Consider the following 57,382-nt stretch of genomic DNA (forward strand, 5'->3'; position numbering starts at 1 on the left):
TGCTTATTTTAAGCCCAACCTTGACGCTTGCTACGCTCATTACGGTTCCACTTGTTTTCTTGCTGGCCAAAACAATTACCAAACGTACCAGCGTGCTATTCAAAGAGCAACAGGCACAGCTTGGCAAGTTGAACGGTCATATTGAAGAAACGATTTCCGGCCTGCTTGTCGTTAAAGCATTTAATCGTGAGCAGAAAGCGATCCATGAGTTCAACAACGTAAATGGTCGATTGTATGAGGTTGGATTAAAAGCGCAAATTTGGTCTGGTTTTCTAATGCCTATCCTAGGTGTCATCAACAATATCGGCTTCTCTTCCGTTGCCATCGTCGGTGGTATTTTGGCCGTAAAAGGTCATATTACGGTCGGTGTCATTGCTAGCTTCCTAAGCTACTCGCGCCAGTTCGTGAGACCACTAAATGAGATTGCGAACACTTATAATGTGCTGCAATCCGGTGTAGCAGGAGCAGAACGTGCATTTGAAGTGTTGGATGAAGCGGAAGAAGCGGAGGATGAACCAGGAGCCATCGATCTGGAGAAACCAATTGGTCACGTTACCTTCCAAGACGTTACTTTCGGTTATCGGCCGGATCGACCGATTATTAAAGAGGTAAGTTTCGAGACAACGGCAGGCAGCAGCTTAGCGCTCGTTGGACCCACAGGAGCAGGCAAAACGACAATCGTGAATCTTGTAACTCGCTTCTATGATGCTACAAGCGGTACGATCTTAATTGACGGTCGGGATATCAAATCCTATACCCGGAGCAGTCTTCGCCGCAGTTTTGGCATCGTGCTGCAGGATACGTATTTATTCTCCGGCACGATTAAGGAGAACATCAAGTACGGTAACCCTGAGGCAACGGATGCGGAGGTGATTGCAGCAGCTAAACTGGCAAATGCCGACACCTTCATTAGTCGACTACCTAAGCGCTATGATACGCCTCTCTCTGAGAATGGCGGGAATTTAAGCCAAGGTCAGCGACAATTACTTGCGATAGCTCGCGTTATTTTAGCCGACCCTTCTATTCTCATCCTGGATGAGGCAACTAGCAGCATAGATACACGGACAGAGCTTCATATTCAGGAAGCACTTCTCTCCATCATGAAGGGGCGCACGAGCTTCATTATTGCTCACAGACTGAACACGATCCGGAATGCGGATACGATCATGGTTATCGATCAAGGTGAGATCGCCGAACAAGGCAATCACAACGCATTAATGAGCCACAAAGGAACCTATTCTCGGATGTTTTCTAATCAATTCGCTCCATCTAGCCCTACGTCAGAATAATTAGCACGAAAAGGCTGTCTCTAAAGAGACAGCCTTTTGAATAAAGGGAAATAGGATACGCTATTTGCGGATAAATGTGCGAAATGGGCTGCTTCCAAAACTCAGCATCCCCCGTTTCATACAAGGTTTTTCCATTTTTATTCGATGCCTGAATCGTAATCGGACTCTTCAAACTGCTCTCGGCTATGAAATACCATATGGCATTCTCACCCTTTTTAATTATATGTACTGACTGACTACCTTCACTTATTAAAAGTATCTGAGTGATCTCCGGGTTTTCAACAACCCCATACAACAGATGAATGTCGGATTCTTGACTTTCTGATCCTTGCCAGCTTAATTCTCGACCAACAAACATTGAACTTCTATTGATATACGCACCCCAGGAGTATCCATGAAATTTCTTCTTAAGTAAGACTACACATAGTTCTGACTTATTCGTCGTATAAAAGGCTAAAGTTCGCTTCCTATCCGCATGTATATGTAGAAGTTCTTTAAAATCGGAATCTTTAGCCGTAATGACATGCTCAATTTGATCGTACAAAGATTTATTTTGTTCGAATAACCATTTCAAAGGAAAGAAGGTAATGAGAAGAAATATCACAATGATTGAAATCATCGCTTTATTCCTATTCATTCAATCTCCGAACCATCAAATCCTCATCATAATACTGACCATTATATTTCAGCGCGTTACGCTCCACACCATAAACCTTAAACCCAAGGGAATCGTACAGTTTCTTCGCTGCTTCATTATGTGACATAACAGCTAAGTTGATTTGCTCAACGCCTTCGCATTCACTAGCTCTCCGAATTAGCTCAATCAGCAGCTTTTTCCCCAAACCTTGACCTCGCTGATTCAAAGCAACAAACATCGCATAAACATTGCCTTTATGTGCTGTCTTCAGACTGCTCTCTCTTACAAAAGAGACGGATCCAACAAGCGATCCCTGTTCATCCAATGCCCCAAGTACAAACTTACCGCTTGTTGGCTTAATACGATCAGCAACCATTTCCATTGTAAAATGAACTTCTCGCTCATACGTGGAGCCAAATGCTTCTGGACTGATTTGCAGCGCACTTAATCTTAATTCTTGATAAATCTTGGCATCATGTTCATCCAAAACTCGAATATACAACGACTTCTCCTCCACATCTTATTTGGTAATGTTACTCAGTAAAGTGCCAGAGAACACCCGCGGGGTCGATCAGATGAATTGCTCGTTTTCCATAAGGTTGCATCTTAGGCGCGGTAGCTCGAATTTGATATTTACTGACGACCTCCGTATTTTGGATATGAGTCCACCACGCGTCTATGTCCTGTACACACAATTCCAGCATATAATTTTGTTGTAATTCTACGTTATGATAATTCTGTAAATGAAATTCCATTTCGTCAACTTTGAAAATGACACCCTGATGATTTGCAAATATTTTTTCAAATCCGAGATCCGTATAAAACTGCACTGCAAGAGGGAAATCCTCCCCTGACGGAACAAATGGACGTAATTTTTGAGCGCGCATGTAGGTAACTCCTTTCACTGAATTCATCGTTATTCAGATCTCAATTACACATCACATTCGATGTCCAAGCCATTACTTCCTGCATGGCAAATCCAACCGCCAAAAAGTCCTGTTACGAAGAACTTCGTTACGTTCGTAAAGCCAGATTCTTGCAATAACCCTTCGATTTGCTTTTCAGGCAAGAAGGATATTTTCATAATACCTGTATTCACCATTTCGTTGACTTTGTCAGGCGATCTCCCCGCATCCAACCAAAAGCTCCTCCAAACATGCAATCTGTCCTTTAGTTCGTTACCATCACGATCCCCATAAGCACTAACGAGTACAAATGGAGCTCCTGGCTTCAAATGGGCATGAATGCTTCTGAGCAGTTCCAGCTTCTCTTGCACATCGTCGATGAAATGCAGAACTAACAGGCAGCTTGCCGCATCAAATGCCTTGTCAGCTTTTGGCAAATCGTTAATCGTTCCAATGATGAGATTTACGCGATTGGACAAGCCAAGCTGGTTTGTTTTATGTTGGGCAATCTTAAGCTTTCTTCCGAAATGTCCACTCCCGTGAAAGTCCATTCTGGGTTAGTAGGTCCCCACGCGGATAGTTCATTTCCTCCTCCTGCGCCGATGACTAGCACCGAAGCTCCTTCTCCGCTTAATTCAGCTCGAAAATAGGATTGAACCATCCCGAATAATGCGTCATACGTCGGTATTGAAATTCGTGCGTTCGTTTCATAAATTTGAGCCATTTCCGAATTATAATTATCCTTCATATGCGACCATATCCATTATTTGTCATATTTACTATAAACTTGCTTTATGCCAATTCTCCATGAGGAGCTCACTGTTTATGCTCATACTAGCTATAGCGCCTAAGGATGCCGCCATAATGACTTGATACATCTCCGATGCTGCATCTCCAGCACTATATATACCTGGAACATTGGTTTTACCGAATTGATCTACGACGACTGTACCTGTTTCCGTCATCTCACAACCTATTGTTTGCGGGAGATCCGACCCGATCGCTAATTTCGGGCCAAAGAAAATCCCCGTACACAGGAGTCGGGTTCCGTCCTCTAGTTCCACATGTTGAACGTAGCCCTCATTGGATACAATGGAGCGTATAGGCGAATCATATATCGGTACGTTATGTTGCTTAAGTTCTTCTTTTTCAGCATCTGATAACTCATCAGGCCCGTTCGTGCATATCGTGAATCGGCTCGTCCAACCAGAAATCATCTTCGCAAGATGAAGCGCCTTGGCTCCATTCACAATGAGCACCAGTGGCTGATCTCTTAATTCCCAACCATCACAATACGGACATACAAAAGCGCTCTTGCCGTATACCTCGGTTAAACCGTTAATATCCAAAGGAAGGTCTTTTTTACCTATTGCAAAAAGCACCTTCTTACCTTCATATCTCTCCCCCTGAGCTGTTGTGATTTGAAAATTACCATCGTTTCCTGTTATCGACACTGCCCTATCAGACACATGATCCACAGTTGGATAAACACTAATCTGTTCCATAGCAATCCGCCGAAACTCGCTTGGCTTTATACCGTCCCGTGTAAGAAAACCATGGGATTCGCGAGTAACCCTATTACGAGGTTGCTCCTCATCAATGAGAAGCACCTTCTTTCTTGCTCTTCCTAAAACTAAAGCTGCATGAAGACCTGCAGGCCCTCCGCCGATAATCAAACAATCATAATTCATGTTCATCTTCCTTTCGATTACTTTATATTAGGGACTTAATAGACTCTCAATATCTATAATAAGTCTTAAAAAAAGGACGGAATCTATTCCGCCATATGCATGCTCACCAAATCTGCGATTTTCTTACTCGCCAGATACTGTTCCAACTGTCGTTCAGCGTCCATTACAACCTGCTGGATCTGACATCCGCTTCCATGATTAAAGCTGCATTCGAACAAAGACGCGGTACCTTCAATTGCACGAATGATATCGAGAAAGGAGATATCCTGCTGAGTATGCTTGATGCGATATCCACCGTTAGCCCCGGTAGAAGAATGGATTAATCCTGCTTTGACAAGTTTCGTCATCAACTTAGATAGATAAGTCTGTGAAACGTTTAGCTTCTCGGCAAGCAATTGCACACCGACAGGTTTGTCAGCCCCGGCGTTTACCAAATAGAGCATCGCATGAAGGGCATAGTCAGTCGCTTGTGAATATTTCATTTTCACGCCCCCATTAAAGACTTTATGAGTCTATTATAGCGTTAATCTAAATGAAATTCAAGCAAGGCCATGAATCCGGGTGATTTATTTGTTAGTACTCCTTTTACTTTTCTGCAAACTTATTTGTTTTTAAACCAATTGCCGATGTCATTGATGACTTCCGACGGGATGTTACCCTGCTTAAAATACTCCTGAGGCGTGCTCATGGCTCCTTCGCCTTCGGTATAGAAGTGATTAAGTTTTGGGTACAGGCGATAAGTAACGTCTTTCCGATCTTTCAAATTGTTCTTCCAGATATCAAGCTGTTCCGGCATGACTTGATAATCGCGCCCTCCCTGTAGGACGAGCATTTTCCCTGTCTGAGTCTTCGCCTTTTCAGCGGGTTCATAACCGCGTAGGTCCATAAACCAATTTCCGAGTGAATATTCTTTCGGAGGATTGGCGGTGGACAAGTTAGGGTCCTTCAAGATGGCAAACTGCTTTTTATAAAAGTCCAACGATTGGGGAGGCATCTGTTTCAGATCTACGAGATAAGAAAATTGCTTTTCCAATAAGTCGAAAAAGGAGCCGCCTGGCGCTGACATTAGCACAGTTCCTGCAATTTGCTTATCTATATCCGCTTCTACAAGACGCGGCATCATGAAACCTCCTTGGCTATGTCCAAGTACATAAATCTGTCTAGGATCGATGCCTTCGGTGTTGCTCATTTGTTTGACGGCGGTAAGCGCATCGTCGAGCGCTTCTTCTTTCATCGTCATATTTGGCAAAAGACTGAGCTGCGCCGGATATTCAAGGCTACGTTTTTCGTAACGTAAAACGGCAATACCTTGTGAAGCCAGGCCTACTGCTAGATCGCTGAACGGCTTCAGCGCGCCAAGCCACTCGTCGCGGTCATTCGGCCCCGATCCGTGTACGAGCACAACTACAGGATGTGGACCTTTTCCTGTCGGCAGTGTCAGTGTGCCAGGTAAAGCCCAGCGACCCTCACCGATCATCACTTCCTTTTCGTTATATGTTTCCGAATTCGCATAGCTCGGCAGTTTGTAACCTTCTAGCTTCAATGCTGCGGAAGAATCGAGCAAAAAGTCATCGATCTCTCCTCCATGATTAAATCTGAGGACGAAAGGTATTTCGCTTTTTTCAAAAGTGAGAGTGAGCCTCACATTTTCGTGTACAATGGTTTTGTCGGAAGTGAGTTTGGCTACACCTTTATAACTTCCAAGTTGACCTGTTACGTTTCCGAAAAATTGTTTGATACTCTCCGCCGTTGCAACTGACCCCAGATTGGCGCTAAAAAACTGTGTCGAACTGTTTGGCGATGAGCCCAAAGCGGAGGCAATAAAAGCTGTCGCTTTGCCTGTGAGATCCGTTTTATCAAAGATGATAGCTTGGGCTTGGTCGTCCCAACCGATTGTGGTACCGAGTGCTTCATTGAGAGCACGAAGCGCAAAAATGGTGTGTTGTTCTACGAGCTGCGCCGCCGACGGCAAAGTAATCACCTTGCCGTCGATTAAAGCTTCATTGCTCCCAATTTTCAAGGATAATGCATGTCCGAGATATTTGACGCTTACAGACGAACTGGTTTCGTCCCACAACACTTCTCCACCAAGCGTTTCGACAACTGCACGTAAGGGTACGTTTTGCGCTGAACTTTCAGCAGCAATTTGGACATGTGAAGCCGGAGTAACCACCAGCGTCTTACTGGCCGCAGCACTTGAGACGGTCGGAAGACTGACGGTTAAGGCCAGCATAGCTGAGATCACTTTTAAGGGAATTATAGCATTCGTTTTCAAAAGTATGTGCCTCCAAATTGAGAAATTTTCACAATATTAATAGACGTAGCATTTCGAAAGTATCTTCAAATTTAATATTATTAAATCGGTTTGGATCCATTTGACGTGTAATTTTACACATCAGCAATACATCCCAATGCTCAAACTTTGTTGTTCACCTCTTTACTTTTATATATTTAGAAAATTATCTAATAATTAAAATATATCATTATTTCAAACATTATTCAAGTTGCAAAATGACTATATATAGACAACTTTCCTGCCCCTTACTTCACAGCAAAAATTCCCGTAAATAGGTCAATGTCCTCTACGGATTAAACCTCTACAACAAAAAAATAAATGGAACTACCTTTCCTCCAATTGGCGGAAATCCCATATATGTACACGCCTTTCTCTTTGGGTACCGTCAAACTTTGATTCTTCAGTTGGACAGTTTCAGCTGTCCTGTCGTTATTTTTCCATAACTGTGCACCCATTGAATTTTTCTTAGGTTTACTTCTAAATTTAATCGTAATTTGGGATTCTGGAGAAACCACAACAGGATTAAGACCCGCATATTTAATAAGCTCAGGGGGAGCAACCATATCCGAGCACTTTCCGCTAAATAAACCTGACCAACAATAAGAACCTTGCGCAAAACCAATTTTCTTATTGCCAGCCGTAATAGTCGGTTTAGGTGGTTCGGATCTAAAGAGTTCAGAAATAAAATAAACCCCAATTAATAATACAGCTGCTGCGAAAAAAATGGTTAATCGTTTCTTCATTAAAATCCCTCCAAACGATCTTCCTTACTTCCCTTTCAACTGCGCTATCGCAAACTTATAAAAGGCCAAAGCATCCTCTCCACTGGAGAACCCCGCTTGGGCTAACTTATCACTGCCGCCGCCTTTGCCGTTGTAGTTTCCTAGATGAGCTTTGAAAAAAGCTCCACATGCTTGTGCATAGTGGCCGTTGTGTGCAAAAACGACTTTGTTCTCAGAAGTACTCAGGAGCACAATTGGTAAATCTGTCTTTGACGCAACCTTCGTTGCTACACTCTGCATGTCCTTTAATGATTTATCGTCGAATTGGTATGCAATGACATCCTGACTTTCTAACAACTCCTGAGCCAAGTACTCATCTAGTTTCTCTTTAAGCCCCGCTAACTCAGTTTGAACAAGCTTGTGCTCCTGTTCCCACTTCTCAATGCGATCCATGATTTCATCTTTGCCCGTATTAAATTTGCCAGACAAAGCCCCAAGAATTTTTACATTCTCGTTAAACTCAGCCAACGCACGAAAACCACAGAGGAAATAAATGCGGGTGTTTCCCTTTTGTTTCTCTGTTTTCAAAAGCTTAATGATCCCGATTTCGCCCGTTGACGAAACATGTGTACCTCCGCAAGCGTTATACTCCACGCCTTTGATTTCAACAATCCGAATGTCCTTCGTCACTTTAGGTTGTTTGACAAGCGGCAGTTGCGCTAACTCCTCTGGCGATACGAAATAGCTGCTAATTAAGCGATTCTCGTAAATCTTACGATTCACCTCGATCTCAATCGCTGCTAACTTACTAGGTTCAAGATCCAGCGTCTCTACATCGATCGTGCAATAATCCGTACCCAAATGAAAACTCACTGTGTTAGCCTCAAACAGATCTCGGCATACGGCGGAAAGTAAATGCTGACCACTATGTTGCTGCATATGATCGAATCGAATTTGCCAGTTTATTTGGCAAGACGCGCTAGTTCCATCTGGCATCCTCGCAAGCTTATGTAGGACCTCATCCTCCTCCAGAAGAACATCCAAGACAGCAATACCGTTAATTTCACCGGCATCACAAGGCTGTCCACCTCCATGCGGATAAAACGCTGTCTCCTCCAGGAGGACATAGAGACCGTCTTCTCTTTCGATCTTCTGGCTGATCGTAGTTTGCCATTCCTGCTGATAGGCAGAAGCGTAGTATAGCTTTTTCGTCATGATGTTCGTTTTCCTCTCCGATTATTAATATCTAAGGATAAATCTTCTCCCCATTTTCAAGCATCAAAATAAACTCCTGAATCCGCTTCACACGCGTTTCTTGCTTCTTGGCAGTATGAATTCGGAACGTGATGGCATATTTATTTTGCCGATCCAGCGTATCATAGAAGGCCTTCGCCTCGCTATTCCTCTCCAATTGTAAAGCAAAATCCTCTGGGATCGTGGCATGACTCTGCGGTTCATATGCTTTCTCCCACTGCCCATTCTTCTTAGCAGCCTCAATCGCCTTCATGCCGGAAGGTTTCATTCGCCCATTAGCAATCAGAGTCTCTGCTTTATCTTTATTTACTTTGGACCAGATGCTTCTAACACCCCGAGGCGTAAAACGTTGAAGCCACATTTGCTCGTCCGCTTTTTCTTTCTGGCTATCAATCCACCCATAACACAACGCGCTCTCGAGAGCCTGATCGTAAGAAACCGTCTTGATACGAGCACCTTTCTTTGCGATTTGCAAACGGATGCCAGGAGAAGTGTTATGATTTATCGCAAGCCACTGTTCAAAAGCAAGTTGATCTTCAAAATGCAGCTGTTGTAATTCGTTTTTACTATTCAAAAGTTTCGCCCCCTAGTTGTTCAATCAAACCAACACATAACCAAATCTATACGCTTTCATTATACCTTCATCTCATCCTCTTCACCTAGGAATCCCAAGATTTCAAGTGCCATTTTCAAAATCCCACGATTATTCTCATAACCATTCAGATTGTGTTCTGCCCAGGCATCCGTCGCATCATGCCACTTGACTCCCCGAATTTCCTCCGTTTGCGCTTTGAGTTCACCACTAAGCGCTTCGACTAAATAATAATGAGTTTCCTTCTCCACTTGTCCATGCTCGGTGTGCTCGAACTGATAATAATTGATGATAAGCGGCTGTATGATCTTGCCATCAATATTGGTTTCCTCTTTTATTTCTCGAAGCGCCGCTTGCTCTATCGTCTCCCCAGCCTCCATGCGACCTTTCGCAAAAGCCAGTTTCCGATAGCGATCCTCGATTAGTAATATTTGAATTTCATCGCCAATTTGTCGGTAAACGACTCCGCCTGCTGAGAATTCTTTTTTCATATGTTCACTTACCTCCAATCGAACGAAGCTCACCCCTTCTATTTTACAAATAGTACCAACAAAAAAGCAACCAAAGCGAGTAGCTTCAGTTGCTCGTATGTCATTATTTCGTTTCTTGCAGCCATAAAATGCTTGTAACACCGCGCGGGTAGTACTTGCTACCTGTAATCTCACCGGAAATGATTTGATCACTCCAGCTCCAAATAGACAAGGTTGGGTGCGTCAACCAAGCAACATGGGCCGCATCCGCTGCTGCTCCCGTTTCCTCCCAAGCTAGATCCAAGATTTCACGTGCGACGAATTGGCACAAGTAGATTTTGCTTAACCAGGAGTTATTACTCGTCGAGGAAAGCTTCCAACCACCATCCGTGAATAGGCAGGTACCTTCAACAAGTACAACGTCCAGATGCTTTTTCAAAGCTTCGATATAAAAGCCGTAACGACCATTCACATCTAATGCAGACTTATTGCCTGTGAAGTAAGGAAAAACTAAGCCTTCGATCGCTGGAATGATTTTGGAATCATTGCCTTCACCGACTACAGCTGGTATATAACCTTCTTCAGTAACGAATGACGTTACTGTTTGTGCACATTTTAGAGCCTGCTCACTTGCGATCAGAGCTAGATCTTCTCTACCATTTTGAGCAAAAATAGTTTCCATCGCCACGTAAGCTGCCCAACATTTGCCTGCCATATAAATATTGTTACGCGATTGTCCCAGCGAGACATCTAAACTGTCATACGTCGTGATTTCTGCTCCACCCATAGTACGCGTGCTGTCCAAAGACATAATGCCATTGCGCAATTCTGGATTCGGATGATCGCGATGGAGCATACTCGTTAAACATTTTTCGAAAATTGTGAGATTTGCTTGCAGCCATGTTTGATCATCGGTATGAGCCACATAAGTAGCTCCACATAGTGTCCAATTCACCAACTGCTCATGTGTCATATGGGAAAAACAGTCATCCAAACCATATAGCTCATAAGCGGAGTACCCTGGGCGAGAAAGTGTATTCGCTACGCCCATATCATGCGTAAACGAGATGCCACCCGGGTATTCCGTCGGATCACCTGGGAAACTAACCATGTCTTCATAACTATACCGTTTCACGAACATATCCAGCTCATTGCGAACCGTCCATGGATTCACAGCCAGCTCATAAAATAACTGATCAACTGTCAAATCGAACGTGTTCATCATCCGATATTCGCCTTCATTAACGATCCAGAATGGCTCATCATCCATATCCAGAAGCTGTGTATTTCCGTTATAGCTGCGGATTGCATGGGCAAGCATAAACTTCTGATCAGCTGACAAACGTGAATTTTCGATGTTAGCGTCTGCGCTTTGGGCTAATGCTGTTAGCTTATCGAAATTACCTAATGCGTAATCAGCAACGGCTTCAATATTTTGAAATAAACGTGTGTAGGTGTAGGAGGCGTCACGACCCGCAGTAACAATGCCTCCGCGATGGAAACAAATTGCGAATTCATAGGTACGTTTCTCACCAGCAGGCGTATCAGCGAATAAAGCGCCAACAGTACCGAGACCGAAGGTCAAGTTTTCAACAATTTTCATTTTCAAAATATCTTCGATACTAAAGTAGAGACCTGAACGTACTTCAGGATCTTTGGAAACAATCGCCGTAATTCGGCCTTGACCTATTCCCGCGGCGCCTTCCATCGTATCATCCAACCTGCGCATTGCGCTGTATGGATCTGTTCCTTGATACCCGAAGAATACTCGTCTAGATGCCGTACCTTTGGTATTATCCACAGTAATCTTAGCAAGAACAGCTGGGACAAGCGCTAAACGTAACTCCTCATCACTTGCTGTTGTCGGATCTGGTACAGACTGCGTAGGAGAAATAAGACTGAATTCCAAATCGCCAGCTTTCCACGTATCTGTGCTGACTTTGAAGTCTCGTTGAATCTCTTCCTGTGCAAAAGGGAAAACGGTTTTCTTCTTTTTCGGTTTTGGATCCGGATTCTCGATATCATATCGAAGACTTTCGTCCTCACTTACATACTCGAAGAAAGGCAGTGCGTCATAAGTGCCGCCTTGGATCGTTTCGAGCCCAATATATATATTTTGCTTTGGCGGACGTGCTTGTTCGAGATCGAAGCCTCCGCTTTTGCCTGGAAATCCAAGAGTAAAGCTTGCAAATGCGCCGATTGGCGAATGGTGTGCGTTGAAAAATTGATTCTTCATATCAGGATGATGCTCCTCTCAGTCATTTGCCCTTATTATACAATGATCGAAATCCTTAACCCATGGGCAATACAATCCTTCATTTGGACAAAAGAAACATTTGATTCCATCCTATTTAAGTGAGATAGTTATCGTATCCCGTACTTAAAAACCTTTTCCAAAGGAGTCAATATAGATGAAAGTCTTTAAACAAGAATCCTTACCCGCTGGTCTCGATAATGTCGTTCATGGCGGCATGCTGCCTGATGTGCAGGCATCTTTCCGAATTTTTGCCGCGCATCTTCGCAAGGTTAACGCGCAGTGGTCATTCCCTGAGCATCAACATCCGATGTTTGAGCTGAATCTTGTCGTAGAAGGCTCTCAACGCATGCGTGTTGGCGACAAGCATTTTGTACAACAGCACGGCGATTTGGTTTGGATACTTCCGAATGAAGTGCATGCAAGCTTGGGTGCAGTCGATGGCAATATGATGGAGTACGTGTGTGTACATTTAGAGGTAACTGATCCTTGGTTTCGTCAGCAATTAAGCCAAATTGGGCAAATCGTCCACCCGACTGGGAGCAAAATGGAGAGTTTACTCCGCCCCATACTTATGGATCTCGCCCAAATAGCCAGAGAAAACACCGCTAGTGGGCTGAGTCTAAAGCTGCAAACGATGCATGCTTCATTTCGTATTTTCACCGCGTTAAGCGAGGTGTTACTCGATGAGGCTGTCGTTTCTAATCAGCAAACAGGCGATTCGGGCTTAGCTGCGAAGCTAGCCGCATTAATTGAGCATCAAGCATCTACGCTACTAAAAGGGCAGGAACCGTTCCGAATAACGCACATTGCCAAGCAGCTCGGCTATAGCCCCGCACATTGTAATCGGGTTTTTCACAAAGCTTATGGCGTCTCGCCACGTCATTATTTAAGCACAGTTAAGCTGCGTCAAGCCAAGCTCATGCTTATGGACCCCTCGCATTCTATCGAGTATATCGCCGAACAACTGGGATACAAGGATTTGTCGCAATTCAGCAAACAATTCAAACGATGGACGAATTTATCCCCTACCGCTTATAGACATCTTTCTTGGTGAAAATACGTTGGGTATTTCTGAAAATACCATAAGTCTTACTATCTTATCCTGTCCTATACTCGTAGATATGTCTTTGGACTATGGATAAGGAGCAAGGTCGATGAAATTACGAGGTTATAAATCCCTGTGGGAATGGAACGGGTTGTGGGAAGGGAAATTACAGCAAATCGCAGAGGCCGGTTATTACGGAGTCGAGTACACGCCGCCTTCCGACGCTAAGGATGATTGTCAGTTTCGACAAGATTTGGACGACATGAACTTGTCGTTCATAGCACAAGTGGTGACACGGGGTCCGAATCACATTCAATCTTTCCGTGAGCAGGTGCTTCGCGCAGCTGAGCTGCGTCCTGATCTGATCAATTCGCACAGCGCAGCCGATCGGATGACTGCCGATGAGCAGCTGCGGTTCTTCGAAGCGGCGCTGCGTGTAGAGCAAGAGATCGGGATACCGACCGCGCATGAGACGCATCGCGGGAGAGCTTTTTTCACGCCGTGGCAAACGGCGGCCGTGTTGAAGCAGCTGCCGGAGCTTACAGTCGGCGCTGATTTCAGCCATTGGTGCGCAGCCTGCGAAAGCATGCCGAGTCCGGAGGATGCGGACGTTCAGCTGAGCTTAGCGCGCGCCATCCACATTCACGGGCGCGTCGGCTACCCGGAAGGTCCGCAGGTGTCGGACCCGCGGGCACCAGAATTTGCCGCGCATGTGGAAACCTTCCTCGGCTTATGGCTGACGATCTGTCAGCACCGATTCGAAACCGGAGCGGATACGATGACCTTCACGCCGGAATTCGGACCGCCGCCGTATATGCCGGTGTTGCCTTTTACACAGCAACCTGTTTCAGACTTGTGGGAAGTAAATTTGTGGATGTTTCAGACGTTTAAGAAGCGATTTGAAGCGATGTTTCATTGAAAAAACGGAAGCTTATGATGGAAAGATGCGTCATGGGCTTCCGTTTTTTTTGATTTATTTATTTAAATTTAGCTTTACACTTATTTTCTTTGCTTCTTCTGTCACTAGTTGAACTGAGTAGCTCCCCTTCTCTCCATCAAACTCGATGAGTCCACTATTGGCTGGCGAGATAATCTTCTCCCATTGCACCAGATTCTTATTCACTACTTGGAGGGTAACAGTCCCGGATCCGACCGTTGATTCATAAGGGATACTAACTTTTTCAGCGGTTTTAATCGTAAAATTCTCAACCGCATACGTACCTTTCAAAGACCCGATAGTCAGTTTAACGTTACCATTCACATTTGATTTACTAGTAAAAGTCGATACATTATGGCTAGTTACCACCATGTCTCCGCCGAATGCTACAATTAGCTTAATCGCAATCACAGCAATAAGGAAGATAGCAAAACTAAGAATGACTCGTTTTAATCTTTTGTTGATCACTTGGTTGAACCTCTCAATCAATTTAAATCTAGCATTCTAATCGTAACGGAACCAGGAGACGCTATTTGCAGCAAAACGAGCTATAATGGCATCCAAAGGGAACGTCAGTACGCTATTTACTCGAATACCACCATAAAACCACGAAAACGAAGAAATAGCGCACTCACGTTCCGTTAGCTGCCAAAACTAGCATTTTACTTAGAAATAGTGTACCTACGTTCCCTAACTACTCAAATTAGGTATCCCCATGTTTGTTCGATCGCAACTTTTATTTATCGTTGAAACTAAATCGTCAAGTGTTCCGATGATTTTATGTACCTCTGGCAGTTGATAAAACGTACTCGTTTTGTCAATATCGTTCATCTCATCGTTAGCAGAATACATACAAATAGTCTTCCCAGCTCCTAATGCAAGTCCTAACTCGACATGGCTTCCCTTCCCAGCAGGCAGCATGATAATGAATATCTCAGCATGCAACACAGCTTCTTTCTCTCTCGCACCGATCTCCGCGAGCTCTTGAAGTGAATCGATACCTGTATGCGTCGTCCAATCGTATGTTTGGATATATCCGATAGCCATCAACTGCTGAGCGACATTTCGAACATTATCGATGTTATTGAAACTGGATGCAATGTAGAATCTCATTTGGCTTTCCTCCGTTTTTCGCACCTTTTGTTTCCCCTTTTGTTGCTTCTTCCTCCTACCTCCTTCTATTGCTCCTTTACATATTTCTCAGCTAACATCTTCAACTGCTCATTCCGATAGTTCAAAAATCGCATCATGTATCTTCTCAATACAACCCGCTCAACGATCCATCCGACCCACCCCAGCGGAGCCTCAAAACTTAACGTATCTTTCATCAAGGTTCTATCACCTAAATCAATGAATTCGTGTTCGTGCCTCATACTTTTGAAAGTACCCTGCAACATTTCATCAACAAAACGATAAGGTCGCACATAATTCGATATGAGTGACGTATGCTTTTGCCTAATTAAAAAATGTCTTGCCTCAAAAGTAACCGTATCCCCTTCACGAATCATGCCAGTTGTTGTTCCAGCTATCGCTCGTTCCTTGGTGTGTGGCCACACAGTCTGCGTATGGATATCAATATTCGTTGCCATATCAAAGCAAACATCAATGGATGCTTCAATTTCAATTTCAGTTAGTATTTTAATCATGATGGGCACCTCTTGGGAACTTAATTTCAAGTTTTTTAAATGATTCTAATTGGGTTCGGATCTGCGACGATACTATATAATTTATATAAATAATAAGCGTGTAAAATAAACAATAACCAGAAAAACACTCGTTTCTTGCGATATGCCCAAACATTTAAAAAACAGAATGCGATAGTAAGTATTGTTCCGACAATGAAATAGAAAATAACGAATGATTGGGTTGACTCTATGCCCATCTGACTAACTAATTTACCTACATATAAAGCCGTATCCGCAGTGAGGAAAATCCAATAAAGTAAAAACAAACAGATATAAAAGAAAACAGTAACTATCCAAAATGTCATTTTTTTTATTCTAGTCACTACGACACTACTCCTTTGTCTTTACCAAGTCACTGAGTTCCTCGTTTTCTCTAATCTTACTTAACACTCCAATCGTTTAATTGATTTCCAATTCGACACACACGACCTATCTCCTTCGACATCATGCAAAAAAAACAGCCTCCCAAGGGAGACTGCCACGATTCACATTTACCTTTTAATTACTTATAAATTCCTGAACCCACTCACCATTATAATAAGAAACACCTATTTGTGTGAAGTTCGGACTTAGAATGTTTTGACGGTGACCGGTACTGTTCATCCATGCTGTCATGACGGCTGCAGGGGATTGCTGACCCTTAGCGATATTTTCACCCGCGTAGGAATAATGAATGCCGTAGGAGCTCATCATATCAAAAGGTGACCCGTAAGTCGGCGATGTATGATCGAAATATCCGTTATTGTACATATCTTTCGCTTTATCCAGCGCCATCGCGGTAAGTGCGCTATTGCTGGTCAAAGGCTTCAATCCAGCCTTCGTTCTCTCCTGGTTTACTAAGGTAACCACTTGACTAGCAAAAGTGGATTGCGTTGGTGTCGGTGTAACTGTAGGTGCTGGCGTAACCTGTGGTTTCGTCACAACAGTTGTACCTGTGCTTCCAGGAATGTTGAGCTTCATGCCCGACCAAATCACGTTCGGATTGGCTACCTGTGGATTGGCATTAATCAGCGATGTAAGGCTGACGCCATATTTCTTAGAGATTAGCCACATGGTATCGTTGCCTACTACCGTGTGTGTTCCTGTTGCAGCAAATGCTGCGTTCGCCCCCATCAAGACAGTCAAACCTAATGCTCCTGTAACAATAAGCTTCTTGTAACGTTTCACTATAAACCTCTCCTTTTTGTGGCCTGCGAGGTTAGCTGTCGGATTCGGATCAAAGAGTAATCACCCGGCCGCGCATACCGCGACTTCACCCCAAAGATTGGTTCCCCCGTGCTTCAAAAAAGCTTCGGCCTTCTAAGTTTTGGATCCAGCTTGGATCTCAACGATTGTAACATGGGAAATCAATGAGATCATGACTCAAAATTTACCATCAGCAACACGATCTGGATATTCCCTCCTCCATTCATACAACTTTTCCCAGCATCCTGCGTCTAATTAGTAGCAATACTAACTTAGAAAAGGGTGATAGGTTTGAAGAAAATTGCCATAAAATGCTCGATTGTCATACTCGGATTGATGTGCGGGTTGTTACCGTTACTTCCAATGCAAGCTTCAGCAAGCGTATCTGTGAAGGCATCTCTACCCTATTTTCCAATTCAAATCAATGGTCAAGACATGGACATTGCCCATAGCCAATACCCGTTTCTGGTATATAAAGACATTACTTACCTACCCATGACGTGGAACAATTTCCAAACACTCGGCATTGAGTACAACTGGAGTGAATCCGATGGATTGCAGATTTGGTCAAATCGGAACTTTCCACCGTCAATTCGTCAAACCCCACTTGAACAGGATCTAACAACCAAAAGTCATGCAAACAGTTATTTAGTCCAAGTTTCCGATGTACCCATCACGATAAATCAAGTAGAAATCAATAATAAAACAGAGCCGTACCCTTTTCTAACGTATCAGGATGTGACTTATATGCCTTTGACTTGGCGATTTGTCCATGATCTTCTTCAGATAGACATCCAATGGAGTGATGATGAAGGGCTATCGCTTGTTGGCGGGCAAAATGCCATCTATTCCATTATAGGTGACGATGATCGTTCGCTATATTTCTACTCCCTGCTTTCCGCGGACCGTACAAAATCCATGCTTAAGATGGATAAAAGCAATTATCAAATCGAATGGAAAAACAATGAAGAACAAGATCAATTCGTCAAAAGCCTTTCTACATCTCCACATCCATTTGCTGGTAAACCGGTAGAGTTAGTGCGTAAAGATCGCGATTTGTACTATGGTAATGTAAAAGTACACACACTCACAGACTCCGATGTATGGGAATCGGCAGCCTGGGGAGCACCTGTCCATACGTACACCGCTTTTCCTGCTGGCGATCAACGAGTAATCTTATCCATTAATTTGACCTTGCCGATTGCCGCCATTGGTCCCAATTATGGTACGACGTATACATTTCTTATTCAAAATGGGAACGTGATACGACTCGAAGACTTCAATCAAAAGCTTGACCGCGTCATCCCGAACCCAGACGGTACTGTGTGGATTGCTTCTGCTAAATTACCTAGTCGAAATGGCTTTATTTCGGGTAGTGCCCGCGTTGGCTTGCTAGACCAAGAAGGAACTCTTCACATGGTAAATGAACGGCTTCATGAATTGGATGTCCATGCATTAGGTATTACAAACCTTTCATTATCCAATCCTGCCTCTACCAATGGAAGCCTCTATATCGTACTTAATGGCATTTCGAATAAGGATTATGCTGTGCAAGACACGGCTGGGCTGTACACACTGAATACGAAATTAGAAACAAAACGTTTATCCGACTATGTTTTTGGAGATTATTATTTGGATAAAAATAGAAACATTTTCATTAAACATCGTAACAACACAATTGAGAATCTAACTACTGGTGAGATGCGAACATGGTTTGATTATGACTTAGCTAAAATGAAATAAACTACACGTGTTAGTAAAAAGAAAGAGGCTAGTGGATATCCATCCATTAGCCTCTTTCAGATTTGTGCAATTCAGCAAAAATAAGCTTGAATACTCAAGCTTGTATATGTTCTATTTTAAAATTTGCCTACGGATAGCGCTTGATATTCCCACAACACATGCTGTACCTCTTTTAATCGTTCCTCATGGCATTGAATAATGACTACCAGCTCAGGTAATCGCTCTTTTTTCCGTATAACATGTTTAAGTAGCTTAGTTTGTATGATGCGTGTGAGCCAATACCCAATATTAAATCCGCAAATGGCGCAAATAACTCCCCAAATAATAGGCCCCAAATACAGAATGAAGCCGAAACTAATCCCTATGACAGAGAATGCCGTAGATGTTGCCATGCCAACCTCAAAGGCCAGCGTTTTCTTATTCGGATTTGAATTGTAATTATGATCGGGTATGTCCATATAGTTATCCATCATGACGGTCATGATTTCATTACGAGGTAGACCCATCTGTTCAAGTACAGCTAGTGCTTCCTCCACTTCAATCGAGTGCTCAAAAGTACTAATGATCAGCATGCGGGTCATCCTCCTTCTCAAACAAACGTAATGGAAAATGTGGATACTTTTCTGCTAAGTATTGCTTCTGCTCCAGAAGAAAAAGTCGATTATGATCTTGCGCTGTCATAAATGCGTCATACATAGCGCCCCCGAAGACTGACGGCATAAATAATAGCCAATGTGGATCTAGCAGTGCGGTCGATTTGGATAACTTACCCAGTATGAGATAAAGGGTGGCTTCATGTGATCGTGACATGGTCAGATAAATAAACCACCAGAATACCCCATAGAATCCTAATATAAGTCGGTTATTGTATAGCTGGCCGAGTCCAGGGAAAACAAAAGAACAGACCAAAGCTGCTCCAGGTCTCTTGAAGCTTATATTCGTAATCGTCCAAGGTTTAATTAAATTGGAAGTAATTCTTGCTCCTTCAAGCTTTGCCAGATGGTATTGCTTATTCGCATCGATCGCTTTGATATAACTATCCCATATCGCGAACAAGTAAACGATGGCATAGGCGAATGCCCATCTTGGCTCAATAACTTGTGCAGCCAATTCGAATTTCCCACTGAAGGAGTAATAGATCGCCTCATTGATTCTAGCAAGTGAATTGATAGCCACTTCCCATGCTGATAAAAGAAATCCGCGTATAAATTGATGGAGCAGGAAATGACCGAATCCTGGAAAGGATGCCGACCACCACGCTATTAACTTTGGATCCTGCCAGCGCAGGCTGCTTAAACCGTCCATACTTAATAACGCTTGCTGTCTTCGTGGGTGATGGCCTTGTAAAGAACTCAAGTTCGATTGATTCTCCTTGTCGATTGATATTTTTGATCAATCCAATGCTTTTTCAGCTGTATAAATACAAGAACACACAGTGTCTGTACGATGAGATAGACGCAAAAAGAGTAACTTAATTTCCAGTGTCGATACTGAAAAACATCAAAATAAACATTTAAAGATTCATAGGCTGTTCCTATTAATGAACAACATAAAATATAGACAGGAATCATCAACCCACGAATACGAAACCGCGTGTAATAATAAGCAAAAAAATAACCAAATACAGGATATAAACACCATGTTAGGGTATCTGCAAGATCGAAATTCGGATAAATATTCGTGTTATAGAGGTCAAACGGTGGTACGGCAATGATCGTATCCAAACTTTTGGCCGTATTCAGACTGAAAAGCATCATGATAATACTAACGGATTTAGGCATGTTACTTGGCAAAACCCACATGAAACCATAACTTAACACGAGACACACGAGTGTAAATAACGTATTGCGTTGCAATAATACATCAAGATGACTCAAATGGAATTCCTTCCTTTCGCATAACCAAACGATACAATAGTAGCGCAACTCCTGTACAAATAAGGAGCAAGATGCTTTCCAAACATGACCAAGATACTCTCCACTGTTCAGAGTACCGAACAATTCCTAAGTTTTGCATGCAAAATTTTAATACCATATGAAAGATTGAGAACATACAGATGGACAAAGTCTTGTACAATAATCCACGTATTTTTATAAACTGCTCCATGGCCCATATCACAATAATCGGCGTAATCACTTGTTGATATACGATTCTTAAGATGATATCCGGCAACCGAGGCGAAGGAATCAATAACTGATAATTCAAGGTGATAATCATAAAGTAGACACCGTGCAGTAAAAGTACAATTAACCAGCAAAAGATTGTTTCGAACAGTTGCAACTTTCGCTTTATAACGAAAAAAGTGATGATGGTCAGGATATAAAAAGTAATGAGTAGAATATTTCCCATGCTTGCAGCACCATTGTCCCCTTCATCAATACGCGTTTTTTACAAATATACCCAACTTCGCACACATTTAGTACTGAGCAGAAAAAGCACAACTTGCCACTAATCTTATTAGAAATAAAAACATGATATACTAGAACTTATTGTTTTCGTTGATCCGTATTAAGAGTTAGGAGTGATGACATATGTTTGACAATAAGGTTAGACTCGCTTTAGGTACGAACAATCAAGCAAAACGAGCTGCTGTAGTGGCGGCTACGGGGATAGAACCGATTTGTAACGCTGTCCCTTCTGGTGTTTCTGACCAGCCAATGACGGAAGATGAAACCATTATTGGTGCGATCACAAGGGCCAAAAATGTGCTTGCTGCAGTACCTGAAGCCGACTTTGGACTTGGACTCGAAGGTGGCCTTATGTATGACAGCATCCATACGATGCAGTGGTATCTCTTCTCCGTGTGTGCAGCTTGGGACGGGAATCGACTCTATGTCGGCAAAGGGCTTTATTTCCCCATCCCCCATGAAATTGGCGAGAAACTATTACAAGGTGGCACTGAGTTGCGTCACATCATAGATGAACTGAGCAGCACGATTGGGAGTAATCACAAAGAAGGTGCTTATGGTTTATTTACAAATGGTCGAATTACACGAAGTGATGTTTTTCGTGATGCGGTCATAGCAGCGCTAACACCTTTTCAATCCACGTTTTATAAGTAAAAATAGACGAAAAGTGAAAAAGGGCTGCCCGCAAGTAGATGATTCTACTAGCAGGTGCCCTCTTTGTCTCACTTATAAATCGGTGCAATGCGGTCAATCCGGTTCGTCCATATTCCACCGGAGTAGGAAGCTGGAAGCCGCTCCAAATCCACTGGTGTGTCAAACCCGGTTGAAAACTCCGTGCCGTTCCCACCAACCACGATCACTCGGGTATCCACTTTATCCATTCGGTTTAAAAACTTGTTCGGCCATCCCCACAAGAGCGGAGCCAATTTTTCCGGTATATGAATCTGAATATGCTCACAGGAGGTAGGTATGCTACCTGTCCATCCATATGCAAGGTACGGGAGTAGACAGCTTTTCATCGTCTCCACAGAAATGACTCTCATATCTGGCAGCTTTTCCTTCACAATAGATACAGGTAAATCGCCACCATATATGGTTAACTGGCTCCTCCGTTCGGGTGAAAGCTTAGCCAACATATCTGCTAATAAGTTGCCTTCCTTGCGATCGTCGGTTTTGATATGAATGAGGAGCATCTTGTCCGCAAACTGCGTGAGCACTTCATTGAAGGAGGGCATCAATCCAATGCCTTTTCCTCGAAAAGGGTACGACTTCCCATTATCAGCCGTGTACCCGTAACCTATATCCACCTTTTTCAGTTCAGCCATGGTGTAGTCTTTTGACTGCCCTTTGACATTCGTCCGACAGTCCAGCGTCCAATCATGAAATACGGCAAATTGGTCATCTTTGGTTATATGAATATCGAATTCAACCTCATCGGCCCCGGCATCAAATGCGGCTTGCATGGAAGGAATCGTGTTCTCTAGATACGGATGATCCGGCTCAAAGATTCGCTCAGCGGTACACGTATCGTTCTTCAAGTCCTCCGTGTGGAACGTTTGCGCGAGCCCACGATGAGCCATTAGAAATGGACTTCCAGTCCGTTCTTTGGCAAGTAATGATGTGTTATTCATATAGATGAATACAATGAGAATGAGCAAAACCCATACTAGCTTACTTTTGAATAGCTTTCGTAATCGCTTCATACGTCCTCCGTTGTAATAATGTCCGCTTGAAGGCAATCCTTAATTTCATCATCCAAACTGTTGATTGTGAGCAAGGCACTAGTCCGTTTAGCAACCAGCAATTCGACTGATTGATTGATATGAAATTGTTCATATTCTGTTGCTTTTACACGCACTTTCATTAACTTTCCATTTGGTTTTCGAATATGAATACGGTATTCTTCGATGAATTCTACTTTAGCCACTATTTTCTCCGCGTCTTTTTGGATGAGATCTATACTAATAATGACAGCTAGAATGAGAAAAAGACCCAGACAAAAACTGAAAATAACAATAAATCCAACAGGGCGATGGTCTCCAATATTAATGATGAGTTGTACCAAAGATAAGAAGAAAAAAATACAAACACTAGCAAGTTGAGATTTTAATGATCGTTCGTATAGTTTCACAGTTAGCCCCCCTCATAGGATGTATTCGTGAAAAGCTTCCAATTCCCTTTTTATGCGTCGTATAGAGCAATCAATCAAAAAAATAGCCCGCTAGAGCTTCTATAGCTCCAACGGGCAAGTATACATCTTAACATTAACGAGATTTCCTTTTTCGCTTATGGAATACAAACCAAGCGACTCCGATCGTTCCTGCCGCGAGCACAACGCTAAACAAAAGAATATAACTAAGATGAAATAGTTGCAACGGATCCCCTCCTCTGTCGGCCACGCTTATCTTTCCTTCTTCATTTAGTCTGAGTCACGCGATGCTAAACTATCCCCTATTCAAAGAAAAAAGACCCGCGCTTCGCACGGATCTCCTCTTAAATCTTCTTAACAAACTCCGACTTTAACTTCATTGCGCCGAAATCATCGATTTTACAATCAATATCATGATCGCCTTCGACTAAGCGAATGTTTTTCACTTTTGTACCAATTTTGATAACGGATGAAGTCCCTTTTACTTTCAAATCTTTGATGACCGTCACAGAATCACCATCTTTTAGCACATTACCATTCGCGTCTTTGACCACTTTCTGATCATCGCCGTTCTCCTCTTCACTAACTGATGACGACCACTCATGCGCACATTCGGGGCACACCAGTAAATTGCCATCTTCATACGTATAGGCAGATTGGCATTTTGGGCAATTAGGCAATTCTTCCATGCTGTCAATTCCTCCATTCAATAGTGCTAATAGTGCCACAAATGAGGAGAAATGACAAGGCTGTGACTGCCAAAACTATCTAATATCGACCAAAGGTAGAGCCCGTTTCCTCGCCTTCAAAGCCAAATAACAAGCCGTTAAAATCGCCCCTGATGTTCCACATATGATATCCGTCATCGTATCAAGTAGACTACCATTCTGTGAATTTAGACCGAAGAGATGGTCCGTCGCAAACTCATAAATCTCCCAAACTCCCGCCATGGCAATTGAAAAGAACAAGCACAGCCACACCGCGACATGTGATGAAGGTGGTTCCGTTCCCTCTGGATGAGCAGAGGCTTTAGTATAAATCAATAAACCGATGAAGCAAAGGATCACGCCGGAGAAGAGATGCTCAATTTTATCCAGATAAGGGATGACACCATAATAGCCGAATTCATTCGCAAGGAACATCGTGATAAAAATAAATAACAGCACACAGAAACGCAGCGAGGTAAACATGGTCGACCTCGTCCATTTAACTACGAGTCGGATGAGCAGAAGTACAGCCACAATAAGCACCGCTTGAAACATTTTTGCCCCGTTGCCTTTTACAAGAAAGTAGACAAAGCAACCTCCTGCCAGCACATACATCGCAAACTCAAAGAGATCATTCCACCGATCTTTGCCCTTCATCTGGTTCATCTCCCCTGTTGCTTATTGAGAAAAGGAAGCACTTTTTTCCGGTATTTTACCAATTACTTCATTATCCTATGCCTCTACGAGAACGAAATGAATGTCCGTTAATTAATAAAAAGAAAAATCCCGCCTATCCGTTTATCAGAGAAGGGCGGGTTCATTCCTGATTATTTCTTGTCTGCAAGCCATGTAGATAACGAACTGATCTCATCATCGGATAGCTTTCCTTTAAAAGCAGGCATTGCACCCTTCCCGTTCGAAATTATCGCGGTGAGTTGTTCTTTCGAGTGCTTTCCGCCAACCTTCTGAAGATTCGGCCCGACTAAACCCTCCAGATTGGCGCCATGACAGCTGACACAATTGGCTTTAAATACCGTCTGTGCATCAGCTTTGGTAGTTGTTCCTGTACTTGCCGATGCTGTTGGCGCAGTTGTTGTGCCTGCACTTGGGCTAGGTGTCGTTTCACTTTTTCCGCAAGCCGATAAAGCTCCAGCAAGCAAGAGGGTGAGGACTACGATCTTTCTGTTCATGAGTATGCTTCTCCTCACATTCATAGGTTCTTAACATGGTTAGAAATCGGAAACCTACCACTACATTACCCACGTTTCCATATTTTCATGCAAATCATGCATAGGAAATACGCTTACAGATCAACATATCCATAACTACCCAGAAGTACATAAAATTCCATGGAGGTATGACAAGTTGGCTGACAAAAACACGAATAATCATACACCTGATCACTCACGTCGCCGTTTTCTCAAGTACACCGGAACTGCCATTGGTGGCGTGGTGGTTGGTGGCGTCATTGGAAGCGCAGTATCTGGAGGGTTTAAGAAAGATACATCCCAGACCTCTCCTTCACCTACAACAAGTCCTAATCCACAAGTCACAGCTGATTATAATCAAGCACCGATGTTCTTCAATCAATCCCAACTGCAAATCGCCGAAGCCGCAGCTGAACGAATATTCCCTAAAGATGACAGCGGACCAGGAGCTGCAGAGCTTGGCGTTGCCTTTTATATTGACCATCAGCTAGCGAGCCCTTGGGGGGTGAATGCTCGCACCTATCGGATGGGACCATTCGTGAAAGGTGAAGTCACTCAGGGGGATTACCTCAGCATTCAACGCCATGAGCTCGTAACAATGGGGTTAAATAGCCTTGAAGAAACAGCCAAAACCAAATATACGAAAGGATTCGTAGATATTAAACCTGAAGAGCAAGATGCGATTCTGACCTCCATGGAAAAAGGTGAAATCAGCGTCGTAAATGGGATTACAGGTAAAACCTTTTTCAACCTTTTTCGCGTACTCGTGATGGAAGGTGTCTACTCCGATCCCTTATATGGCGGGAATAAGAATATGGCTGGCTGGAAAATGCGTAAGTACCCAGGCAACCAAATGACCTATACGAACATGATTGATAAAGATCAATTCGTTGTCATGGAACCTCGCAGCTTGCACGATCATTTCGTTCATTAAGGAACAAATCTCACGAAGAAAGGAAATACGTTGATGGCTACTAAAATGCCGAAAGTCCCCGTTGTCATTGTTGGAATGGGATGGGTCGGGGGAATTATCGCCGCAGAATTAACGAAACAAGGTGTTAAGGTTGTTGGCCTAGAGCGCGGCAAGCCGCGCAGTACAGCAGATTACTATATGGTGCATGATGAGCTTCGTTACGCTTCTCGTTATGATCTCATGCAGGATTTGTCCAAAGAAACCGTCACTTTCCGCAATACGGAGAAAATGGCCGCTGTGCCGATGCGGGAGTACGGCTCCTTCTTGCTCGGGGAAGGTCTCGGCGGTGCAAGTGTTCACTGGAATGGACAAACCTTGCGATTTCTCCCCTATGATTTCGAGATTTATAGCAAGACTGTCGAACGTTATGGGAAGCAGAAAATTCCTGAAGGCATGACGATCCAGGATTGGGGCATCACGTATGATACGTTAGAGCCTTATTTCGATAAATTCGAGAAATTGGCTGGCATTTCGGGTGAAGCTGAGCAGAATCCACTTGTAGGTAAGCGTTCCGCTCCGTTCCCAACCAAACCGATGGTGAAAACACCGATCTTGAAATTGTTCGAAGATGCGACCAAAAAACTCGGGTACCATCCCTATATGATGCCTTCGGCTAATTTGTCAGAGCAATATACGAACCCCGATGGCATTACTCGTGCAGCCTGTCAATATTGCGGTTATTGCGAACGATTTGGTTGTGAGTACGGGGCAAAAGCAGATGTAATTGTGACCGCACTCCCTGTTGCGCAGAAATCCGGCAATTTCGAGTTGCGCTCATATTCCAATGTGATTCAAGTCCTGAATGACGGTAAAAAAGCAAGCGGCGTTGTGTATGTAAACACCGTCACGGGAGAGCAGTTTGAGCAGCCGGCAGATGTCGTCATCATGGCCAGCTATGTATTTAACAACATTAAGCTTCTGCTCACTTCCAAATTGGGAAAACCTTACGATCCTGCCACAGGTAAAGGTGTTATCGGTAAAAATTATTGTTACCAAACGAACGGCGGGAATGCGACAGGCTTTTTCGATGAAAAGCAGTTCAACTTGTACGCGGGAGCAGGTTCCCTCGGCATGGAAATTCCTGATTTCAATGGGGATAATTTTGACCATACGAATCTGAATTTCATCCATGGCGCTGGGATTCGGATCTCGCAAACCGGTCAACGTCCGATTGCAAATAACTCTGTGCCCAAAGGCACACCAGCCTGGGGGAAAGATTTTAAACAGAAGTCGCTGAAATATGCGAACAGTGTTTTGTCTGTCTCCCCACAGGGCAGCAGCATGCCTTGGAAACATCATTATGTGGATTTGGATCCAACGTATAAGGATGCGTATGGCTTGCCGCTACCAAGGATCACCTTCGATTTTGAAGAGCAGGATCGGCAAATGATCAAATTCATGGCAGGAAAATCTGCAGAAATCATGAAAGAAATGAACCCTTCGACGATTGGGTCTTCGGATACGTTAGCAGCCTACAATATCGTTCCGTATCAATCGACCCACAATACAGGCGGCGTCATTATGGGAGCAGACCCCTCCACCTCTGCGGTTAACTCGTATTTGCAAATGTGGGATGCTGAAAATGTGTTCGTCGTAGGCGCATCGGCGTTCGCTCACAATAGTGGCTACAATCCAACTGGTACGGTGGGTGCTTTGGCTTATCGCGCTGTGGACGGCATTGCAAAATATTTGAAACAAGGTGGAAGTGTCGTTTAACTCGGGCAGCCCACACGTTTCATGATAAAGGAGGAATGACATGGAGCAAGAAGATTGGATCTTACATTTGACAGAGGTTCGCAAGCGATTGCTCATCGTGTTCGCCTGGTTCATCGTTACACTGTGTGTGGGCTTGTACCTCTCGTCGGATATCCTTCTGTACTTGAAATCACAGCCATTGATCGGTGAAATTAAGTGGAATGTGTTTTCGTTCACGGATGGGCTGATGATTTATATGAAATGTGCGTTTCTGTTCGCCGCTTTATTTACAGTGCCCGTCGTTCTTTACCAAGCATGGGTATTTGTAAAACCAGGGCTTACTGAAACCGAATCTAGGAACGCGCTTCCTTACATACCAGTCGCTTTTGCGTTATTCATCATCGGAGTTTCGTTCAGTTATTGGGTCGTTTTCCCGATGATGATGCGCTTTATGATCCGAATGAATCAATCGATAGGCGCCGTGGAGACGTATGGGATTGATCGATATTTTGCTTTCTTGTTTCAAATTGTCATTCCGATGGCAATCGCGTTTGAGCTGCCTGTGGTTCTCCTGTTTTTGACGAAAATAGGTCTCTTAACGCCTCAGATTCTGAAAATGTCCAGGAAATACGCCTATATCGCGCTGACCATCACCGGCTCATGCATCTCACCGCCGGATATGATTTCACACTTATCGGTCACAGTGCCGCTAATTCTTCTGTTTGAAATCAGCGTATTGGTTGCCGGCTGGCAATGGCGTGCTATGCAACGTGTTGCGAATTTGAACCTAGTTGAAGATTAAGAGAAAAAGAAAAGAGGATGATTGCAATGTTCAACAATATTGGAGTATCAGGTTTAATCTTAATTCTGGCTATCGCTTTAATTGTCTTCGGGCCTTCCAAACTGCCGCAGCTGGGCCGTGCATTTGGGGATACGCTTCGTGAATTCCGTAACTCAACTCGGAATATCATGGAGGATGGCGATCATGACCATTTGATCGAAAACGAAGGCAAAAAGCCGCCTCTGTAGAGGCGGCTTCCAATTATCTGACGTAGTAGTGATGTTTTTCATCACTACAGCGCTCGAAATCAGCCTAGGAGTTCGGTTTTCGCTTTGTAGTGATGTTTTTCATCACTACAGCGCTCGAAATCAGCCTGGGAGTTCGATTTTCGCTCTGTAGTGATGTTTCATCACTACAGCGCTCGAAATCAGCCTGGGAGTTCGGTTTTCGCTCTGTAGTGATGTTTTTCATCACTACAGCGCTCAAAATCAGCCTGGGAGTTAGCCACAAGCCGTCACTAAAGGTCAAAAACCTTTTGTGGCGGTTCCTTTTTTTTACCACTCCACATTCAAAACTATAACTTCTCCAGCCAGATTGCTGTAGATAAATGAATCACTTCTTGTGGTTCAATCCCCCTTGCCCCTGTCAGCTCAGGCGGATAAGGAAGATTAAACGCATCCGTTACATACGTGTAAGGCTCTACTGAGAAAGCATCTGTCCAATCTGGTTTAAATAAGACTACGAAAGGAAATTTCGGATCTATCTGATAGGCAATACTATATCCGGCTTCCTTCATTTCAAAACGGCACGTTCGATCCCCGTTCAAAGTCAACAACGAGCAACCGAGCTCAGGATAGGCGGCCAGAGAAATGCCTTGCGACAAGCTTTCGCAGAATGCAGTTTCTGCGGGCAGCGCCTGCACGAAAGCCAAATTGGACACTGGCCATTCTTCAGCAGCGGGAACGGTCAAGTAACAACCATCCCCCGCGGATGGTGTGGCAAAATACGGATGCAGCCCCAGCGCAAATGGGGCCATGTCTCCACCTTTATTTTCAACTGTAAGCTGGGTCGTCAAACGACCTTCAAACATATGATGCGTCACCGTAAAAAGTAAGGGATGAGGAAAATAAGCGATAATCTCTGGATGTTCAGCAAAGTCAAATTGACAACTGACATACGCCCCCTTCTCGTCAGAGGCACCTGCATCTACAACGTTCCAAGCCTTATGTGAGATTTCACCGTGCAAATGATGATGAGGTGGCTCATTGAGCGGGAGACGGTAATGCCTACCTCCAAATGTAAATGTCCCTTTCAGGATGCGATTCGGTGGAAATAAAATAGGCGTCCCATACTTGGTATGTGCGCTTGCCTGTTCAATAAAGTCCTGCAAACTGTTCGGTGGGACAATGACTGGAATCTCCTTATACGTGTAGGAAAGTAAATTAGCGCCAAAGTCAGGAGTTATCATCGCTATTCCATTCCCTTGGGTATCCACAAGTTCAAACAACGTATAACCCAACTCCTGTACCTTGTTCACAGCATATCGATTCATTGTACAGCACCCTTTCAGATCTAGTTAGAGGCTCTCCGCAATCATAATACTCGTATCGGTATACTGAAATTCATGATCAGGTTTCTTCCCATTGAATATGAGATCGTACAATATTCGCAGGGAGCGGTATCCTTGCTGAACCGGATTTTGCATAATGGTAAAATCAATCAAACCCTCTCGCAGTCCTTGCTCAACTTCAGGCATCAAATCATTGCACACGATGCGGAGGTGACCACCTTTCCCTGCCAATTTCACCGCATCGATACATGCCCCTGCATGACCTGTTGCCATATAAATGCCATCCAAATCAGGATACATCTTCAGTGACTCATTCAGCTTGCGAAATGTATCTTCGTAGCGATCATAGCCTTCAATGACATCAACAATCTCGATCTCACTCTGGATTAATTTCTCTTTAAAATACTGAACTCGCATGCGGTGCGCATGGAATTTCATATTGGCTACAATGACTAGCACCTTAGCTTTGCCTGTAAACATACGGGTCATTAAACCAGCAGCGATTTCCCCGCTTTTCCCCAGATCCTGACCCACAAAACAGCTCCGCTTTGAGTTCTCAACGTCAGAATTAAAGGTAACCACTGGAATACCTTGTTCGGTTGCTTTATCTATGCTTGCTCGGTTAACTTCATCATCAATAGCTGAGAATAGAATGCCGCTTGCGCCATTCGCAATCAGCGTCTGGATGGCTCTCGCACCCTCATCTGGCAGTTGATTATTGATATACACATACTCTAAGCAAATACCCAGCCCTTTCAGCTCATCCTCTGCAGCATGAATCCCTTTACGAATGTCATCAAAGAACGAAATTTCTTTCGGAGGCATTACGATACCTATTTGAATCGGTTTTCTATTGTAAGCAAGCGCCTTTGCAGCCACATTGGGTACATACTGAAGCTTATCTGCAATCGCAAGAATACGTTCCCTAATTTCAGGCTTTACGCCTGATCTTCCATTCAGCACACGATCAACGGTACCTCTTGACACACCTGCTTGCTGGGCAATCTCTCTAATTGTAACGCTCATAGGGTTCTCCATTCACAAGGAATTGTGCGCGGGCACGTAACAAGTATGATAGAAATGAAGCTCGATATCAAGTCCGCGGCAATCGCACCTTATGTTTACTCGTTCCCGCTATGCCAATTGCATAAACACCTTGCCTGCTTCAACCTTCGTCGCATAGGTTTTGAGCTTGATACACACGGGAACTCGCTTCGCCTCTCCTGTTGTGATATCGAATCGACCGTTATGCTTCGGACATTCTATGAGATTTCCCATGACAAGTCCCTTGGACAGATGAATTTTCTCATGTGTACAATACCCGTCTGATGCAAAAAATTGCCCCTGTGCGTTCCGATATATAGCGAACGTTGCTTCTCCGTGGTCAAATCGAATGACATCCTCATCTTCTAATTCATTAGCTGCACAGACCTCAATCCATTCGTTCATCATACTTGTTGTCTCCTTAATTTAGATTGATCCTCTTCGCCAATGCCGCCAAAATAATACGGTTGAGCAGTTACGGGTAACGGCTTTACGACCACATAAGAAGGGTCATTTTTTTGTAAACGCAGCGCTGAAATGACCTCTTTCAATGCCGCCCATAAGCTCGTGCGTGGCGCAGGGCAGTCAGCCAGCATCTCTTGATGCAGTCTAGGCAACGCATGGTACGGCACCATGGGATACATATGATGCTCGGTATGATAGTTCATGTTCCAGTACAAAAATCGAAAGATCGGATTCATATAAATCGTACGCGTATTCAACCGGTGATCCAGTACATCTTCATAAAGGCCAAGGTGCTGTGTCATTCCAAAAAGCAGTACAAACAGATTGCCATAGAAGGATGGCAATACGATAAACATGGCTGGAAGCAAGCTCCCCGTGTATAAACATGCCGCCGTGGCAGCAAGGATGATCAGCATGTAGATACGTGCTTCGCGAAATACTTTCGGAAACTCGGATACAGGAATATAATCCTTTTCCTGTTTTTCCAATCGGCCTATCGTGTGTAGAGCAAATCGCTTGATCTCGATTGGACCGCCATATAAATGAAAGATCTGCATTAGGATGATTTTCCAAATCGGTGGTCTCTCCGTCAAAATTTCTGGATCTCTGCCGACAATAATGGTATCGGTATGATGCCGTGCATGGCTCCAACGCCAAGGAGTAGCCGATCGCAATACGAAGAACGAGGCAATCTGATATACCACATCGTTCATCCATGGCGTTTTAAAAGCTGTACCATGCCCACATTCATGCCATCGCGAGTCGCCTGGAGATGCATAGATCACGCCATAGATGAAAAAAGCCGGTACAGCCCACCACGTCCCCCATGATAAATACGCTAGATAGCCGAATATCAGCAAGGCACCAAACCAGATTATGGTGTCCCGAATCGCAGGTCCATCCTTGCGTTTCATTAATTCTTTCATTTTTGCGCGGGGAATGGGGCTAGCATACCACTCAGCACTAGCTAAACCTCGTTCTTGCGCTCTAATGCTTTCCTGGCCGGTAATACTGTAATCTCTTTTCTGAACAACAATGGCCACATTAACGCCTCCTTTCGGGTTGGAATTGATTCGAATTTCATTTTCGTGCTCGGGCACAAAATTGTCCAAAAAAATAAAACCACCATGGCTTTATACGATTTGCCTTTGCCTGATTCACCATTCCGTGCTCGGGCACAACTTCATTCTAAAACATCCTTCTCTACTTTTCAAGTAGCAAAAAAGCCAAGAATAGGGATTATCCTTTTCATGACTCTGACTCGAACTTTGTTACGCTCGAACATTCTTGTGGCCTTACATTTCAGAATAAATTTGGTTTAATTTATCGGGATTGCGGATCACATAGAGGTGATTCGATTGTTGCTGACTCGCAGCAAGTTCAAACAGGATAACCATCAATGGGGATTGATCCTTAACAAGAATCAGCCCGGATTGTCCATTGAACGTCACAGTCAACCAGTCTCCCTCCAGTGCCCCTTTGGTTTGAATACCTTCGAAGAACGCACCGATACGCTCTTTCCCGAAGATCGGATGAATGGCAGCACTTGCCTTCCCGCCGCCATCTGATACCATCACAGCATCTTCCATAAGGAGTTGCACGAAATCTTGGAAATCCCCCGTGCCCACTGCGTGAAGAAACTTCTTGACCAGAGGCTCTGTATCACCTAATGGGCGCTCAGCTTCTTCGTCAGAAGTCTCATTGATTTTACTCTTGGCGCGGCTATAAATTTTGCGACAATTCGCTTCCGTTTTCTGAAGCATGTCCGCAACCTCTTCATAATCGTATCCGAGCACTTCTCTAAGCACGAAGACCGCACGCTCTACCGCGGACAGCTCTTGCAGCAAAACTAAAAACGCATATGAAATCGTTTCATCTTGAACAAGACTTCCCATCGGATCTTCGCGGGATGACGTCACTTGAGGCTCAGGAAGCCATGTGCCTATGTAGGTTTCCCTTTGCTTGCTAGCTGATTTCAAGTAATTCAAGCATCGATTCGTAACCATTTTGACTAAATACGATTTCAAATTCGTTACATGCCCGGTGTCAGTCCTCTGCAGTGTGATAAACATGTCTTGCAGCATATCTTCTGCATCGGATACAGAGCCTAACATGCGGTACGCAACAGAGAATAACAGCTGTTTATATGTTAGATAGACGGTTTCTAACTCCATTTAACTGAAGCTCCTTTCCCCTTTGTATTGTAACCGCAGGGGGCTGTCACATACATGAATTCCCAGGTTCTTACTAAGATTCTCTTGATTTTTTTCTTACTACATAAGTAAGACAATCTGTCTTTAGTAAGATCTGTCTACCATTGCGCTCTATGTCGAACGTTAACTTCTTTAATGTCATTAATAAATTTTCCCAACCCTCATATTGCTTCTTCAATATGACTTGTAAGTGTTCTGTCGTGAGATTAAGTTCAATAAGAGGTGCTAATTCCTCCCCAGTTAACTTATCAATCTCTTGTATATTGGAATTCACGATCAAACAATGAACCCCATTAACTTTCGTACCCAGGGCAATTTTATTCAGAACACGTTCGAAGGTTTGCTCTGAGTCAACATGCTCAAGCGAAGAAACAGCAACAATATAATCAAAAGTATCCGGCGCAATTTCATAATCTCCAATGTCGGAGAGATGCGTTTCGATTTGACCATTAACATCGAATTGCTCACTGTATACCAGTAACTTAGTTAAAGCGGATTCCATAATGTCCACGCATACCACTTTACCGCTTCTGTGTTTCAATGCTTCTGCTATGGGGATACTATTTCGCCCAACACCACATCCTAAATCCAAAACAGTTACATCGTCATATTCCTCAAAATAGGATAAGGTATCCATAACCGTTTTCACTGGTTTTGACAACCATGAACCATCTTCAAATAACCTATAGTTTTCATAACAGGCATCATGATATTTTCTTTCTTCTTCTCTAATCTTCGTAATCCTTGAATACTCCACCAGCCAACAATCTCGCAGCTCTCCCTCGTGCATCTCATGCGCTGGCAGTTCCTTCACTTTTGTAAATCCACATCGTTCATAGCAGCTAATCGCTCGAATGTTCCACTGCTGCGGATCCATGACAACGCGATCTACCTTATGGACACTCATCAAATAATCCAGCATCGACCTTACTAGCAGTTTCCCAATCCCCTTATCCCAATAGGAGGTTTCACCTATGAATTGGTCTGTTCCGTAGATCTTTTCATTGGTATTCGAATAGCCGTACTCGAGACGTTCTTCTTCCTCAATCTCATAAAATTGTATATAACCGATCGGCCGATTTTCATATTCAATAAGGCATCTGACCACTGAATCTTCATCTTTATAAAAATGTTCATCCACCAAATCCCCATCGTGTGGGAGATCGCGACCTCCATAGTAGATTAATACCAAGGGGTCATTCAGCCAGGAAACTAAAAGGTTCTTGTCTCTGTGTTCAAGTTCTCGAATCGTTAACGCATCCGTTTGGTAGACTAACATATCAAATCTCCTTTCCGATTACTGCGACCCTGTGAAGTACTGTCCAATTCCCGAAAGGTTGTTCATCGTCAAGTATTATTCAGATAGAAAACTTACTCAAACCCATCTAAATGCGCAATACAATTGTATTGTAAGCATTCCCAACGGTTCTCCGTGTGGCGAATTGTCGTCACAGACGTGTTATGTAAATGCTCCTCAATGTCTTCATGTGGGATCAAGTCCATGAGAGTTAGACTAAGTAAGGCACCGTGACTGACGATTAACACCTTCTGATTCGGATGTCTCTCGATTACTTCCTGAATGAAACTTACACCGCGAGCCGCAATTTGTTGATGCGTTTCGACCCCTAGATCCAATTGGGACCAGTTTTCTCCCCATTTTGCCACACGTTCCTCCAGTGTTGTCCCTTCAATCTCTCCGCAAAACATCTCTCTTAACCGCTGGTCTGTGTTCACTTCCATTTGCTTCACATTTCCAATACATGCCGCTGTTTCTCTGGCTCGACCCAAATCACTCGCATAGATGTAATCCCAATGTTCATCCTTCATTCGCTGAGATAATAATTCGGCCTGTTTACGACCAAGCTCATTGAGTGGAACATCGGTTTGTCCCTGTATGCGCCGTTCCGTATTCCAATCCGTTAATCCGTGTCGGATGAGTCCAATCACCGTCATTCACTTTCAACCTCCAAATATTATATCTAGTATTGTGCCTAATGAGCCCGCTTTCTTATTTTGCAACACATTCGGATCATACATTTCTACGTATCCACAATGTAAACATGAGACAGCTAAGAAATGATGATGCTGAATATCGAACATTTTACTTAAACCTGTTCCCGTCATCGCTATTTCTTTAATATGACACTCCTTATGTTTACATTTGCAGCACTTGTATTGGTGAGAGATTCGCTCCTCAAGACTCAGCACATCGATCTCTTCATATTCGGTTAGCTGTTCCACATCACTTTCTTCGCCATCTGGATTCAAATGGTACGTGAGCACCTCTTGCCTGCATGCAGGACAAATATCCTCAACCAACTGTACTTGTTCATGACACCAAGGACATTCTATCATGTAAATTCTCCTTTCAGGAACATCTTCTACTATTCCATGCACAGCAGCAAATCCCTGCCTATTTTCCCTCGTGTTCCAGCAGCTACATTCCCGTTTCCCAGTTGTTTCCCATTCTATGCCGAAACGACAAAAAATAGCTGGAAGTTTCCCAGCTATTTCTCAATTCACCCTATAGAAATTGTTCCACACCTGTCTCGGCAGATCTGTATACAGCCTCAAGCGCGGCTATGACACCTCGCGCATATTCGGGTGGACAACTCGTTTCACTTTTCGCCTCAATTGCGCTCAATAGATCCTTATACTGCAGCTCGAATGGCGTATCCATCGATGGCACATCGACCTGTTCATAAGCGCCTCCACGACTGATCCATAAACTTACGCCTGTAACCAGCTTCAGCATCCCTAATGTGCCAATGATCTCTGTTTCGTTCCGAGTAGCCCCTGGATAACCGGACTGTGCAATTGACGCAGGCAGACCTGAAGCTAGCTCCATATAGATGATGCCGCTTCCCTCTACATTTCCTCGTTTGCCATGATGACTCACTGCGGCGCTCACTTTACGGACAGAACTGTCCATCAACCATTGAATCTTATCGATAGAGTGCGTACCTAGATTGGCAAGTATTCCGCCACCTGATTTATCTTTTTCTAGAAACCACTGCGGCCTTGTGTCTTGGAAGTAATTCAAATGCCTGACATCGTTGATCATGACAATCTCACCTAGTTCGCCACTTTCTATGATCCGCTTTGCATGAATATTCTCTGCCATATAATGCTGGGTATGCCCAATTAAGATACGAATATCCGCTTTGCTCGCTGCTTCCATAATGTCATCACATTCAGCAACGTTCAAGGCCATTGGCTTCTCCAGCATCAAATGACACCCATTCTCAGCTGCGAAAATAGCTGTTTCTCTATGTAGAAAATGTGGCAACGCAATGACCACAACATCCGGTCGTTCTTGCCGAATCAGCTCTTGATAATCACTGTAGGCCGCAATCCCATAGGTTTCAGCAATAGCTTGGGCTCTCTCCAGTTGAATATCCGCAACAGCACAAGCTACAAACCCGTCCGTACGACGAATCGCATCAAAATGTTGACCAGCAATAGCCCCTGCTCCCAGGACAGCTACCTTTAATTCTGCTTTTTCCATCGTTGTAATCCTCTCCTTGGACTCCTACGCATTCACACCTATAAGTTCACTGTAAGTCCTGTTTCTCGACTCTCATTAGCTGCTTCCATAAAACGAATGATTTGTATTGTCTCTTCCCCATCGATATCCGGAGTTGCACTCACAAACATCGTCATAATTTTCTCCAAGAGACTCGCATAATAAGGCTTCGGATGTTTGTTTACATCGACAAATTGCGTATGTGATTCTCGATGTAGAAGCGCACCAAATTGCCCGTTGCCCTTTCGATTGCCACGGATGGTACCAATAACGCCATTGTCCCATACGCCAGTTATCAGATCATGATCTTCAGTTGTAGTGGCAGTCACGTGGAGACAGCCCTTACCAAGTACTCTAAAAAGCATTTCAACCGTATGCACACCGTACCAAAACAGCCCAGGCTGTGTTGGTTGTAACGCCATAGGGCCGTAACAGTCCATCCCGATTACGTTAGCACTAGTATCTGATGCTTCTAGTGCTATCGTCAATTCCTCTGCGTATCTTAACGAGGAGCAACTCATAATAGGAATGTTATTCTCTTGCGCGATCGTGAAAATTTCACTAGCTTCGACTGACGAAACGGTCATTGGTTTATCAATAAAAATAGGCCGACGATAGGACGCTACACGGCGGAACTGTTCCAAATGAATACGACCATCCACCGATGTCATCAGAATGCCATCGCAATTCGCTGCTACTTCTTCAGGTGAGTCAACGATTTCCACTCCTCGTTCGCGAAGTTGAGCAGTAAACCCTTCAATCCGGGAATAACTCATCTCAAAATCCGGAGAACCACCAGGATAAGCAATGGTGACCTTACCTCCAGCAACATGAAAAGGATGATCCTTATCGTTTAACAATTGTGTAAATGTAGGTGCATGCGAGGAATCAATGCCAATGATACCAATTCGAAATGTAGACTGATTCATAAATGGAACAACCTCCAAGACAGTTTAAATGAATTTGTACTATAATTTGTGATCCGCTTTACCCAAGATCCCTTCACTATCATCATAATGAACTTCCACATAAGAGACAAGTCTTTTAATAGTCTATAAAGGTGTCTCACGTAAAGCTTTAGCATGAAATAAAATAAGCCTCCCATTAGGGAAGCTATACCTCATATTCCATTGAAGATCACTCACAGCATTAACCAATAAACTGTGTAAGTACATAATTAAAACGATCTCTTTCCTCCCAGAATCCGCCATGCCCGCTGTAATGAAACGGGATAAGCTGCGAATTTGGAATTCGTTTATTCATCTCGACCGCTTGTTGGTAGGGAATCACTTTGTCATGTATACCGTGAACAATTAAGGTAGGCGCTTCAATTCGACTTAGATCAGATGCCACGTTCTCATCTCTCAGCAATCGAATGACTGCTGCTGTGGACCAGCTGGCTGCTTGTAGGCCCATTTGAAAAAACCAATCCGAGAATCGCTCCGTAATATACTGAAAAAAGAACGAGTCCGTTACATTTTGCAGCATTTTGGGACGATCATTGGCATTCTCATGCAAAAACTTTGCTGCGGTTTCGTTCGTAAAGCCCGTTGGTGCCGCCGCATCAATCAGAACAAGCTTCGCTACACCATGGCCGTGATATCTGGCCATATATCGGATCGCGATCGCGCCGCCTGTTGAATGTCCTGCAAGTGTAATACCTTCCAGCTTTAACGACTGAATCACAGCATACAAGTCATCTGCAAGGCGATCGTACGTATAGCCATCCATCGGTTTATCCGATTGTCCGAATCCACGCCAATCCATACCAATACAGCGATACCCCAATCCTGGGAGTACATTAAACTGATACTCAAATTGTGTATGTGACAAAGGCCACCCATGAATAAACAGGATGGTCTTCGTCCCTTTAGGATTCACATCTTCGATAAATAATTTCACACCATTTTCTACTTGAACATAGTATCCCACGTTTGACGCCTCCGTTATGGAAATCACTTCTGTCCAATACGATATTCAACTAGGCAAATATCGGTGTCAATGGGTTTAGACGTGCATAGCATTATTCCACTTTTTGATGGTTTGTATAGACACCAATGACAGACAACAAAGCAGCAACACCATTGGCAATGGCATTTGCTGTCTCATCTGTAATGATATTCATACCAAATGCATCCAAAATCAATTTGGCCGCACCTAATAAACCTAATGCTAACGTGTAATAGTTGATTGTTTTCATATCTCTCACCACCCGTCTATTAAAGGATGCTATATCCTATGTGAGAGAGTACGAGCTTGCACAGTTCGAATACAGGGGGTTAAAAGCACAAAAAAATGCCGCCACCCACATCGGGTAGCAGCATTTCAACCTATTATTTCAGTTCGCTAGCTTCGGCTTTCACGGTATACTTCGAAGATACATAAGTCTCTGCCTTTGCTTCCGTCATAACTTGTGCATACATCATGTCAGGTTGTGGCTCTATCAACGAATACTTCACGATCGCTTGGCCACCCGACTCAAACTGGATGCTATCGATGCTAATGCCATAGCCAGGATTCGGCTTGATACCTCTGGAAAGTGTCACTTTGTTCACATCATCGTTCACTTTTTCAACCGATACTGTTACTTCTTCTACTTGTGGTGGTTTCTGCACATGCGCCTCTAGCACACGAATGGCATTGTACAGCCATGTCGCGGCTTCTCCTCTGGTCAGCTCACTTTTGGGATTGAATTTGCCATTCCCATCCAGAGCCGTAATTTTATACAGCAATAATCTTTGTATGGTGCCTTGATAATCCACGTTAAGCTGATCTTCATCTTTGATTGGGATATACATTTTCACCAGTGGAAATTGCCCCTTGGTTTCAAGTGCTTTAACCAATAGATTCCCGAATTGTTCGCGTGTGATCGTGGCATTCGGATTCACATCCTTTGGTATGTCCAGGTTGTGGTAATGCGCAATAATGAACGCATCCGCATACCAAGCATCATTCGGGATATTCGAATAACTATCAGATGCTAAGGGTTGCTTAATGAATCGCAAATGATCCAAGTTAAGGTCCAGACCTTTGACGATCATTTGGACGCTTTGTGCATAGCTGATTTTACCCCTCGGCACAAAATGCTCGTTATCAAAACCACTCACAATTCCTCGATCTTTCAGCGCTAGTACTGCAGTTGCTTGTCCCTCTTCTAAGTCTGAGAACGCGTATGCGGAACCAAATGTCAAACTACTGCCCAACAGAATGGTTAAACTTAATGCTGCTATTTTTTTCATGCTAGTGCTCCTCTCATTTTCGGTTTGTATTTAGCACCTTATAGGTTATGGATACTTTCCTAACGTCAGGAGCACATAGATTGTTGCAGCTTATGTCATTTTGTTAACGCAATGAAATTAATAACTCCTGTAAGGCAATCGCTTCCTCATGCTCTGGGGATTGCGAAAGCGTACGATCTACATACCGCTTAGCCGCATCATCTTGTCCCAACTCGTAGTAACACACCGCCATCTCATAGAGGACAGTCGCATCATTCGCAAGCTTTGGCTGTGTACGTTCGAAGTATGGGATTGCGTCCTGATACATGTCCATTTGATACAAGAGAATCCCACAAGCGAGGGCAACATCCGTGTTACCATCCATTGGATAATAATGTGCCCACATGTGACCAATTCCTTGCTGAAGTGAGATCCATTCATGGTCCTTACCATCAGGAATCAGGTCAATCAGACGTTTCGTAGAGGGTAGTAGAAACTGAGTATCGTAGCCGCTCAAGCGCCACAAGGCCAAGAGCTGAGGCATCGTCTTCTGCTCCAATTGAGAGTCGAATGCTTCCTTTAGATTAAAAAAATCATCAGGACCAAATCGCTCCACAAACCTATCATACGCTAATCTTGTTAGACCATACTCGTTAGGTTCAGAAAGATTGAGCATACAACCGATGTTTAAGTAGGTATAGGGATGCTTCGTGAATAGTACTTGGGCTCCCTGCGCTTCGCACACATAGCTAATCGCATGATAATTAGCCGTTAATGAGATGCTTCCATGATGTATGAGTTTCGGAGGTTCGTTATATTCCCAGCTTTCTAAGCGATGATCTCCTTTATCGGCAGTGAGCAGTAGGAAACCTTCCTGAGATAAGTCTTTCAATCGATGTAAACATGCCAAGCTTACTTCAGGCAAAAGAATGTGTGAATCAGAAATATGCTGACGATACACATCTAATAGCTCACGATAAGGGTAGGACTTGTCATCATACATGTGTTCCCGTTGATAATGATAGCTCCCTACAACCTCTTTCAACTGCTGGGAAATACTCAGCTTATCTGCACCTTCTGGAAATTGCAATGAAATCCGGCAATCATACACCTGTTTGTCTTCGACATAAATTAATTCCTGTGGCAAGCTGTCAAAAAAATAATTCGCCAAAATGACTAATGGCTGCGCCAGATCACCCGATCTAATGTGTTCACCGGCATGCTGTAAATAAATTTCTCTATCCTGTACCGCGTCGAATTTCGCAAAGTCCAACACGCCTTGCTCCACAAATGGTGTTAAGCAAGTATGCTGCCGCCAGAACGCTATATTTTTCTCAGCAAAATCGCTCATCACATATTGAAACGGGGGCAGTGGTATGCTAGCCATTTGCGTAAGCCTCGTTAACTCTTGCAGCACATAGAAAGCAAATTGACCTGAACCTGCTCCAAGTTCGAGGATCGTTACATTCGCTGTCAGCTGTCCCATTCTAGCTCGATCCTGCAAGAAACCAAATAACATTTCCGCATAAGAAATGGCCATTACCCGATTGCTGGTTATGTATTGCGGCACTTCTCCGCTCTGCCAAGCCGTAATCCCCTGTTCCTCGTAATAGGCACGTTGCAACTCCCAAATAGGTGCTTCACTGAATCGGTACATTTTATGCTCCATTTGCGTCATTCTGAGTTCCAATTCCCTTCTACTTCAATTTCCAATCGCACAAATGTCATCTGGGCATATAGTAATATATCACTACGCGAGAGGAAGACCACAATGACTTATTTGAACGAGCATTATCAGAATCCTGGCCCCTCATGGCCATTCCCTTACTCATCCAATCCCATGCCTACGAACTGGCCCTATATGCCAACCCCTTGGAGCCAAGAGGAAGATTCCTCTTATCGTGCCAAAGAGCAGCCACTTACGTTCGTCCTTGTCCATGGTTCATGGGCAGATGCCAGTTTCTGGGCAGGCGTTGCGGCTGAGCTAAGTAAAAAAGGCCATACCGTCTTCGTCCCTGAATTTCCAGGACACGGTGCTGACCCCAATAAAAATGTGACCCATGGGATGATAAGCAAATCAGTCGCGGATTTCATCATCTCACATAAGTTGCATAACGTCGTCCTTGTTGGCCATAGTTTTGGAGGATCGGTGATCCAAAAAGTAGCGGAGCTAGTCCCCGATCGCTTGAAGCGACTCGTTTTTCTCAACGCTTTTGTCCTCAAAGATGGCGAAATGCTTGCTGATGAGTTGCCACCTCAAGTCGTTGAACAATTTAAGCAGCTAGCCGCAAGCTCCAAAAACAATACGATTACACTGCCTTTTGATTTTTTTAGAGAAGCCTTCACCAATCTGGCCAGTCTTAGCCAAGCACAACAGATCTACAAAAAAGCTTTCCCCGAACCGGTAGGTCCGTTATTTGAGAAATTAGACCTGAAGAAATTTTATAGCCTTCCAATTCCCAAAAGCTACGTACACCTCATGGAAGATAATGTGATCCCATTTGGCAACCCCAACTATGGGTGGCATCCTCACATGTCAAGCAGGCTCGGCCTTTTCCGATTCATACAACTCCATGGTGATCACATGACGACTGCGCATTATGAACCCAAGCTGGTAGCCAGTAAGCTATACGAAGCGGCTCGAGACTAACTCGACCGTATTAGGATGAACAAGCGGGTGCGCCAGCTTTGGGATTAGCTTTTAACCAATTCAATATTTCGTCTAGCGTTCGCACGGGGACGATACGAAGATCTCCAGCACCTTTTCTCGCATCTGCTTCATTAGATACAGGAACGAAAAACACATCCGCATTCGTACGGCTCACGGTATAGGCTTTCTGAATAAGCCCGCCAACAGGCCCAACGGAGCCATCCGGTTCAATCGTCCCAGTCCCTGCGACATGATGACCATACGTCACACCGCAAGGTGTTAGCTGATCAATTAACGTTAAAGCCAGCATCGCCCCATGGGAGGGTCCACCTTCGTGCAACAAATAGCTATGATAGGTCACAAGATCAGGGATATCATAGCGGAGTTCATTCGCAATCATAATTCCGATGGATGCACGAGCGGGATCATCTGTACTAGCACGCGTGGCTACTGTCAACTCGACTTTCACTTTATTCCGTAACACAGTCAATCGAATCGATTCGCCTGGTTTTATCAACTGCATTCGCTCACTAAGTTCCTGAGTCATGGTAATCGGCTGACCATTCAGTGCTATTATGACATCGCTTGGCTGCAGCACCTCAGATGCTTTCGTATTTTGCAAAACGGCCGTAATCCGAACGCCTTCAGATAGAATGCCTTTGCCAATCCCCACTTTCTGGAAAGCAATTGCACTCCCCGCGGCATTCGCATCTTCCTTCATCGTACGAACTTCCTGATTATATTCGCCGAGCGACATTCCTAACGTTTCTATCTTTTCAAAGGTGTAATCTTTAAAAAGCTTCGCATACAACCAGTCCATTGGAAATGCTGGACGTTCGAAAATAAGAACACCCGAAATATCGCCATGCTTGGAGCCGCCTTCGGCTTGCGCATATCGGTTCATATTGAGTGTAATACCTGGATATGTCACCAAATATTGGGTTGGCCATAGCATTACAAGCAAGAGGCTGAGTGTCACACCAAAAACGATTATACTCTGGTGTGGCACCTTGCGTTTCTTCCTTTCATGCAGGACGATATCCGTTGCGATAAGTAACAAACTAAGAATCATTGCGGAAGCAGAGAACTCCAGCTTTTTGGGTATGGAAACCACAATAAAAACACTTAGTAAACATACGAAGGCAATTAAGCCGCGAAATACTTTCATCCTCCGTGTTTGCGACTGTGAAAGATGCAAGAGTGCAGCACCCATCCAGATCAAAGGAACAATGGCAATTGCATAAATCAGCCCATCAATAAGATCTATCCAATAAAAGCGAGTCCCCCATCTTAAAGGATCTGGCAGCCAGACCAGCTCGCCAATCATTATTAACAGGAGGATCATACCAATTCCCCATACATACAGCTTGTGCCAAAGTGCCATCGCACACATCCTTTTTGCGAAAAACTAACGCTACAATGGGTTGCTTAACTGCTCCACAACTTCATCATACGAGAGTTTTCCACCGAAAATATCAAGGGCACTGCCTACCGTAATATCCAATTTCCCTTGGGATAGCTGTCTAAATAACGCCAAATCCTCAAACGATCTAGCACCACCTGCATACGTAGTTGGAATTGTAACCCACTTAGCCAAAGAACTTACGAGACTTTGTTGAATGCCACTCTGCTTCCCTTCCACATCAACCGCATGTATCAGGAATTCATCGCAATACTGCTCAAAGAACCGTATCGTCTCTTGATTCAATTCCACATCACTTAACTGTTTCCATTGATTCGTTGCCACATACCACTTGCCATCTTTTTCTTTGCAGCTAAGATCAATAACTAATTTATCTTTACCAATCGCTTCAACGATCCGTGTTAGATTATCCATATTCAGCTGTCCATCGCGGAAAATATACGACGTTACAATGACATGTGATGCCCCTTGCTCTAGGTAAAAGCTAGCATTCTCCGCATGAATGCCGCCGCCAATTTGTAGACCCCTAGGATACGCGGCAAGTGCTTTTATTGCCTCTTCCTTGTTTCCTTCGCCAAGCATGATTACATGCCCGCCGGTTAAACGATCTCTTTTGAACATATTCGCATAATAGGTGGAGTCATACGAAGACACGAAATTCTCAACAACAGCTTGCCCTTCGCTTCCCAAGGTTTCACCGACAATTTGTTTCACTTTTCCGTTATGTAGATCGATACATGGTCTAAATTTCATGACGTTATGTTTCCCCTTTGACATTCGTAGTACTTGAACGATTTTCCATGTATTATACCATAAAAAAGTTGCTTATACTGGGTACGAGTTTCGAAGCAACCTGAAGTACGCTAGCGTGCGGTGGCCCGCGGCTTCGCTGACCTTGCGCACAATTTTTGTGCGCTAACGTGCGGTATTCCGCGGATTCGCTGCCTTGCGCACAATTTTTGTGCGCTAGCGTGCAGCAGCCCGCGGCACCACTTGCCTTGCGCACAATTTTTGTGCGCTAGCGTGCGGTGGACCGCGGATTCGCTGCCTTGCGCACAATTTTTGTGCGCTAACGTGCGGTATTCCGCGGATTCGCTGCCTTGCGCACTAAATCACAAAAAAAAGCCCTCCAAGGAGGGCTCTCATGTACTGTTACTTCTTATTGAAGCCTTCTTCTTCCAAATACTCTTGTACTTCTTCATACGTTTCAAAGGCACAATCGAGGTTTTCTCCTGCGTAGATATACCATAAATCTTCCACGAAAGTTACACTCAGCGTGTTGCCATCTTCATCCACCCAAATCTCTTCTTGAGGGGCTTGGACTTCTTCGACCTTCGAAATCTTAGGACTACCGCCGCGAGTTAAAGACTGAATCGACTTCGCAATGATCTCACGAAGCTCGTCTTCACTATAGTCCCGAATGTTAATTAAACCTTTGGCATCCACCGTACAACCTGGGATGTATTCGGCATACACGAATCCATTTCCATTCGGGTGAAGATGATAAAGAACTGTCGTCTTCTCATAATCACTTTCTAGATAATGAAAATTAATTCGTCCCAGTGAAACATCCTTACGCGCAAGTTCCGGGAAGGATGTTGCTATTGCTAACTTTTCGTCTAAACTAAGCATACAAGCCCCCGTAACTTAATCAATCACTTGAATTTTAAACACGTTCTCAAGCTTACCGTCCGCTCTCTTCTTCAGAGGTACTTTAATATCTCTCCCGAGCTCTTTGAAAAATGTCTCAACATCACATTGTACATTCGAAAGAACAACTTTAAATGAACCATCTTGGACGATATTCTGATTTGCTTCAGCAGGCACCGTAATATCAACTGCGTACTTCTTCGTTAACGTGTTAATATAACGACTAAAAATTTCAATGAGCTCCTCATTATTGAAATTTTCGATTACCACTTTGCCCTTGTTTGTAAAATTTAAATGAACGTTCACCTTTAAATGTCCCCTTTTCCTGTACACCCTGTATTTGCTTGTGGGTAAAAGCCTACATCGAACGAATAATGCTTCACTTCTATTTTACTTGTTTATAGGGGTATGAAGCAACACAAAAGCCAAATTCATTTTCTGTACACAAAAAGAAGCAGGTATTTCCCTGCCTCTACGGGTATTGCTTCTATACTAATTATGCCACATTTACCTAATTTCTACGCATAAATGGCACTAAGCTTTTTCTGGAATTCGCCTTATTCGAGTCTGAAGGCGATTAATCGAGATGATTCGAAATTCACCAAACGTTTGGATCCGTTGACGAACAGCTTCGGGAAAGGTTGGATGATACACTTCCAAACGATCGTCAAGCTCGTTATACCATGGTAATAAATTCATTTTAATGACGAGAACACGCTCACTCACATCCTCACTCCACCTTTTCCACGCAGGTTTACTATATGATTTGCGTCTAATTAAACTCATTTGCTCAATAGATATTTGGCATAAAGCATCGGTGTTTCATAAGTACGATAAAAAGTCTTGTTTAAATTCAAATGTTTATATTGATATCGCTGATCTCGGCCATTCACTTCGATTAGCCATATCGCACCTTGATGATCAATCCCCATATCCATTCCCACATCCGAGATCGATGGAATTTGCAAACTCAAGCTTTCTGCGATTTGAAGCGCTGCTTCTTCTACCTGTTTTCTTTTTACCACAGGGTCAAAGCCATTGTTTAGGAACAACTTTTCACAACGAACAGCCTCTCCGCCCTTTGCCAAATTCGTGACATGGCGGCCATCAGCAGCGACCTTCCCGGCAATCCCCGTAACTCCCCATTGTCCTTTATCACCACGTTGTACCGATACCCTTAAGTCATAAGGGCGTCCTTCATACATCGAAAGTGGAATCGTTTCTTGAATCAAATAGCGTTGGTCATTGACTTTCCTATCTATAAAATCAATCGTTTGCTGTTCGACAAGCTGTCTCGGTAATTGATTACTCCACCAGACTTGCCATACCCCATCTGACATCGCATTAACCTTAATTATCCCTTTCCCCACTGAGCTATTGGTAGGCTTTACAAAAAAAGAGTCCTCTCGGTTCATCGCTTTTATCAGATTTTCACGTGAATACTTCATGGCATGAGGAAGAAATGCAGAGCTATTCGCACTCGCACGCAACAATCGATGAATATGAAGCTTATCATGTCTATTTTGACCATTAAAAACTTGGCTTATCTTGGCTAAGGCTTTTAATTTCTTTTGCGACGTTGGGGAAAGCGTCATCGCTCGATTGTGAATAACCTTTGGGATCGGCAAACGTTTTAATGTATAATTCTTATTCTCAAAACTCAAGCCTAGCGCTGACTTTGTATTTACATGCTTTAAGCACATGTAGAAAGGCGTCATTCCAAGTTCAACTGCCGCTTGATTATAGTAGTCGATATGCTCATATCCAGTTTGATTCCGAAGGATGCCGAGATAGGTTTTACGATCTAGGAGTATGCCGATCACATTACTCACAATTACACCTCTCCTGCTTGGGTTCATCCTACTATAGTATGCACAATAGGCATAAATGGTCCAAATCCAACGAAGGAAATCGAGACAACAGGTTTATTACACTCGGAGTTTGACTCATTAGAAATGAAGTGCTACAATTCAAGCAAATTTGGATTCATATTGTCTGGAGGGGATGGTTGTGAACCCTTTAACACGCAGATGCTGTTGGACAATCATGGTCTGGCTGATTCTTGGACTTTTCGTCTTCCCATTAACACCCCCAATATCCAATCATGCTGCAGCCGATACCGATGTTCTCATTTCAGCCAATACCACTCAGGTCTTGACTAGTCAACAGCAACCGCCTTCTAAGGAATTCATTCATGTCTACGAAAATAAAATTCACTTACATGACCAGTTTCACAAGCACTATGAAATGACCGTTTTTGTTGTATTCATCGTTTTTTTGACACATTTAATTTGGAAAAAACTGAAAGTTATCCTACTTGCTTTCCTCAAATTCACCTCACGTTATGCGGGCTTCATTCCTTCTTATTCATAAGAAACGAAATTGAATGATTGAGGAAAAGGGGAAACTTTCATGGCTAATTCACAAGCTCAAGCTCAAGCTCAAGCACATGCACATGCACAACATCAAAAATTGACACGATTGAAATTTGCACGCAGAATCTTTTTTATGATCATTGGTGCCGCGCTCGTATCCATTGGATTAGAAATTTTCTTAGTTCCAAATCATATAATTGATGGTGGTATTGTAGGGATTTCCATCATTGCATCACATTTATCTGGCTTCCCACTCGGTATATTTCTAGTTCTGCTCAACCTACCTTTCGTCTTACTCGGATATAAGCAAATTGGCAAAACCTTTGCTATATCAACAACCTTCTCGGTTATTGTCATGTCGATTGGCACATCCTTACTTCACCCTGTTAAAGCCATCACCATGGATCCTTTGTTAGCTGCTGTATTCGGCGGGATTATCCTTGGGATTGGCGTCGGGCTCGTTATTCGATCAGGTGGATCGCTAGACGGCACGGAAATTGTAGCTATTTTATTTAGCAAAAAGAGTGCCTTCTCGGTAGGCGAAATTGTCATGTTCTTCAATTTGTTCATTCTTGCCAGCGCAGGCTTTGTCTTCGGTTGGGATCGTGCGATGTATTCTCTGATTGCCTATTTTATTGCTTATAAAATGATTGATATCACGATTGAAGGTCTTGATCAATCCAAATCGGTTTGGATTATCAGCGATGAATATGTGAAAATTGGGGATTCGATTACGAATCGGCTAGGTCGTGGCGTCACGTACCTCAAAGGCGAAGGCGCTTTTACGGGTGATGATAAAAATGTCATCTTCAGCGTCATTACTCGACTCGAAGAAGCGAAGCTCAAATCCATTGTCGACGACTTGGATCCCAAAGCCTTTCTGGCCATCGGGAATATCCATGATGTTAAGGGTGGAAGGTTTAAGAAGAAAGATATTCATTAATCGGAGATTCTCTGCTAGTCGTGCCTAGCGTTGGCGAATAACATCTAATCAGATCGTAAACCTTTGAGCACCACCTCTAGATGCCCGTCATTGTGATAACTAGATTTCATACAGCTAATTTCACGCATATCTTGCGAAAACAACAATTAACTGGATTTCATGTAGCTAATTAGCCTCGATCTCTTTAAAAACGTCGAAATTGGCATAATTAGCTGTAGGAAATCCATCTAACGTGTTTTTTCGGCTGGATGGAGTGAAATTAGCTGTATTTTTTACATTTAATTGGGTGGAATGGAAATTAAAGTAGCTGTCGCTCGAATGGCACCAACTGAAATATGATCTACTTTGACTGTCCTGCAACAAACAGAAAAGCCAACAATCCCACACCGAGTGTGAATTGTTGGCTTTTTATCATGCTTCGCAGTTACGCTTAGCCCCAATACGAGCGCAGGTCGACCTTCTGGCCCAGCTTCGCGCTGTCCAGCGCGCCCAATACCATCGCCATGCTCTTGATATTGTCGCGGCAGTCGGTCTCCGCGCGGCGGCCTTCGGCCAGCGCCGCGAACATCTCGTCCAAGCAGCCGGCATGGCCGCTGCGGCCAGACCAGTTCATGTTCGCGTCTACACGCGTGAACTCGCGAAGGAACTTGCCGTCCTGATTGCCGGCAGCGACAATCTCCGCGTACGGCGCGCCCGCGCCGTCCCACAGAGCGGTGCCCTGCTCGCCTGTCACGCGCCAATCCGCCTCCCAGGAGGTTGGCGCACCTTCCGCGCACCAGGAGCCGCGGTAGCAGAACACAGAGCCGTCTGACATCTCGTAGATGCAGATCGCGGAGGCATTCCCGGCATACCAGGAGCCGGGTGGGTTAAATTCTTGGCAGTACACCGAAACGGGGTCTGCCCCTGTAAGAAAACGAGCCTGATCAAACGTATGGATCGCCATATCTAGAATTAGCGGACTTTCCATTGCATCGCGAAAGCCTCCAAAATGCGGCCCCAGAAAGAAGTCCGCACCAACATAACCTACACGTCCAATCGTACCGGATTGGATTAACTCACGAAAGGCGCGGATATTCGCGTCATAACGACGATTTTGCATAACAGCCAATGACTTTCCTGTTTCATCTGCTATCTGAATAAGCTCCCTAGCCTCGTCCATCGTAGCTGCCATAGGTTTCTCCCCGAGCACATCACATCCATGTCGAAGCGCTGAACTTCCGACTTGGAAGTGACTCGCTGGGATCGTAATATCCAGTACCAAATTAGCCTCATTGTCGCGAATGGCTGCTTCAATATCCGTATACACACCACAAGTTAGCCCATGTCGCTCCGCCATCGCTTGCGCAAACTCCGTTTTAATATCAACAAGCGCCACAATTTCGCATTCATGTCTTTGTTTCATATTTTCAACCCATACATTGGCCATACCGCCACACCCAACAACAACCACGCGATAGCTACTCATCGATAAATGACCTCCAACAGCCTTTACTAGCGTGTCTCCACACCGTTTATATCTGCTATTCTACCTCTTTTATCGTGTCAGCGCTCTATCCAATCTTGTCACAAAACAATGCAATTCTGCACTCTGTAAGCGCATACGAACAAGCAGTTAACAAAAGATCCGAAATAAATCAAAAATAAAATGCATTGCCTCTTCCTCATCTTTTCCTCTCGTGAGCAAACGCAGTGTTGTGCCTGCCTTGATGGGGACTAGCAGCATACCTAATACACTTTTCACATCAACTTTATGGTGCTTATCATCAAACTGAAAGTCGAGCGTGACATCTGAAATAAAATGAGATGATTTCACAGAAATACCAGATAAATCGCTTCGCTCTAAATCCTTTGTAATCTTAAATTCATGTACGCGCATGCCACTCGACTTCCTTCCCAAGACATTTGGAGGTTTGTGATTTCTTATTATGTGTGGTATTATACAAAGATATTTGTGAAAAGTGAAGTGTTGAATATGACTAATTTTGATAGTTTACTAGATTCTCATAAAAATAACAGCCCAATCCCCCGACCTTAGGTCGAGGGATTTTTTTTCCTTCGGGAAACACTTCTGCAGGAGGTCATCATTCATGCACGTCAACAACAAGTCATCGGTTTGGGCTATTTGGCTCTCCCTCATCAGTAACATTTTATTAACGATTATCAAAATTATTATCGGTCTCATATTTAACAGTGAAGTCCTCATGGCAGACGGCGTTCATAACGCCGGGGACATTATTGCAACCATTGCCGCACTAAGTGCCATGCGGATTTCCAAGCTCCCAGCAGATGAAGATCACCCATATGGCCACGGTAAAGCCGAAGTACTGGGATCAGGCTTTGTTGCTTTCATCCTTGTAACAGCTGCACTTTATATCGGATACCACGCAGTTGCGGCTTTATTCCATGAACCAAGCGCACCAAGTCTAATCGCCTTAATCGCTTCAGCAGTTTCCGTGGTATGGAAATATCTTCTTTATGTATACACCATGCGAATCGGACGTAGTACGAACAGCAAAGGCTTAATTGCGACAGCTCATGATCATATAGCCGATGTGTATGCCTCGCTTGCAGCTGTTGTAGGTATTGGCTTAGCTTTCATTGGTAAAGCTTATGACATTTACTGGTTAGCCTATGGCGATGCAGCGGCCGGAGTTATTGTATCTCTCCTAGTTTTGAAACTAGGCATCGAAATGGCCAAAGAATCCTTTGATATTCTCATGGAAAAAACCGTCGATCAACACATGCTTTCGCAATATACAGCGTTGATCGAAGCGGTTCCTGGCGTGAAACGTATTGATCGTGTACGTGCGAGAGAGCACGGACATTATATTCTCGTAGATGCTCGAATTTCAGTACATGGTGAACTGACCATCCAACAAGGCCATGACATTTCACGTGCCATCAAGAAATCCATTATGGATCAGCATAGTGACGTAGATGAAGTTCTGATCCATTTGAATCCTTGGTACGAAAACTAATCTCGTTACTGTTTCGCCGCAATTTCTGACTTGATTTGCTCCATAATCTCCGGCAGTGATCTTATTCCAAGATCACCCTCTCCTCGTTTTCGGATGGAGACACCGCCGGAGATTTGTTCTTTTTCACCAAGGATGAGCATGTACATGACTTTGTCTAGCTGGGCTTCGCGAATTTTATATCCTAATTTCTCTGCCCGCGCATCCAATTCAACACGTATTCCTGCCTCTTCAAGCGATTTCTTCACTTTGAAAGCATAATCCACATAGTGATCAGAAACTGGCAGCAGTTTCACTTGAACAGGTGCCAGCCACAACGGGAACGCTCCCGCATAATGCTCCGTTAAAATCCCGATAAAACGATCAATCGAACCATACACAGCCCGATGAATCACGACTGGCCGATGCTTGAGACTATCATCTCCAATATAAGTTAAATCGAATTTTTCAGGCATTTGGAAATCCAATTGGATCGTTCCGCACTGCCAACTCCGCTTTAAGGCATCGAGGATGTGAAAATCAATTTTGGGCCCATAGAAAGCGCCATCTCCCTCATTAATACGGTACGCGATCCCTCTTTTATCCAGGACATTCTGCAACGATTGCTCCGCTTGATCCCAGAGCTCACTTGAACCCATATAATCATCTGGTCTTGTCGAAAGCTCAATTCGATATTCGAAACCAAATACGTGATAGACATGCGAGATCAGCTCAATAACCCGCCCGATTTCATCCTCAATTTGTTCTGGCAGAACGAAGAGATGGGCATCATCCTGACAAAAAGTCCGTACACGCATCATCCCATTCAACGCTCCCGAAAACTCATGACGATGAACCTGACCAAATTCTGCAAGGCGAATCGGTAATTCCCTGTAGGAGTGTAAACTATTTTTATAAATCAACATGTGACCTGGGCAATTCATCGGTTTAAGCGCAAACTTTGTTTCGTCTACATGCGTAAAGTACATATTGTCTTTATAATGATCCCAATGCCCCGATTCTTCCCAAATGCGATTATTCATCATCAGAGGTGTGCGCACTTCATCATATTCTCTAACGCGCTGCAGCTCGCGAGCGAAATTCTCAAGTTCATTCCGCAAGATCATCCCTTTCGGCAAATAAAAAGGCATGCCCGGCGCTTCTTCCGAAAACATAAAGAGTTCAAGCTCTTTCCCAAGCTTACGATGGTCACGTTTCTTCGCTTCTTCGAGCCTATTCAGATGGTCATCGAACTGCGCTTTCTTCAGAAATGCAGTGCCATAAATTCGTTGCAGCATAGGGTTCTTCGCATCACCTCGCCAATAAGCCCCTGCTACATGCAACAGCTTAAAAGCTTTAATTCGTCCAGTTGAAGGGAGATGAGGACCTCGGCATAGGTCGAAGAATTCCCCTTGGTCATAGATCGAAATCAACACATCCTCTGGTAGATCTCGGATAAGCTCAAGTTTATAGGACTCATTTATCTTCTCAAAAATGTTCAATGCTTCCTCTCGCTCGACGACTCGCCTAGTAATCGAAATGTTCTCTTGAATGATTTGACTCATCACGTCTTCAATCGCTCTTAGATCATCACTTGATAATGGTTTATCAATCTCGATATCATAATAAAAACCATCTTCAATGACAGGTCCAATACCAAGTTTAATGGCCTGTGCCCCATAGATCCGTTTAAGCGCTTGAGCTAATACATGCGCTGTGCTATGACGATAAACCTCTAACCCCTGTTCACTCTCCAAAGTGACGATTTCGATGTGACTATCCGCTTCAATTTGTTGCTGTAAATCAACCAATTGGCCGTTTATTTTGCCCGCGATGGCTTGCTTCCTCAGCCCTACACTAATCGATTCCGCAACTTGTTCAATCGTCGTGCCTTGTACGTACCTCCTACTTGTTCCATCTGGCAAAATTACTTCAATTTCCATGCCTTCCTACCTCCCTTTCCTTATTTTTGTGAACGCAAAAAAACGCATCTCTCCCAGAAAGGGACGAGTGCGTTCAGCTCGTGGTTCCACCCTAATTCGACTCCCATGATGGAAGTCCTTATTAGTATCCGTTATCGGGGATAAGGCGGTGTCACTTACTACTCTGCGTTACTTCGCAGTGGGTTCAGCGTCACAGCTACAAAGGGGTAATTTTCAACCGGCAACAGGAGAAGATTTCAGCTAGTACTTCTCTCTCTGGGCAGTTCGTGATGAAAATCATGTCTTTGATCATAACTTCATATGTGATTATGGAACTCATATTACCTACTGAAGTAGGTCACGTCAAGGGGCATCCGAGGATAAAATAACTATAGCCATTCTCTCCTACACATACTGAATGCCGGTGAACATGCCACCCGTTGGCTTCGTCATGTTATTCGATGTATGATGCGGCATATGACAATGAAGCGGCCAAACACCGGGATTGTGTGCTGAAAATTCAATATCCGTGGTGACTCCGCTAGGCACAAGTATCGTGTTGCGCAGTTCTCTATTGAAATGAGGTATCGTGTTCCCATCTGCTGCTGTCACCCAGAATTGATGTCCATGTAAATGAATCGGATGCGCATTCATCCCGATATTCCCAAAGCGAATACGCACTTCCTCCCCATAACGGACAGGTAACGGCGTTGTATGTGGAAAGCAGCGACCGTTCATCGTAAAAAAGTTAAAGCCATTCGTCATGGTATCCAGCTCAAATCGGCCTGTCTTCACTACACCTTTTTCCATGCCTTTTAGGTGAAACTCTTGCAGCATAATGAAATAGTCCCGCTGGACACTACACTCAAAGGGGTCCTCAATGATAAAGCCTCCACCTAAGCCCATTAACTCTTGAAAAGCAGCATCCACATGGGTGTGATACATATGTGTACCTGGTGGATTTATTATTTGAAAATGATAATCAAAAAATTGGCCCTGCTCTATATAAGGTGAGGGTTCAACGGCTGGCACGCCGTCCATGCGATTCGGTACATCTAGCCCATGCCAGTGCACACTTGTGGCATCCGGCAGCCGATTGTGTACGCGAATAGTCACCCAATCGCCGGGAAACACGCGTATCGTCGGCCCTGGGATACTTCCGTTGTATCCCCACCCATTGAAGAACACACCTGGTAGAATTTCTTGCTCAACAGGCTCAGCGATCAACTCAAAAAACTTCACACCTTGCAAATTAACAAAGCTTAGATCTCGCAAATTTGGTGATACGACCATGGTAGCTCCCTCCCGTTTCAACGCTCCATAGTTAAATGTATGCGGGAACGGGAGAGACTTACCTGTCTTACCTGTAACACCTTACTTACTTCTTGTCGAAGAACCGCAGGTAGGCGCCGTAGCCTTCCTTCTCCATGTCAGCCAGTGGAATGAATCGCAACGAAGCTGAATTGATGCAGTAACGAAGACCATTTGGACCTGGACCATCATTAAACACATGGCCCAAATGCGAATCCGCCTCCGTACTCCGAACCTCTGTCCGTACCATGAAATGACTTGTATCTGTTACTTCTTTCACATGTCCTTCGAATAATGGCTTGGTGAAGCTCGGCCAGCCGCAGCCTGAATCGAATTTATCATAAGAAGTGAATAAGGGCTCTCCTGACACGATGTCCACGTAGAGACCTATCTCTTTGTGATCATGGAACTCATTTTGGAAGGGACGCTCTGTGGCATTATTTTGCGTAACCTCGTATTGGAGAGGTGTGAGTGCTTTCTTGCGCTCTTCTTTATCCTTCGCTGTGTTCCAAAATTGTGAGATATACGCATCGCGCCCTGAACCTTTACGGTAGGCTTTGTAGTGAGACGGGTTTTTGTGATGATAATCTTGATGATACTCTTCACCTGGATAAAATGCTTCTGCATCAATTCGCTCGATTTCCGTCACAATTGGACGATCGAATCGACCGCTGTCTTGCAGCGCTTGTTTGGACGCCTGAGCTTTGGCGAACTGTTCATCGCTATGAGCAAAAATCGCCGTACGATAAGAAGATCCCCGATCATGGAATTGCCCGCCAGCATCGGTTGGATCAATTTGACGCCAGTATGTCTCAAGTAATTTGTCGTACGGATACAAATCTGGGTCAAATGTAATTTGCACAGCTTCTGCATGCCCCGTCGTTTCGGAACACACCTCTTTGTATGTCGGATTGGTCGTGTGCCCGCCTATATAACCGGAAACAACAGAAATAATGCCTGGCAGTGACTCGAAAGGCGTCACCATACACCAGAAACAACCTCCTGCAAATGTCGCTTTATCTGAATGAACTTCTTGGATAGAATCTGTCATGTTATCGCCACCTCTTTCTTAAAGTATCCTCTTATCATACCAAAAGTTAACGGGATAACCAAAAACACCGCTCATTAGTATGAACGGTGCTCGTAATTGCGCTAATGTAGGTATCCTACAGGTTGTTGAAAATATCTGTAAGCACAGGTACGATTTGTGATTTACGGGAAACAACGCCTTTAAGTACGGCTTTGTTATCAACAAGAGAAACGTTGTAAGCTTTCTCAACTGCGTCTGCTTTACGTCCAAGAGCAAGACCTACGGAGTCATTGTTCAAAATGTCCGTTACAACGAACAAGAACAAGTCTAGGTTTTTCTCAGCGATAATCGCTCCAAGCGCCGTTTCGATTTCAGCTTGTTGGGAAAGGACGTCGTTCACATCAACTGCATTCACTTGTGCGATTTCTGCTTTGTAGCTGCCTAATTGGAATTCTTTGG

At 43.9% G+C, this 57,382-nt stretch carries 64 protein-coding genes, 1 pseudogene and 1 riboswitch (2 of these 66 cut by a window edge); of the genes and pseudogenes, 13 read left to right on the forward strand and 52 right to left on the reverse strand.

The window, feature by feature from the left end:
- A protein-coding gene (locus tag ACSQ8O_RS27530) for an ABC transporter ATP-binding protein (RefSeq protein ID WP_436244281.1) crosses the window boundary here: on the forward strand, positions 1 to 1,289 show its 3' portion. The gene continues 562 nt to the left of window position 1, outside the view; 1,289 of the gene's 1,851 nt are visible here — the last part of the coding sequence; its start codon lies beyond the left edge, outside the window; it ends in the stop codon at positions 1,287 to 1,289.
- Here ACSQ8O_RS27530 and ACSQ8O_RS27535 read toward each other — a convergent pair.
- The 13 genes from ACSQ8O_RS27535 to ACSQ8O_RS27595 form a co-directional block, all read right to left on the reverse strand.
- Positions 1,276 to 1,926 carry a hypothetical protein gene (locus tag ACSQ8O_RS27535; RefSeq protein WP_436244282.1) on the reverse strand — a complete coding sequence of 217 codons (651 nt, stop codon included), beginning with the start codon at positions 1,924 to 1,926 and terminating at the stop codon, positions 1,276 to 1,278. The two genes, ACSQ8O_RS27530 and ACSQ8O_RS27535, sit on opposite strands and share 14 nt — an antisense overlap.
- The gene (locus ACSQ8O_RS27540; RefSeq protein WP_436244283.1) at positions 1,919 to 2,428 is read right to left on the reverse strand and encodes an N-acetyltransferase family protein; all 510 of its coding nucleotides are present in this window, start codon (positions 2,426 to 2,428) and stop codon (positions 1,919 to 1,921) included. The genes ACSQ8O_RS27535 and ACSQ8O_RS27540 overlap by 8 nt, the downstream gene beginning before the upstream one ends.
- 31 nt (positions 2,429 to 2,459) lie before the next feature.
- A complete protein-coding gene (locus tag ACSQ8O_RS27545) occupies positions 2,460 to 2,813 on the reverse strand; it encodes a hypothetical protein (RefSeq protein ID WP_436244284.1) in 354 nt (117 codons plus the stop codon).
- Between the two features lie 44 nt (positions 2,814 to 2,857).
- Positions 2,858 to 3,310 (reverse strand): class I SAM-dependent methyltransferase, encoded by a 453-nt coding sequence (locus tag ACSQ8O_RS27550; RefSeq protein WP_436244285.1) that lies wholly within the window; start codon positions 3,308 to 3,310, stop codon positions 2,858 to 2,860.
- On the reverse strand, positions 3,295 to 3,579 hold the full coding sequence (locus ACSQ8O_RS27555) for a hypothetical protein (protein WP_436244286.1): 285 nt from the start codon (positions 3,577 to 3,579) through the stop codon (positions 3,295 to 3,297). Before ACSQ8O_RS27555 ends, ACSQ8O_RS27550 begins: the two co-directional genes overlap by 16 nt.
- A gap of 31 nt (positions 3,580 to 3,610) precedes the next feature.
- Entirely contained in the window at positions 3,611 to 4,528 is a 918-nt protein-coding gene (locus tag ACSQ8O_RS27560; protein WP_436244287.1) for an NAD(P)/FAD-dependent oxidoreductase, read from the reverse strand.
- A gap of 77 nt (positions 4,529 to 4,605) precedes the next feature.
- Positions 4,606 to 5,004, reverse strand: coding sequence for an RrF2 family transcriptional regulator (locus ACSQ8O_RS27565; protein WP_436244288.1), 399 nt, complete (start codon positions 5,002 to 5,004; stop codon positions 4,606 to 4,608).
- 119 nt (positions 5,005 to 5,123) lie between these two features.
- Positions 5,124 to 6,797 carry an alpha/beta fold hydrolase gene (locus ACSQ8O_RS27570; RefSeq protein ID WP_436244289.1) on the reverse strand — a complete coding sequence of 558 codons (1,674 nt, stop codon included), beginning with the start codon at positions 6,795 to 6,797 and terminating at the stop codon, positions 5,124 to 5,126.
- 314 nt (positions 6,798 to 7,111) lie between these two features.
- A complete protein-coding gene (locus ACSQ8O_RS27575; RefSeq protein ID WP_436244290.1) occupies positions 7,112 to 7,561 on the reverse strand; it encodes a hypothetical protein in 450 nt (149 codons plus the stop codon).
- 24 nt (positions 7,562 to 7,585) lie between these two features.
- Positions 7,586 to 8,755, reverse strand: coding sequence for an alanyl-tRNA editing protein (locus ACSQ8O_RS27580; RefSeq protein ID WP_436244291.1), 1,170 nt, complete (start codon positions 8,753 to 8,755; stop codon positions 7,586 to 7,588).
- Positions 8,756 to 8,786: 31 nt separating this feature from the next.
- A complete protein-coding gene (locus ACSQ8O_RS27585; RefSeq protein WP_436244292.1) occupies positions 8,787 to 9,368 on the reverse strand; it encodes a YdeI/OmpD-associated family protein in 582 nt (193 codons plus the stop codon).
- Between the two features lie 59 nt (positions 9,369 to 9,427).
- A complete protein-coding gene (locus ACSQ8O_RS27590) occupies positions 9,428 to 9,877 on the reverse strand; it encodes an NUDIX hydrolase (protein ID WP_436244293.1) in 450 nt (149 codons plus the stop codon).
- 103 nt (positions 9,878 to 9,980) lie between these two features.
- Entirely contained in the window at positions 9,981 to 12,092 is a 2,112-nt protein-coding gene (locus ACSQ8O_RS27595; RefSeq protein ID WP_436244294.1) for a glycoside hydrolase family 52 protein, read from the reverse strand.
- Positions 12,093 to 12,267: 175 nt separating this feature from the next.
- Here ACSQ8O_RS27595 and ACSQ8O_RS27600 point away from each other — a divergent pair, with 175 nt between their 5' ends.
- Entirely contained in the window at positions 12,268 to 13,167 is a 900-nt protein-coding gene (locus ACSQ8O_RS27600; RefSeq protein ID WP_436244295.1) for a helix-turn-helix domain-containing protein, read from the forward strand.
- 100 nt (positions 13,168 to 13,267) lie between these two features.
- Positions 13,268 to 14,077 carry a sugar phosphate isomerase/epimerase family protein gene (locus ACSQ8O_RS27605; protein ID WP_436244296.1) on the forward strand — a complete coding sequence of 270 codons (810 nt, stop codon included), beginning with the start codon at positions 13,268 to 13,270 and terminating at the stop codon, positions 14,075 to 14,077.
- A 54-nt stretch (positions 14,078 to 14,131) separates the two neighbouring features.
- On the opposite strand, the gene ACSQ8O_RS27610 is transcribed toward ACSQ8O_RS27605, so the two are convergent.
- The 4 genes from ACSQ8O_RS27610 to ACSQ8O_RS27625 all read right to left on the reverse strand — a co-directional run bounded on the left by ACSQ8O_RS27610 (position 14,132) and on the right by ACSQ8O_RS27625 (position 16,947).
- Positions 14,132 to 14,563, reverse strand: coding sequence for a hypothetical protein (locus ACSQ8O_RS27610; RefSeq protein ID WP_436244297.1), 432 nt, complete (start codon positions 14,561 to 14,563; stop codon positions 14,132 to 14,134).
- 222 nt (positions 14,564 to 14,785) lie between these two features.
- Positions 14,786 to 15,232 (reverse strand): group-specific protein, encoded by a 447-nt coding sequence (locus tag ACSQ8O_RS27615; RefSeq protein ID WP_436244298.1) that lies wholly within the window; start codon positions 15,230 to 15,232, stop codon positions 14,786 to 14,788.
- Positions 15,233 to 15,273: 41 nt separating this feature from the next.
- The gene (locus ACSQ8O_RS27620; protein ID WP_436244299.1) at positions 15,274 to 15,741 is read right to left on the reverse strand and encodes an SRPBCC family protein; all 468 of its coding nucleotides are present in this window, start codon (positions 15,739 to 15,741) and stop codon (positions 15,274 to 15,276) included.
- A 537-nt stretch (positions 15,742 to 16,278) separates the two neighbouring features.
- Positions 16,279 to 16,947, reverse strand: coding sequence for a CAP domain-containing protein (locus ACSQ8O_RS27625; RefSeq protein ID WP_436244300.1), 669 nt, complete (start codon positions 16,945 to 16,947; stop codon positions 16,279 to 16,281).
- Positions 16,948 to 16,952: 5 nt separating this feature from the next.
- Positions 16,953 to 17,087, reverse strand: a riboswitch (cyclic di-AMP (ydaO/yuaA leader).
- 241 nt (positions 17,088 to 17,328) lie between these two features.
- On the opposite strand from ACSQ8O_RS27625, the gene ACSQ8O_RS27630 reads away from it, so the two are divergent.
- Positions 17,329 to 18,708, forward strand: coding sequence for a hypothetical protein (locus tag ACSQ8O_RS27630; RefSeq protein WP_436244301.1), 1,380 nt, complete (start codon positions 17,329 to 17,331; stop codon positions 18,706 to 18,708).
- Between the two features lie 116 nt (positions 18,709 to 18,824).
- Here ACSQ8O_RS27630 and ACSQ8O_RS27635 read toward each other — a convergent pair whose 3' ends face one another.
- The 3 genes from ACSQ8O_RS27635 to ACSQ8O_RS27645 are packed head-to-tail and all read right to left on the reverse strand — an operon-like array spanning position 18,825 to position 20,585.
- Positions 18,825 to 19,280, reverse strand: coding sequence for a hypothetical protein (locus ACSQ8O_RS27635; RefSeq protein ID WP_436244302.1), 456 nt, complete (start codon positions 19,278 to 19,280; stop codon positions 18,825 to 18,827).
- A complete protein-coding gene (locus ACSQ8O_RS27640; protein WP_436244303.1) occupies positions 19,267 to 20,064 on the reverse strand; it encodes a hypothetical protein in 798 nt (265 codons plus the stop codon). The genes ACSQ8O_RS27635 and ACSQ8O_RS27640 overlap by 14 nt, the downstream gene beginning before the upstream one ends.
- Positions 20,061 to 20,585 (reverse strand): hypothetical protein, encoded by a 525-nt coding sequence (locus tag ACSQ8O_RS27645; protein WP_436244304.1) that lies wholly within the window; start codon positions 20,583 to 20,585, stop codon positions 20,061 to 20,063. The genes ACSQ8O_RS27640 and ACSQ8O_RS27645 overlap by 4 nt, the downstream gene beginning before the upstream one ends.
- Before the next feature lie 654 nt (positions 20,586 to 21,239).
- Here ACSQ8O_RS27645 and ACSQ8O_RS27650 point away from each other — a divergent pair.
- Entirely contained in the window at positions 21,240 to 21,770 is a 531-nt protein-coding gene (locus ACSQ8O_RS27650; RefSeq protein ID WP_436244305.1) for a DUF84 family protein, read from the forward strand.
- Between the two features lie 68 nt (positions 21,771 to 21,838).
- On the opposite strand, the gene ACSQ8O_RS27655 is transcribed toward ACSQ8O_RS27650, so the two are convergent.
- From ACSQ8O_RS27655 to ACSQ8O_RS27675, 5 genes are all read right to left on the reverse strand, one after another.
- Complete coding sequence (locus ACSQ8O_RS27655) at positions 21,839 to 22,819, reverse strand: glycerophosphodiester phosphodiesterase family protein (RefSeq protein ID WP_436244306.1); 981 nt, start codon at positions 22,817 to 22,819, stop codon at positions 21,839 to 21,841.
- On the reverse strand, positions 22,816 to 23,247 hold the full coding sequence (locus tag ACSQ8O_RS27660) for a hypothetical protein (RefSeq protein ID WP_436244307.1): 432 nt from the start codon (positions 23,245 to 23,247) through the stop codon (positions 22,816 to 22,818). The genes ACSQ8O_RS27655 and ACSQ8O_RS27660 overlap by 4 nt, the downstream gene beginning before the upstream one ends.
- A 362-nt stretch (positions 23,248 to 23,609) precedes the next feature.
- Positions 23,610 to 23,954, reverse strand: coding sequence for a zinc ribbon domain-containing protein YjdM (locus ACSQ8O_RS27665; protein ID WP_436244308.1), 345 nt, complete (start codon positions 23,952 to 23,954; stop codon positions 23,610 to 23,612).
- A 75-nt stretch (positions 23,955 to 24,029) separates the two neighbouring features.
- Positions 24,030 to 24,638, reverse strand: coding sequence for a hypothetical protein (locus tag ACSQ8O_RS27670; RefSeq protein WP_436244309.1), 609 nt, complete (start codon positions 24,636 to 24,638; stop codon positions 24,030 to 24,032).
- 161 nt (positions 24,639 to 24,799) lie between these two features.
- On the reverse strand, positions 24,800 to 25,162 hold the full coding sequence (locus ACSQ8O_RS27675; RefSeq protein WP_436244310.1) for a c-type cytochrome: 363 nt from the start codon (positions 25,160 to 25,162) through the stop codon (positions 24,800 to 24,802).
- 175 nt (positions 25,163 to 25,337) lie between these two features.
- Here ACSQ8O_RS27675 and ACSQ8O_RS27680 point away from each other — a divergent pair, with 175 nt between their 5' ends.
- From ACSQ8O_RS27680 to tatA, 4 genes are read left to right on the forward strand one after another with little or no spacing between them, the layout of a single operon-like run.
- Positions 25,338 to 26,114 carry a gluconate 2-dehydrogenase subunit 3 family protein gene (locus ACSQ8O_RS27680; protein WP_436244311.1) on the forward strand — a complete coding sequence of 259 codons (777 nt, stop codon included), beginning with the start codon at positions 25,338 to 25,340 and terminating at the stop codon, positions 26,112 to 26,114.
- A 33-nt stretch (positions 26,115 to 26,147) separates the two neighbouring features.
- Entirely contained in the window at positions 26,148 to 27,869 is a 1,722-nt protein-coding gene (locus ACSQ8O_RS27685; RefSeq protein ID WP_436244312.1) for a GMC family oxidoreductase, read from the forward strand.
- A gap of 40 nt (positions 27,870 to 27,909) precedes the next feature.
- On the forward strand, positions 27,910 to 28,650 hold the full coding sequence (gene tatC / locus ACSQ8O_RS27690; RefSeq protein ID WP_056621315.1) for a twin-arginine translocase subunit TatC: 741 nt from the start codon (positions 27,910 to 27,912) through the stop codon (positions 28,648 to 28,650).
- A gap of 26 nt (positions 28,651 to 28,676) precedes the next feature.
- The gene (gene tatA, locus ACSQ8O_RS27695) at positions 28,677 to 28,877 is read left to right on the forward strand and encodes a twin-arginine translocase TatA/TatE family subunit (protein WP_056621312.1); all 201 of its coding nucleotides are present in this window, start codon (positions 28,677 to 28,679) and stop codon (positions 28,875 to 28,877) included.
- A 326-nt stretch (positions 28,878 to 29,203) separates the two neighbouring features.
- On the opposite strand, the gene ACSQ8O_RS27700 is transcribed toward tatA, so the two are convergent.
- The 15 genes and pseudogenes from ACSQ8O_RS27700 to ACSQ8O_RS27770 form a co-directional block, all read right to left on the reverse strand.
- The gene (locus ACSQ8O_RS27700; protein ID WP_436244313.1) at positions 29,204 to 30,181 is read right to left on the reverse strand and encodes an aldose 1-epimerase; all 978 of its coding nucleotides are present in this window, start codon (positions 30,179 to 30,181) and stop codon (positions 29,204 to 29,206) included.
- A gap of 24 nt (positions 30,182 to 30,205) precedes the next feature.
- A complete protein-coding gene (locus ACSQ8O_RS27705) occupies positions 30,206 to 31,225 on the reverse strand; it encodes a LacI family DNA-binding transcriptional regulator (RefSeq protein ID WP_436244314.1) in 1,020 nt (339 codons plus the stop codon).
- 108 nt (positions 31,226 to 31,333) lie between these two features.
- Entirely contained in the window at positions 31,334 to 31,651 is a 318-nt protein-coding gene (locus ACSQ8O_RS27710; protein ID WP_436244315.1) for a MocE family 2Fe-2S type ferredoxin, read from the reverse strand.
- Positions 31,648 to 32,751 (reverse strand): fatty acid desaturase family protein, encoded by a 1,104-nt coding sequence (locus ACSQ8O_RS27715; protein WP_436244316.1) that lies wholly within the window; start codon positions 32,749 to 32,751, stop codon positions 31,648 to 31,650. The genes ACSQ8O_RS27710 and ACSQ8O_RS27715 overlap by 4 nt, the downstream gene beginning before the upstream one ends.
- Before the next feature lie 252 nt (positions 32,752 to 33,003).
- Entirely contained in the window at positions 33,004 to 33,882 is an 879-nt protein-coding gene (locus ACSQ8O_RS27720) for an RNA polymerase sigma-70 factor (RefSeq protein ID WP_436244317.1), read from the reverse strand.
- Positions 33,883 to 33,955: 73 nt separating this feature from the next.
- Positions 33,956 to 34,711 (reverse strand): class I SAM-dependent methyltransferase, encoded by a 756-nt coding sequence (locus ACSQ8O_RS27725; protein ID WP_436244966.1) that lies wholly within the window; start codon positions 34,709 to 34,711, stop codon positions 33,956 to 33,958.
- 24 nt (positions 34,712 to 34,735) lie between these two features.
- Positions 34,736 to 35,200: pseudogene (locus tag ACSQ8O_RS27730) on the reverse strand (GNAT family N-acetyltransferase); the annotation flags it as partial.
- A gap of 92 nt (positions 35,201 to 35,292) precedes the next feature.
- Complete coding sequence (locus ACSQ8O_RS27735; RefSeq protein WP_436244318.1) at positions 35,293 to 35,874, reverse strand: histidine phosphatase family protein; 582 nt, start codon at positions 35,872 to 35,874, stop codon at positions 35,293 to 35,295.
- 6 nt (positions 35,875 to 35,880) lie between these two features.
- Positions 35,881 to 36,276 (reverse strand): zinc ribbon domain-containing protein, encoded by a 396-nt coding sequence (locus tag ACSQ8O_RS27740; protein WP_436244319.1) that lies wholly within the window; start codon positions 36,274 to 36,276, stop codon positions 35,881 to 35,883.
- Between the two features lie 169 nt (positions 36,277 to 36,445).
- Positions 36,446 to 37,429 (reverse strand): Gfo/Idh/MocA family protein, encoded by a 984-nt coding sequence (locus tag ACSQ8O_RS27745; RefSeq protein WP_436244320.1) that lies wholly within the window; start codon positions 37,427 to 37,429, stop codon positions 36,446 to 36,448.
- A gap of 38 nt (positions 37,430 to 37,467) precedes the next feature.
- A complete protein-coding gene (locus tag ACSQ8O_RS27750; protein WP_436244321.1) occupies positions 37,468 to 38,376 on the reverse strand; it encodes a Gfo/Idh/MocA family protein in 909 nt (302 codons plus the stop codon).
- 220 nt (positions 38,377 to 38,596) lie between these two features.
- A complete protein-coding gene (locus ACSQ8O_RS27755) occupies positions 38,597 to 39,379 on the reverse strand; it encodes an alpha/beta fold hydrolase (protein ID WP_436244322.1) in 783 nt (260 codons plus the stop codon).
- A gap of 91 nt (positions 39,380 to 39,470) precedes the next feature.
- Complete coding sequence (locus ACSQ8O_RS27760; protein ID WP_164483576.1) at positions 39,471 to 39,647, reverse strand: hypothetical protein; 177 nt, start codon at positions 39,645 to 39,647, stop codon at positions 39,471 to 39,473.
- Between the two features lie 133 nt (positions 39,648 to 39,780).
- Complete coding sequence (locus tag ACSQ8O_RS27765) at positions 39,781 to 40,686, reverse strand: S-layer homology domain-containing protein (protein WP_436244323.1); 906 nt, start codon at positions 40,684 to 40,686, stop codon at positions 39,781 to 39,783.
- Positions 40,687 to 40,789: 103 nt separating this feature from the next.
- Entirely contained in the window at positions 40,790 to 42,343 is a 1,554-nt protein-coding gene (locus ACSQ8O_RS27770; RefSeq protein ID WP_436244324.1) for a tetratricopeptide repeat protein, read from the reverse strand.
- Positions 42,344 to 42,436: 93 nt separating this feature from the next.
- Between ACSQ8O_RS27770 and ACSQ8O_RS27775 the strand changes: the two genes are divergently transcribed.
- A complete protein-coding gene (locus ACSQ8O_RS27775; protein ID WP_436244325.1) occupies positions 42,437 to 43,315 on the forward strand; it encodes an alpha/beta fold hydrolase in 879 nt (292 codons plus the stop codon).
- Between the two features lie 10 nt (positions 43,316 to 43,325).
- Here the strand turns inward: ACSQ8O_RS27775 and ACSQ8O_RS27780 are convergent, their stop codons facing one another.
- From ACSQ8O_RS27780 to ACSQ8O_RS27805, 6 genes are all read right to left on the reverse strand, one after another.
- The gene (locus ACSQ8O_RS27780; protein ID WP_436244326.1) at positions 43,326 to 44,699 is read right to left on the reverse strand and encodes a PDZ domain-containing protein; all 1,374 of its coding nucleotides are present in this window, start codon (positions 44,697 to 44,699) and stop codon (positions 43,326 to 43,328) included.
- A gap of 30 nt (positions 44,700 to 44,729) precedes the next feature.
- Complete coding sequence (gene hisA, locus ACSQ8O_RS27785; RefSeq protein WP_436244327.1) at positions 44,730 to 45,491, reverse strand: phosphoribosylformimino-5-aminoimidazole carboxamide ribotide isomerase; 762 nt, start codon at positions 45,489 to 45,491, stop codon at positions 44,730 to 44,732.
- A gap of 399 nt (positions 45,492 to 45,890) precedes the next feature.
- Positions 45,891 to 46,370: a hypothetical protein gene (locus tag ACSQ8O_RS27790; protein WP_436244328.1), complete on the reverse strand. Its 480-nt coding sequence runs from the start codon at positions 46,368 to 46,370 to the stop codon at positions 45,891 to 45,893.
- A 15-nt stretch (positions 46,371 to 46,385) separates the two neighbouring features.
- Positions 46,386 to 46,694 carry a hypothetical protein gene (locus tag ACSQ8O_RS27795; protein ID WP_056621264.1) on the reverse strand — a complete coding sequence of 103 codons (309 nt, stop codon included), beginning with the start codon at positions 46,692 to 46,694 and terminating at the stop codon, positions 46,386 to 46,388.
- A 228-nt stretch (positions 46,695 to 46,922) separates the two neighbouring features.
- Entirely contained in the window at positions 46,923 to 47,114 is a 192-nt protein-coding gene (locus ACSQ8O_RS27800; protein ID WP_436244329.1) for a hypothetical protein, read from the reverse strand.
- Positions 47,115 to 47,170: 56 nt separating this feature from the next.
- Positions 47,171 to 48,220, reverse strand: coding sequence for a YheC/YheD family protein (locus ACSQ8O_RS27805; protein WP_436244330.1), 1,050 nt, complete (start codon positions 48,218 to 48,220; stop codon positions 47,171 to 47,173).
- Positions 48,221 to 48,398: 178 nt separating this feature from the next.
- Between ACSQ8O_RS27805 and ACSQ8O_RS27810 the strand changes: the two genes are divergently transcribed.
- Both ACSQ8O_RS27810 and ACSQ8O_RS27815 read left to right on the forward strand, forming a co-directional pair.
- Positions 48,399 to 48,761: a hypothetical protein gene (locus ACSQ8O_RS27810; RefSeq protein WP_436244331.1), complete on the forward strand. Its 363-nt coding sequence runs from the start codon at positions 48,399 to 48,401 to the stop codon at positions 48,759 to 48,761.
- Positions 48,762 to 48,800: 39 nt separating this feature from the next.
- On the forward strand, positions 48,801 to 49,706 hold the full coding sequence (locus ACSQ8O_RS27815; protein WP_436244332.1) for a YitT family protein: 906 nt from the start codon (positions 48,801 to 48,803) through the stop codon (positions 49,704 to 49,706).
- Between the two features lie 430 nt (positions 49,707 to 50,136).
- On the opposite strand, the gene ACSQ8O_RS27820 is transcribed toward ACSQ8O_RS27815, so the two are convergent.
- Both ACSQ8O_RS27820 and ACSQ8O_RS27825 read right to left on the reverse strand, forming a co-directional pair.
- A complete protein-coding gene (locus ACSQ8O_RS27820) occupies positions 50,137 to 51,171 on the reverse strand; it encodes a Gfo/Idh/MocA family protein (protein ID WP_436244333.1) in 1,035 nt (344 codons plus the stop codon).
- Between the two features lie 147 nt (positions 51,172 to 51,318).
- Positions 51,319 to 51,582 (reverse strand): HPr family phosphocarrier protein, encoded by a 264-nt coding sequence (locus ACSQ8O_RS27825; protein ID WP_056621252.1) that lies wholly within the window; start codon positions 51,580 to 51,582, stop codon positions 51,319 to 51,321.
- A gap of 211 nt (positions 51,583 to 51,793) precedes the next feature.
- Between ACSQ8O_RS27825 and ACSQ8O_RS27830 the strand changes: the two genes are divergently transcribed.
- Entirely contained in the window at positions 51,794 to 52,684 is an 891-nt protein-coding gene (locus ACSQ8O_RS27830; protein WP_056621250.1) for a cation diffusion facilitator family transporter, read from the forward strand.
- Positions 52,685 to 52,689: 5 nt separating this feature from the next.
- Here ACSQ8O_RS27830 and thrS read toward each other — a convergent pair whose 3' ends face one another.
- The 4 genes from thrS to ACSQ8O_RS27850 all read right to left on the reverse strand — a co-directional run.
- A complete protein-coding gene (thrS, locus tag ACSQ8O_RS27835; RefSeq protein ID WP_436244334.1) occupies positions 52,690 to 54,603 on the reverse strand; it encodes a threonine--tRNA ligase in 1,914 nt (637 codons plus the stop codon).
- Between the two features lie 384 nt (positions 54,604 to 54,987).
- A complete protein-coding gene (locus ACSQ8O_RS27840) occupies positions 54,988 to 55,875 on the reverse strand; it encodes a multicopper oxidase family protein (protein ID WP_436244335.1) in 888 nt (295 codons plus the stop codon).
- Between the two features lie 85 nt (positions 55,876 to 55,960).
- The gene (gene msrB / locus ACSQ8O_RS27845) at positions 55,961 to 56,944 is read right to left on the reverse strand and encodes a peptide-methionine (R)-S-oxide reductase MsrB (RefSeq protein WP_436244336.1); all 984 of its coding nucleotides are present in this window, start codon (positions 56,942 to 56,944) and stop codon (positions 55,961 to 55,963) included.
- A gap of 115 nt (positions 56,945 to 57,059) precedes the next feature.
- Positions 57,060 to 57,382 carry the end of a manganese-dependent inorganic pyrophosphatase gene (locus tag ACSQ8O_RS27850; RefSeq protein ID WP_056621243.1) on the reverse strand. 610 nt of this gene lie beyond the right edge of the window, so 323 of the gene's 933 nt are visible here — the last part of the coding sequence; its start codon lies off the right edge, out of view — the gene reads right to left on this strand; the stop codon is at positions 57,060 to 57,062.

This window comes from Paenibacillus sp. LjRoot56 (assembly GCF_964253335.1).
Taxonomy (GTDB): Bacteria; Bacillota; Bacilli; order Paenibacillales; family NBRC-103111; genus Paenibacillus_E; species Paenibacillus_E allorhizoplanae.

Bases quoted from the DNA above. Each gene is read 5' to 3' on its own strand.
- ACSQ8O_RS27535 (WP_436244282.1), bottom strand. From the start codon at position 1,926: ATGAATAGGAATAAAGCGATGATTTCAATCATTGTGATATTTCTTCTC.
- ACSQ8O_RS27545 (WP_436244284.1), bottom strand. From the start codon at position 2,813: ATGCGCGCTCAAAAATTACGTCCATTTGTTCCGTCAGGGGAGGATTTC.
- ACSQ8O_RS27555 (WP_436244286.1), bottom strand. From the start codon at position 3,579: ATGAAGGATAATTATAATTCGGAAATGGCTCAAATTTATGAAACGAAC.
- ACSQ8O_RS27560 (WP_436244287.1), bottom strand. From the start codon at position 4,528: ATGAACATGAATTATGATTGTTTGATTATCGGCGGAGGGCCTGCAGGT.
- ACSQ8O_RS27565 (WP_436244288.1), bottom strand. From the start codon at position 5,004: ATGAAATATTCACAAGCGACTGACTATGCCCTTCATGCGATGCTCTAT.
- ACSQ8O_RS27575 (WP_436244290.1), bottom strand. From the start codon at position 7,561: ATGAAGAAACGATTAACCATTTTTTTCGCAGCAGCTGTATTATTAATT.
- ACSQ8O_RS27580 (WP_436244291.1), bottom strand. From the start codon at position 8,755: ATGACGAAAAAGCTATACTACGCTTCTGCCTATCAGCAGGAATGGCAA.
- ACSQ8O_RS27590 (WP_436244293.1), bottom strand. From the start codon at position 9,877: ATGAAAAAAGAATTCTCAGCAGGCGGAGTCGTTTACCGACAAATTGGC.
- ACSQ8O_RS27595 (WP_436244294.1), bottom strand. From the start codon at position 12,092: ATGAAGAATCAATTTTTCAACGCACACCATTCGCCAATCGGCGCATTT.
- ACSQ8O_RS27600 (WP_436244295.1), top strand. From the start codon at position 12,268: ATGAAAGTCTTTAAACAAGAATCCTTACCCGCTGGTCTCGATAATGTC.
- ACSQ8O_RS27605 (WP_436244296.1), top strand. From the start codon at position 13,268: ATGAAATTACGAGGTTATAAATCCCTGTGGGAATGGAACGGGTTGTGG.
- ACSQ8O_RS27620 (WP_436244299.1), bottom strand. From the start codon at position 15,741: ATGATTAAAATACTAACTGAAATTGAAATTGAAGCATCCATTGATGTT.
- ACSQ8O_RS27630 (WP_436244301.1), top strand. From the start codon at position 17,329: ATGCAAGCTTCAGCAAGCGTATCTGTGAAGGCATCTCTACCCTATTTT.
- ACSQ8O_RS27635 (WP_436244302.1), bottom strand. From the start codon at position 19,280: ATGCTGATCATTAGTACTTTTGAGCACTCGATTGAAGTGGAGGAAGCA.
- ACSQ8O_RS27650 (WP_436244305.1), top strand. From the start codon at position 21,240: ATGTTTGACAATAAGGTTAGACTCGCTTTAGGTACGAACAATCAAGCA.
- ACSQ8O_RS27655 (WP_436244306.1), bottom strand. From the start codon at position 22,819: ATGAAGCGATTACGAAAGCTATTCAAAAGTAAGCTAGTATGGGTTTTG.
- ACSQ8O_RS27665 (WP_436244308.1), bottom strand. From the start codon at position 23,954: ATGGAAGAATTGCCTAATTGCCCAAAATGCCAATCTGCCTATACGTAT.
- ACSQ8O_RS27670 (WP_436244309.1), bottom strand. From the start codon at position 24,638: ATGAACCAGATGAAGGGCAAAGATCGGTGGAATGATCTCTTTGAGTTT.
- ACSQ8O_RS27675 (WP_436244310.1), bottom strand. From the start codon at position 25,162: ATGAACAGAAAGATCGTAGTCCTCACCCTCTTGCTTGCTGGAGCTTTA.
- ACSQ8O_RS27685 (WP_436244312.1), top strand. From the start codon at position 26,148: ATGGCTACTAAAATGCCGAAAGTCCCCGTTGTCATTGTTGGAATGGGA.
- tatC (WP_056621315.1), top strand. From the start codon at position 27,910: ATGGAGCAAGAAGATTGGATCTTACATTTGACAGAGGTTCGCAAGCGA.
- tatA (WP_056621312.1), top strand. From the start codon at position 28,677: ATGTTCAACAATATTGGAGTATCAGGTTTAATCTTAATTCTGGCTATC.
- ACSQ8O_RS27700 (WP_436244313.1), bottom strand. From the start codon at position 30,181: ATGAATCGATATGCTGTGAACAAGGTACAGGAGTTGGGTTATACGTTG.
- ACSQ8O_RS27705 (WP_436244314.1), bottom strand. From the start codon at position 31,225: ATGAGCGTTACAATTAGAGAGATTGCCCAGCAAGCAGGTGTGTCAAGA.
- ACSQ8O_RS27710 (WP_436244315.1), bottom strand. From the start codon at position 31,651: ATGATGAACGAATGGATTGAGGTCTGTGCAGCTAATGAATTAGAAGAT.
- ACSQ8O_RS27720 (WP_436244317.1), bottom strand. From the start codon at position 33,882: ATGGAGTTAGAAACCGTCTATCTAACATATAAACAGCTGTTATTCTCT.
- ACSQ8O_RS27725 (WP_436244966.1), bottom strand. From the start codon at position 34,711: ATGCACGAGGGAGAGCTGCGAGATTGTTGGCTGGTGGAGTATTCAAGG.
- ACSQ8O_RS27735 (WP_436244318.1), bottom strand. From the start codon at position 35,874: ATGACGGTGATTGGACTCATCCGACACGGATTAACGGATTGGAATACG.
- ACSQ8O_RS27740 (WP_436244319.1), bottom strand. From the start codon at position 36,276: ATGATAGAATGTCCTTGGTGTCATGAACAAGTACAGTTGGTTGAGGAT.
- ACSQ8O_RS27745 (WP_436244320.1), bottom strand. From the start codon at position 37,429: ATGGAAAAAGCAGAATTAAAGGTAGCTGTCCTGGGAGCAGGGGCTATT.
- ACSQ8O_RS27750 (WP_436244321.1), bottom strand. From the start codon at position 38,376: ATGAATCAGTCTACATTTCGAATTGGTATCATTGGCATTGATTCCTCG.
- ACSQ8O_RS27760 (WP_164483576.1), bottom strand. From the start codon at position 39,647: ATGAAAACAATCAACTATTACACGTTAGCATTAGGTTTATTAGGTGCG.
- ACSQ8O_RS27765 (WP_436244323.1), bottom strand. From the start codon at position 40,686: ATGAAAAAAATAGCAGCATTAAGTTTAACCATTCTGTTGGGCAGTAGT.
- ACSQ8O_RS27770 (WP_436244324.1), bottom strand. From the start codon at position 42,343: ATGACGCAAATGGAGCATAAAATGTACCGATTCAGTGAAGCACCTATT.
- ACSQ8O_RS27775 (WP_436244325.1), top strand. From the start codon at position 42,437: ATGACTTATTTGAACGAGCATTATCAGAATCCTGGCCCCTCATGGCCA.
- ACSQ8O_RS27780 (WP_436244326.1), bottom strand. From the start codon at position 44,699: ATGGCACTTTGGCACAAGCTGTATGTATGGGGAATTGGTATGATCCTC.
- hisA (WP_436244327.1), bottom strand. From the start codon at position 45,491: ATGAAATTTAGACCATGTATCGATCTACATAACGGAAAAGTGAAACAA.
- ACSQ8O_RS27790 (WP_436244328.1), bottom strand. From the start codon at position 46,370: ATGCTTAGTTTAGACGAAAAGTTAGCAATAGCAACATCCTTCCCGGAA.
- ACSQ8O_RS27815 (WP_436244332.1), top strand. From the start codon at position 48,801: ATGGCTAATTCACAAGCTCAAGCTCAAGCTCAAGCACATGCACATGCA.
- ACSQ8O_RS27820 (WP_436244333.1), bottom strand. From the start codon at position 51,171: ATGAGTAGCTATCGCGTGGTTGTTGTTGGGTGTGGCGGTATGGCCAAT.
- ACSQ8O_RS27825 (WP_056621252.1), bottom strand. From the start codon at position 51,582: ATGCGCGTACATGAATTTAAGATTACAAAGGATTTAGAGCGAAGCGAT.
- ACSQ8O_RS27830 (WP_056621250.1), top strand. From the start codon at position 51,794: ATGCACGTCAACAACAAGTCATCGGTTTGGGCTATTTGGCTCTCCCTC.
- thrS (WP_436244334.1), bottom strand. From the start codon at position 54,603: ATGGAAATTGAAGTAATTTTGCCAGATGGAACAAGTAGGAGGTACGTA.
- ACSQ8O_RS27840 (WP_436244335.1), bottom strand. From the start codon at position 55,875: ATGGTCGTATCACCAAATTTGCGAGATCTAAGCTTTGTTAATTTGCAA.
- msrB (WP_436244336.1), bottom strand. From the start codon at position 56,944: ATGACAGATTCTATCCAAGAAGTTCATTCAGATAAAGCGACATTTGCA.